The sequence below is a fragment of the Streptomyces sp. S063 genome, assembly GCF_002832675.1.
Taxonomy (GTDB): Bacteria; Actinomycetota; Actinomycetes; order Streptomycetales; family Streptomycetaceae; genus Streptomyces; species Streptomyces sindenensis.
Map to the genome: position 1 here is coordinate 686,369 of NZ_CP021707.1, position 57,115 is coordinate 743,483.

A 57,115-nucleotide genomic window follows, 5' to 3' on the forward strand; every position below is an offset into this window, starting at 1 on the left:
CTTTCGTCCCTGGTACGAGAGGGGTGCGCCCGGCTCGCGGGTGGGCGCGAATCCGGCCTGTCCACCTGAATGGATCAGTGGTGAGGAGACTCACAAATGGCCGTTTCAGCTCGGAAATCCGGCACGGAGTGCGTCAAGATCCGTGGGACGACAAGCCCCCGCCGCCGCGGCGGGGCGGTCCGGGCGGACGCCGAGTCCTGCCGCCGCCCGGATGACTGGTCGACAGAAGTGGATCGGCAGGAGTGGAGGACCCGAGCACAACGGGCCGACCGGGAGACCGGGAAGCCCTCGGGGTGAAGCCGCGACGCGGCCGGGCAACTTCGCCAGCCCGAACCCGACAGGTCATCCTTCACAGGCGGCTGACGAAGGGTTGCGCATGTCTGCGCAGGTTCATGTCCCGTCTCTTTTCGCCCGGGTCGGTACGGCTTCGGCGCTCACCCTGGCCGTGACGTCCTCGATGCTGGCACCCGGTCTGGTGAGCGATGCCGAGGCCGCCACCGCCCACTCGACGAAGGCCCTGAAGGTCGCCGCGTCGAAGAAGGGGGCTCCCTATAAGTACGGAGCGGCGGGCCCAGCCGCTTCGACTGTTCGGGGCTGACGCTCTACTCGTTCAAGAAGGCCGGCAAGAAGCTCCCCCGCACGGCCCAGCAGCAGTACAACAAGACCCGCCATATCGCGAAGTCGCAGCGTAAACGCGGCGACCTCGTCTTCTTCCATTCGGGGCGCAGCGTCTACCACGTGGGCATCTACGCCGGGTCCGGGAAGATCTGGCACTCCCCCAAATCGGGGGACGTGGTGCGACTGGCGAAAATCTGGTCCAAGAGCGTCTGGTACGGACGGGTCCGCTGACCCACCGACCGGACGCTCTTTCCTTGCGGCGCCGCACCTGCCGCCTTTCCTTGCGGGCACCGCCCCTGTCGCGCGCCGGTCTCAGCGCAGCAGCGGGCCGGTGACCAGGGCGAGTCCCAGTCCGGTGAGCGCCACCCCGCTGCCGCCCTCGATGGCGCGGGCGGTACGCGGGCGGCGCAGCCACCGGCCCAGCCGGTCCACCAGCAGGGCGACGGCCGGGAACCAGATCAGCGCCAGCACCACGACCAGGGCCGCGAGCAGCAGGGTCCTGGGCAGCGGCGGCTGACCGTCGGGCACGAACTGCGGCAGCAGGCTGAGGAAGAGCACCGGGGCCTTCGGGTTGAGCGCGTTCGTCAGGAACCCCTGGCGCAGCGCGCGCCCGAACTCCCTGGGAGCCGGCCGCTCGGGCTCGCCCTCCGGGGCATCGGAAGGCGGGCCCGAGCCGTCCCGCGCTCGGCGGCGGATCGCGTACAGCGCGCTGAGCCCGAGGTAGAGGACGTAAGCACCGCCGAGCAGTTGGACGGTGCGGAAGAGCACGGGCATCGTCACCAGCACCGCGGCGAGTCCGGCGACCGCGAGCGCGGTGTGCACGAGCAGTCCCCCGGCGACGCCGACCGCCGAGGCCAGGCCCGCGGTGCGGGAGGCCAGGGCGTTGCGTACGACGACGGTGAAGTCGGCGCCGGGGAGCGCGACCATACCGGCGGCGACCCCCGTGAAGGCGATGAGTTGTGCGTCCATGGGGTCCACCTTGGACCTGCGGAGCCTTTAGCGTGTACTTGCAATCTTCTGGGTCTGCCTAAAGGAACGCTTTCATGTACGACCCGACACGGCTCATGGCGCTCGTGGCGGTCGCGGAGGCCGGATCGATCACCCGCGCCGCCGCCCGGCTCGGCTACACCGCGCCCGCGCTCTCGCAGCAGCTGGCCAAGCTGGAGCGGGAGGCGGGGGCGGCGCTGCTGGTACGCCACCATCGCGGGGCGCGGCTGACGGCGGCGGGCGAGCTGCTGGCGGGCCGCGCCCGCCGGGTCCTGGACGAGCTGGACCAGGCGCGGCACGAGCTGGCACGCCTTGCCGGGCTCTCGGGCGGCAGACTGCGGGTGGGGACGTTCACGACGGCCGGGATCCATCTGTTGCCGCCCGTTCTGAGCGCCTTCCGGCGGGCCCACCCCGAGGTGGAGCTGGCCGTCGCCGACCACGAACCGCCCGGCGGGATCGCCGCCGTGGCCGCGGGCGAGGTGGACCTCGCCCTGACCCATGCCTATGAACCGGGAGCGGTCGGGCCTCCGCCGGCGGGCGTGTTCGTCGACCCCCTCCTGGTCGAGGAGCTGGTGCTGGTCACGTCGGTGGGGCACCGGCTCGCCGAGGGCACCGGGCGGCTGCCGGTCGGTGAGCTGGCGGGGCGGCCGTTGATCAGCAGCGCGCCGACCCATCCGCCCCGGCGCGGGGTCGAGAACGCCCTCGCGGAGGTGGGGGCGACGCCTGCGGTGATCTGCGAGTCACCCGGATACGCGGTGGTGTGCGCGCTGGTCAGCGCGGGGATCGGGGTGGCGGTGGTGCCGGAGATGGTCGCCTCGATGGCGGCGGCACCGCTGTCCGTACGCCGGCTGGAACCGGCGTCGTTCCGCCGGACGATCTCGGTGGTGCACCGGGGCGACCGGTCGAGCGCGGCCGCCGCGACGCTGCTCGCGCTGCTGCGCAGCGGTTTCGGCCGCGGGGGCACGGCCCCGGGGGCGAACCGGGCCCCGGCGGGCTGACCCGGTCGCCCGAGCGGGTCAGCCCGGCAGGATCCGGCCCGGCAGTCAGTTCTGGACCGTGACGACCCAGGGCAGCGCGATCCAGACCGTCTTGCCGCCCTCGGCGGTCGGGGTGACCTGGAGCCGTCCACCGCGTTCCTTGGCCAGCATCCGGATGATGACCATGCCCCGGCCGTTGTCCTGCCGTACGGCGGCGGGCAGTTTCTGGGGCCACCGGGGGTGACTGTCCGTGACGCCGAGATACAGCTCCTCGTCGCGTTCGAGGCGCAGGTCCACGGTGAAGGTGGGCGACTGACCGAACGTGTGCTGCACGGCGTTGGTGGCCAGCTCCGAGACGATCAGCCGGATCGTGTCGGCGAACTCGCTGTCGTCGGGCAGGCCCCATTCGGCCAGAGTCCTTGCGACATGTCTGCGGGCCGCGGAGACCGAGACCGGATCGCTCGGCAGAGTGACGGTTGCTTCCTGATGGTCCGCCATGGCGACACCGCCCCTTTCCCGCCCCGGGCGACCGACGGCCGGCCGGGATTGTGCTTCGCGCCAGAGTGCCATTGATGCAGCTCCCTGTAACGGCGTTCGGCCAAGATATGCATATATCTGTCGCTCGAAGCGGTGAATTCGGGACCCGTACGGCGTGGACTGACGGCACACTGGCCCCTCTGCGGGCCGGCCCCGGCGACGGTTCGGCCCCTCCCGACAGCGTAAGGAGACCGGCATGCTGCACGGCCCCGTCGTCCGGCGGCGCAAGCTCGGTGAGGAGCTGCGGAGCCTGCGTCACACCTCCGGGATGACCAGCCGGGAGGCGGCGCGGCTGCTCGGCTGGCATCAGTCGAAGGTGAGCCGCATCGAGACCGGCGCGAGCGGGGTGACCCCCGCGGACGTGTCGCGGCTGCTGGACGTCTACGCGGTGTGCGACCCCCAGCTGCGCTCCCTGCTCGAAGTCCTCGCGGGATCGGCGGGCGGTGGCGGCTCGGGCTGGTGGCACGCGTACCGGGGGCTGATCCCGCCGCAGTACCGCGACTTCATCAGCCTGGAGTCGCAGGCCAGCACGGTCCGGACGCTGGAGACCTCGGTGGTGCCGGGGCTGCTCCAGACCGCCGGGTACGCCCGTGCCGTGACCCGTGCCTCGCTGGACGGGTTACCGGACGGCCGGCTCGACTCGCTGGTCGAGGTCCGGCTGACCCGCCAGCGGGTGCTGCGCGCGAGCCCGCCGCTGCGGTTCACGGCGGTTCTGGACGAGGCGGTGCTCCATCGCGAGGTGGGCGGACCGGAGGTGATGCGGGATCAGTTGGAGCATCTGACCCAGGTGGCGCAACTGCCGCACGTGCAAATGCAGTTGCTGCCGTTCTCGGTGGGCGGGTACGTCGGACTCACCGGCCCTTTCGTCATCTTCTCCTTTCCGAACATTTCTGACCTGGATGTGGTCGTTCTTGACCACTTGACGAGTAGCCTCTATCTGGAGCGGAGAGAAGACCTTGAGGCGTACAGCTCGGCCTTCCGTACCTTGCAGGCGCACGCGCTGTCGCCCGAACGCTCGCTGGACCTCATGAACGAGATCGGACGTAGCTTCAGACGCAGCTGAGGGGGCCGCCATGTCAGACCGACACGCACTGCCCGACGCACCAACGCCACCGCCGCCATCGACGCGACCGCCGTCCACGGCGCCGTCCGCCCTTCAGTGGCGGCGCAGCAGCCGGTCGACCGGGATGAACAACTGCGTGGAGACAGCACGTCTTCGCGGCGCGCTCCTCGCCGTACGCGACTCCAAGGACGTGGGCCGGACGCCGCTGCGGTTCTCGGCGGCGGCCTGGACCGCGTTCGTGGACGGGCTCGGTCCGGACGGAGCCCGTCCACGGCACCTCAGCTGACGTCGGCGTCCGCCTGCCGGGGAGCGGTGGCGGCGATCGTGGCCACCGCGGTCGTGATCTGTTCCTCGGTCAGGTCGGCGCGCGCGGTGAGCCGCAGCCGGGAGATGCCGTCCGGAACCGACGGCGGGCGGAAGCAGCCGACCGCCATTCCGGCCGTGCGGCAGTCGGCCGCCCAGCGCACCGCCGTCTCCGCCGACGGGGCCCGGACGGAGACGACGGCCGCGTCGGGCCGGACCGCCTCCAGCCCGGCGGCGGTGAGCCGCGTGTACAGCGCGGTGGCCACCTCGCGGGCGCGGGCGGCCCGTTCAGGTTCCCGCCGGAGCACGCCGAGGGCGCCGAGCGCGCCGCCGACGGCCGCCGGGGCGAGTCCGGTGTCGAAGATGAACGTCCGGGCCGTGTTGACCAGGTGGTCGATGACCCGGGCGGGCCCGAGGACCGCTCCGCCCTGACTGCCCAGCGACTTGGACAGGGTGAGGGTGGCCACGATCCCGTCACCGCCCGCCAGTCCGGCCGCCGCGAGCGCTCCTCGTCCGCCGTCGCCGAGGACGCCGAGGCCGTGGGCGTCGTCGACCAGCAGGGCGGCGTTCGCGGAGCGGCAGACCTCGGCCAGGGCCCGGAGCGGGGCCGCGTCGCCGTCGACGGAGAAGACCGAGTCGGTGACGGCGAGGGCCCGCCCGTCATGGGCGCCGAACGCCTTGGCGACCGCATCCGGGTCCGCGTGAGGGGCGACGGCGGTCCCGGCGCGGGAGAGCCGGCAGCCGTCCACGATCGAGGCGTGGTTGCCCGCGTCGGAGACGATGAGGGAGCCGCGCCCGGACAGCGCGGTCAGCGCGGCGAGGTTGGCCGCGTACCCGGAGGAGAGCACGAGGGCCGCCTCGAACCCGCAGAACGCGGCCAGCTCCCGTTCGAGTTCGGCGTGCAGGGCGGTGGAGCCGGTGACCAGCCGGGAGCCGGTGGCGCCCGCTCCCCAGCGGTGGGCGGCGGCGGCCGCGGCGGCGGTGACCTCCGGGTGCCGGGTGAGGCCCAGGTAGTCGTTGCTCGCGAGGTCCAGCAGCTCCGGCTCGGCGTCGCGCGGACGCAGGGTGCGTACGAGTCCGGCGGCGGCCCGGTGGCGGGCCTCGGCGTCGATCCAGTCGAACGGGGCGAAGGACATGGGGCGGGTCCCTGTCTTTGTAGGCAGCCCACAGACCCTAGCCGGGTGCGCAGCAGGTCAGGGTGTGGCAATACACACACCCCCGCCCGGCTCTCCTGTCTGGTTCCTCCTTGGCTGGAGGCGGTGCCGTACGCCAGGATCATCTTTCATGGACCTGCTGAACACGCTGGTGGACAAGGGGCTGCGGCGCGAACTGCCGACCCGTGAAGAAGCGCTCGCCGTACTGGCGACCTCCGACGACGAGCTGCTCGACGTGGTGGCCGCCGCCGGGAAGGTGCGCCGTCAGTGGTTCGGGCGGCGCGTCAAGCTCAACTATCTGGTCAACCTGAAATCCGGGCTCTGCCCCGAGGACTGCTCCTACTGTTCGCAGCGGCTCGGCTCGAAGGCCGGAATCCTCAAGTACACCTGGCTGAAGCCGGAGGAGGCGTCCAAGGCCGCCGCCGCCGGGGTCGCGGGCGGCGCGAAGCGGGTCTGTCTGGTGGCGAGCGGACGCGGCCCCACGGACCGGGACGTGGACCGGGTCACCAAGACCATCGAGGCCATCAAGGAGGAGAACGAGGGCATCGAGGTCTGCGCCTGTCTCGGTCTGCTCTCCGACGGCCAGGCCGACCGGCTGCGTACGGCGGGCGCCGACGCGTACAACCACAACCTGAACACGTCCGAGGAGACGTACGGGGCGATCACCACCACCCACACCTACGCGGACCGGGTGGAGACCGTGCAGCAGGCCCAGGCCGCCGGGCTCTCGGCGTGTTCCGGGCTGATCGCCGGGATGGGCGAGAGCGACAAGGACCTGGTCGACGTGGTGTTCGCGCTGCGCGATCTGGACCCCGACTCGGTACCGGTGAACTTCCTGATCCCGTTCGAGGGGACGCCGCTCGCCAAGGAGTGGAACCTCACCCCGCAGCGCTGCCTGCGCATCCTGGCGATGGTCCGGTTCGTCTGTCCGGACGTCGAGGTGCGGCTGGCGGGCGGCCGTGAGGTGCACCTGCGCTCGATGCAGCCGCTGGCACTGCACCTGGTCAACTCGATCTTCCTGGGCGACTACCTGACGAGTGAGGGCCAGGCCGGTCAGGCCGACCTGGACATGATCGCGGACGCCGGTTTCGAGGTGGAGGGCGCGGGCACGACGACGCTGCCGCGCCACCGGGCCGACGCGCTGGGCGGCGGCTGCGGTACGTCCGCCGAGCCCGCCGGGTGCGGGACCCAGGAGCCCGCGGGCTGCGGTTCGCACGGGGGCGGTGGTGGCTGCGGACCGTGCGGTGGCCACGAGGAGCAGGAACCGGCGGCGGTCGCCGACGCGGACGCTCCGGCCGCGCCTTCGGAGGCGAACGGCGCGCCGCGTACGGATCTGGTGGCGGTGCGCCGGCGCGGTGCGGGAACGGATCTCGCCCCCAATGCCTGAGCCGTACGCCCCCGCACTCCCCCAGCCGTCCGCACGCCCTGGACGCGGTGCGCACTCCGGACCCGCCGCGCCGAAACCGTACGCCCCCGACGAACTGCGGGCGCTCGACCGCGCGCACGTCTGGCACCCGTACGGTCCGATGCCCGGCCGCCAGGAGCCGCTGATCGTCGAGTCGGCGTCCGGGGTACGGCTCCGGCTCGCCGAACCCGTCGAGGGGCAGCGCGAGTTGGTGGACGGCATGTCGTCCTGGTGGTCGGCGGTGCACGGCTACAACCACCCGGTCCTCAACGAGGCCGCACGCGGCCAGCTGGACCGGATGAGCCATGTGATGTTCGGCGGGCTCACGCACGAGCCCGCCGTCCGGCTGGCGACCCGGCTGGTGGAGATCACCCCCGGACCGCTCCGGCATGTCTTCCTGGCCGACTCGGGGTCCGTGTCGGTCGAGGTCGCGGTCAAGATGTGCCTGCAGTACTGGCGTTCGGCGGGCCGTCCGGCCAAGCGCCGGCTGTTGACCTGGCGCGGGGGCTACCACGGGGACACCTGGCAGCCGATGTCCGTGTGCGATCCGGAGGGCGGGATGCACGGGCTGTGGTCGGGCTCCCTCCCCCGACAGGTCTTCGCCGACGTCCCGCCGGACGGTTTCGACGCGGAGCCGGATGCCGGGTACGTCGCACATCTGCGGGAGCTGATCGCCGCGCACGCCGAGGAGTTGGCGGCGGTCGTCGTGGAGCCGGTGGTGCAGGGGGCCGGCGGGATGCGGTTCCACTCCCCCGCCTATCTGCGGGTGCTGCGCGAGGCGTGCGACGAGCACGACGTGCTGCTGGTCCTCGATGAGATCGCGACCGGTTTCGGGCGTACGGGCAAGCTGTTCGCCGCCGATCACGCCGGGATCTCGCCGGACGTCATGTGCCTCGGCAAGGCGCTGACCGGTGGTTATCTCACGATGGCGGCGACGCTGTGCACCACCCGGGTGGCCGAGGGCATCTCCAGCGGTGAGGTGCCGGTGCTGGCGCACGGGCCGACGTTCATGGGCAACCCGCTGGCCGCCTCGGTGGCCTCGGCCTCGGTGGACCTGCTGCTCGGGCAGGACTGGGCGGGCGAGGTCGCGCGGATCGGCGCGGGGCTGCGCTCCGGGCTCGCTCCCGCCGCGGAGCTCGCGGGCGTGGTGGACGTACGGGTCCTCGGGGCGATCGGGGTCGTCCAGCTCGACCACGAGGTGGACATGGCGGCGGCGACGCGTGCGGCCGCGCGCGAGGGCGTGTGGCTGCGGCCGTTCCGCGATCTCGTCTACACGATGCCGCCGTACGTCACGGGCGACGAGGACGTGGCCCGGATCTGCCGGGCCGTGTGTGCCGCGGCACGGGAGGGCTGAGGCGATATGTCGACGATTCTGGTGGTGTCCGGTACGGGCACGGAGATCGGCAAGACCGTGGTGACCGCCGCGGTGGCGGCCGCCGCGCGGGACCGCCGGGTCGCGGTGCTCAAGCCCGCCCAGACCGGGCTGGCCCCCGGGGAGCCGGGCGACGCGGCCGAGGTCGCCCGCCTGGCGGGAAGCCATGTGACGGCGGTCGAACTGGCCCGGTTCCCGGAACCGCTGGCCCCCGCCACGGCCGCCCGGCGGGCGGGGCTCGCGCCGGTACGCCCGTTCGAGGTCGCCGAGACGGCTCAGAAGCTGGCCACCGAGCACGACCTCGTGCTGGTGGAGGGTGCGGGCGGACTGCTCGTGCGGTTCGACGACGAGGGCGGCACCCTCGCGGACGCGGCCCGGCTGCTGTCCGCGCCGGTGCTGGTGGTGGCCCCCGCGGGGCTGGGCACGCTGAACGCCACCGCGTTGACGGCCGAGGCGCTGCGGAACCGGGGTCTCGGCTGCCGGGGTGTGGTGATCGGCAGCATGCCGGCGGACCCGGACCTCGCGTCCCGGTGCAACATCGAGGACCTGCCGGTGGCGGCGGGTGCGCCGCTGCTCGGCGCGGTACCGGCCGGAGCGGGTGCGCTGCCGGGCGCGGACTTCGCGGCGGGCGCGGAGCGGTGGCTCGCTCCGGAGCTGGGCGGGAGCTGGACCCCGGGGCGGCGCTGAGGCACCGGGCCGGATGTCCCGGGGCGCTCCGGGGGCTATTCCGAGGCGATCCGGGGGAGAATCGTCGAGGGCCTGTTCTCGGCTGACGGGGATGGCCGGACAGGCCCCAGGAGCCTCACGCCCGCTCCGTATCGGAGGTCCGTCATGCAGCTGCGCAGCAGGAAGCTCCCCCGGGACGCCGTGCATCACCCGGTCTTCGCCCGCTTCTACGCCCGGTTCAGCGTGGCCGCCGATCTCCGGGGCGGCGTCGCCGCGTACCGCGAGGAGCTGCTGTCGGGGCTCTCCGGCCGGGTCATCGAGATCGGTGCGGGAAACGGGCTGAACTTCGCCCACTATCCCGGCGCCGTCTCGGAGGTCGTGGCGCTGGAACCGGAACGCTCGCTGCGGCAGCTGGCGGTCCGCTCCGCCCTGCGCGCCGAGGTGCCGGTGGACGTGGTGCCGGGGGCGGCCGAGGCGCTTCCGGTCAAGAGCGAGGCGTTCGACGGGGCGGTGGCGTCGCTGGTCCTGTGCACGGTACGGGATCTGCCCCGGGCGCTCGCGGAGATCGAGCGGGTCCTGCGGCCCGGCGGCGAACTGCGGTTCTTCGAGCACGGGCTGGCGCGGGGACGGGCGCTGGCGACGGCACAGCGGGTGGCCGACCGGACCCTGTGGCCGCTGCTCTTCGGCGGCTGTCACACGGCCCGGGACCCTCTGGCCGCGATCGAGGCTGCGGGCTTCGAGCTGGGCACGTACCGCAGGCTGCGCATTCCGGAGACGGGCCTCCAGGCGCCCTCGTCGCCCTGTGTCCTGGGCGTGGCCCGCAAGCCGTTCGCGGAGGACGGGGGCTGAGCGCAGGACGGGGGCTGAGGCGACGGGGCGCCTTCACCCCCGGGCCGGGCTCCCCGGCGGACGGGGAGCGTGCGACCGCCGTACGGAATGCGATCGACGCCCCGGCGCCGCGGATGGTGGGATGGCCGGCATGAACGATCTTTCGCTGTCGATACGGTCCGCGACCCCGGCCGACCTGGACGGGGTCCTCGCCTTCTGGAAGGTGGCCGCCGAGGGCACCAGCATCAGCGACGACGGGGACGGGGTCGCCCGCCTGGTGGAACGGGACCCCGAGGCATTGATCCTGGCCGAGCGGGACGGGAGGCTGGTCGGCACCGTCATCGCGGGCTTCGACGGCTGGCGCTGCCATCTCTACCGCCTCGCGGTCCATCCGGACCAGCGGCGCCGAGGCGTGGGGAGCGCCCTCCTCGCGGCGGCGGAGGGACGGTTCACCGCGCTGGGCGGGCGGCGCGCCGACGCCATGGTCCTCGACCGCAACGCCTCGGCCCACCACGCGTGGCGCGCGGCGGGGTACGCGCCCGAGCCGCAGTGGAGCCGCTGGGTGAAGCACCTGACGGACTGACGCGGTAGGAGGCGGCTCCCACTGGGCAGACGCCTACGATGACATGCTCCCCCGACTCCTCCGACACCGCGCGGTCCCCCCGCCCTTGCCCGATCATGGGACGGAGGTGAACCGATGACCGAAGTGCTTCTGCTGCTCGTCGCCCTGCTGCTCTGCGTCGCCTGCGGCGCGTTCGTCGCGGCGGAGTTCTCCCTGACCACGGTGGAGCGCAGCGAACTCGAACGGGCTGTCGAGCGGGGCGAGCGGGGTGCCGCGAGCGCGCTGAAGGCCGTCCGGAGTCTCACGTTCCAGCTCTCGGGGGCCCAGCTCGGCATCACCGTCACCAACCTGGTGATCGGCATGCTCTCCGAGCCGTCCATCGCCAAGCTGATCCGCGGCCCCGTCGAGGCGGCCGGACTGCACCCCGCCGCCGCGTCCACCCTGGCGCTCGGCATCGGTACGGCGCTGTCCACGGTGGTCCTGATGGTGGTCGGCGAGCTGGTCCCGAAGAACTGGGCGATCTCCTCCCCGCTGGCCGTGGCCAGGGCGGTGGCCACACCGCAGCGGGGGTTCACCGCGGTGTTCCGGCCCTTCATCGGCCATCTGAACAACACCGCCAACCGGATCGTGCGGCGCTTCGGCCTGGAGCCGACCGAGGAGCTGGCCTCCGCCCGCGGCCCGCAGGAGCTGGTGGCGCTGGCCCGGCACTCCGCGAAGGAGGGCGCGCTGGAGGCGGACACGGCCGAGCTGTTCGTCCGCACCCTGAACCTCTCGGAGCTGACGGCGGAGAACGTGATGACCCCGCGGGTCCAGGTGACGGCGCTGGAGGTGCAAGCGACGGCCGAGGACGTCGCCAACGCCACACGGGGGACCGGTCTGTCCCGCTTCCCCGTCTACCGGGGCAGCCTGGACACCGTGGTCGGCGTGGTCCACATCAAGGACGTTCTGGCGATCCCCGCCGACCGCCGGCCCCGGACCCGCGTCTCGGAGCTGCTGCGCGAGCCCCTTCTCGTACCGGAGACGCTCACCGTGGACAAGCTGCTCGACCGCTTGTCCGGGAAGCTCGCCATGGCGGTGGTGATCGACGAGTACGGCGGTACGGCCGGGGTCGCGACGCTGGAGGACATCGTGGAGGAGGTCGTCGGCGAGGTCCGCGACGAGCACGATCCGCACGAGACGCCCGATCTGGCGGCCGCCGGTGAGGACGCCGACGGCCGGACCCTGTGGTCGGCGGACGGGGCGGCGCGCACCGACCAGCTCCGCAGGATCGGTCTGCGGGTGCCGGAGGGTCCCTACGAGACCCTCGCGGGGCTCATCGCCGCCGAACTCGGGCGGATCCCGACGACGGACGACAGCGTCGAGCTGGCGGGCTGGCGGATCGACGTGGTGGACGCGTCGGGCCGCCGGGCCGCGCGAGCCCTGCTGCACGCCCCGCTGCCGGGGTCCGACGACCGGACGGAGGGCGAACGGTGATCGTTCTCCAGCTCTTCGTCGGTCTGCTGATGATCGTGGTCAACGCCTTCTTCGTGGGCGCCGAATTCGCCCTGATCTCGGTGCGCCGCAGCCAGATCGAACCGGAGGCCGAGGCCGGGAACCGGCGGGCCCGCAGCGTCATCTGGGGCCTGGAGCACGTCTCGGCGCTGCTCGCAGCGGCGCAGCTCGGCATCACACTCAGCACCCTGGTGCTGGGCATCGCGGCCGAGCCCGCCATCGCCCATCTTCTGGAGCCGGTATTCGAAGCGGCAGGAGTGCCGCACCCGCTGGTCCATCCGATCTCGTTCGTGATCGCGCTGAGTGTGGCGACCTATCTGCACATGCTGCTGGGCGAGATGGTTCCGAAGAACATCGCGCTGGCCGAACCGACCCGCAGCGCGCTGCTCCTGGGTCCGCCGCTGGTCGCGATGGCCCGGGCCCTGCGGCCGGTGATCTTCGCGATCAACGCGTTCGCCAACGCCCTGCTCAAGCTGTTGCGGGTGGAGACCAAGGACGAGGTCTCCGCGACGTTCTCGGACGACGAACTGGCCCGGATGGTGCAGGACGCGGGGGACGCCGGACTGGTCGACGACCGCTCCGCCGAGCGTCTTCACCACGCTCTGGAGCTGGGGCGCCGACCGGTGCGGGACGTGGTGATGCCGGTCGACCGGGTGTTGTACGCCAGGGTCGGCACGACCCCGGAGGAGCTGGAGCGGCTCTCCTCGGAGTCCGGGTACTCCCGCTTCCCGGTGATGGACCGCGAGCAGCGCATCCTCGGCTACCTCCATGTGAAGGACGCCCTGGACGCGACGCCCCGGGACGTTCCCTTCCCGGTGTCGGCGATGCGGCCGATCGCCCGGGTCCGGGCGGCGACCCCGCTGGACGACGCGCTGACCGCGCTGCGCCGCAGCCGTACCCACCTGGCGGCGGTGCTCGACGAGGAAGGGCGGCTGGCGGGCATGGTCACGATGGAGGACGTGCTGCGCGAGCTCGTCGGACGGCCGGGGTCCCGCTGACCTGCCGGCCGACCGGCTGGCCTACCGACCTACCGACCGGTACGCTCATCGGGCCATGGAATTGAATGCCTCCTACACCAGTCTCGTCGCGGTCGGCGACTCGTTCACCGAGGGCATGTCCGACCTGCTCGCCGACGGTACGTACCGGGGCTGGGCCGACGTCCTCGCCGCCCGGCTCGCGGTCCGCTCCCCCGGTTTTCGGTACGCCAATCTCGCCGTGCGCGGAAAGCTCATCGGCCAGATCGTCGACGAGCAGGTGGAGGCGGCGGCGGAGCTCCGGGCCGATGTGGTCACGCTCGTCGGCGGCCTCAACGACACGTTGCGCCCGAAGTGCGACATGGGGCTGGTCAGGGGCCGGCTCGAAGAGGCCGTGGAGCGTCTCGCGCCGACCTGCGAGCAGCTGGTGCTGATGCGCAGCCCCGGGCGCAGCGGGCCGGTGTTCGACCGGTTCCGCCCGCGGGTGGAGGCGTTGTTCGCCCTGATCGACGATCTGGCCGGGCAGCACGGCGCCGCGGTGGTGGACCTCTACTCCGCGCCCTCGATCGCCGACCCCCGGATGTGGGACGTCGACCGGCTCCACCTCACCGCCGAGGGCCACCGGCGCGTCGCCGAGGCCGTCTGGCAGACGCTGGGGCTGCCGGCCCAGTTCGAGTGGCGTGCGCGGATGCCCGCGGCCGCGCCGCCTCGCTGGGCGGCCCGGCGAGCGGAGGACATCCGCTTCGCCCGGCACCACCTGGCCCCCTGGATCGGGCGACGGCTCACCGGCCGCTCCTCCGGCGACGGGCGCTGGGGCGCCCAGTTCGACGCCGCGACGGGCAAGGCCTTCTGGGTCACGCCCGCGGACGCCGAGGCCCCCGGCCCGGTGACGGAGTGGCGCCGGGCCGCCTCCCCCGCGCCCTCGTAGCCGGGCCTCCCCGTGCGTAACCGCCCCCCTTCGTAGCAAGCCACAAACGGGGGCGCGGCGCTGGCCTGCACGAACCGCCAGTAGAATCCGTTCACGTGAACGCCGTGTCTGCGAAGCCTCGCATCCCCAATGTCCTGGCCGGCCGCTACGCCTCCGCGGAGCTGGCCGTCCTCTGGTCCCCCGAGCAGAAGGTGAAGCTGGAGCGTCAGCTGTGGCTGGCGGTGCTGCGCGCTCAGAAGGACCTCGGGATCGAGGTGCCCGACGCGGCGCTGGCCGACTACGAGCGGGTGCTGGACCAGGTGGACCTGGCCTCCATCGCCGAGCGCGAGAAGGTCACCCGGCATGACGTGAAGGCCCGGATCGAGGAGTTCAACGCCCTCGCCGGTCATGAGCAGGTCCACAAGGGCATGACCTCCCGGGATCTGACGGAGAACGTCGAGCAGCTCCAGATCCGCCTGTCGCTGGAGCTGATGCGCGACCGCACCGTGGCCGTGCTGGCCCGGCTCGGCAAGCTCGCGGCGGAGTACCGCGAGCTGGTGATCGCCGGACGCTCGCACAACGTCGCCGCACAGGCCACGACGCTGGGCAAGCGCTTCGCGACCGCCGCCGACGAGCTGCTCGTCGCCCACAGCCGCCTGGAGGACCTGCTCTCCCGATACCCGCTGCGCGGGATCAAGGGCCCGGTCGGCACGGCGCAGGACATGCTGGACCTGCTCGGCGGCGACGCGGGCAAGCTCGCCGAGCTGGAGCAGCGCATCGCCGGACATCTCGGCTTCGCCGAGGCGTTCACCTCGGTCGGCCAGGTCTACCCCCGGTCGCTCGACTACGACGTGGTCACCGCCCTGGTGCAGCTGGCCGCGGCGCCCTCGTCGGTGGCGAAGACCATCCGGCTGATGGCGGGCCACGAGCTGGTGACCGAGGGATTCAAGCCCGGCCAGGTCGGCTCGTCCGCGATGCCGCACAAGATGAACACGCGCTCCTGCGAGCGGGTCAACGGTCTGATGGTGATCCTGCGCGGCTACGCCTCGATGACCGGTGAGCTGGCCGGCGACCAGTGGAACGAGGGCGACGTGTCCTGCTCCGTGGTCCGCCGGGTGGCGCTCCCGGACGCGTTCTTCGCGTTCGACGGCCTGCTGGAGACCTTCCTGACGGTGCTGGACGAGTTCGGCGCGTTCCCCGCGGTCGTGGCGCGCGAGCTGGACCGCTACCTCCCGTTCCTGGCCACCACCAAGGTCCTGATGGGTGCCGTACGGGCCGGGGTGGGCCGTGAACTGGCGCACGAGGCGATCAAGGAGAACGCGGTCGCCTCCGCCCTCGCGATGCGGGAGCAGGGCGCCGAGCGCAACGAGCTGCTCGACAAGCTCGCCGCGGACGAGCGGATCCCGCTGGACCGCGCGCAGCTGGACGAGCTGATGGCCGACAAGCTCTCGTTCACGGGCGCCGCCGGTGACCAGGTGACGTCGCTGGTCGCCCGGATCGAGGAGATCGCCAAGCAGCATCCCGAGGCCGCGGGTTACGCCCCGGGCTCGATCCTCTGACGGAGCCCCGTCACCGCATGACGCCCGAAGAGCTCGACGCCGCCCGTGGCCGCATCGTCCCCGATGTGGCCGCGGGCGGTCTGCGCGTGCTCTTCTGCGGTATCAACCCGAGCCTGACGACGGCGGTGACGGGCCACCACTTCGCCCACCCGGGGAACCGGTTCTGGCCGGTCCTGCACCGTTCCGGTTTCACCCCTCGGCGGTTGCGTCCAAAGGAGCAGGGCGAACTGCTCGGCCTCGGGCTCGGGATCACCAATGTGGTGGCGCGGGCCACGGCCCGGGCGGACGAGCTGGACGCGGAGGAGTTCCGTCAGGGCGGGGCCGCCCTGACCGCCAAGGTGGAGCGGCTCGCCCCGCGGTGGCTCGCGGTGGTCGGCATCACCGCCTACCGCACGGCCTTCGGGGAGCCCCGGGCCCGTATCGGCCCCAGGACCGCACGATCGGCGGCGCTCGCGTGTGGGCCCTGCCCAACCCCAGCGGCCTCAACGCCCACTGGACCGTGGAGACCATGGCCGAGGAGTACGCCCGTCTCCGGGAGGCCGTGGCCGACCGGCCCGGCTCGTGACACGCGTCCGGATCCGTCGCTCCCGAGTGACCCAGGTTGCGGCTCGATACCGGCTTCCCTCGCTGGTCGCAGGGGTCCCGGCCAGCGAGTACGATCCGGCAGACATGCGCACGAGCTGGGAGGACATACCGTGGGCCGGCTGACCGGTGGGGACCCGTCGCTGTTGCGACGGATCAATTCCGCGGTAGTGCTGCACGCCCTGAGGGGCGCCGGCGCGCCGACGCTGACGGACCTGACACGGATCACGGGACTGTCCCGGCCGACGGTCGAAGGGGTCGTCGAAGGGCTCTTCGAAGCGGGTCTCGTGGTCGAGGCCGTGCCCGACGAGAGCGAGGCGCGACGCCAGGGGCGCCCTGCCCGGAGGTTCCGCTTCCGGGCCGAGGCGGGGCACCTCCTCGGGGTGGAGATCGGCCCGCACCGGGTCTCGGCGCTCATCTCGGGGCTGGACGGACGGATCGTCGGGGCCGGCTCCCGCGTGGTGTCGGAGACCGCGGGCGCGGACGACCGGCTCGATCAGGTCCGGGCCGTCATCGCGGACGTGCTGCGCCGCACCGGGGTGGCCCGGAGCAGTCTGCGCGCGGTCGGCGTCGGCAGCCCCGGGATCGTGGAGGCCGACGGCACCGTGCGGCTGGGCACGGCGTTGCCGGACTGGACCGGCCTCCCGCTCGGTGAGCGGCTGCGCCGTTCGTTCCGCTGCCCCGTGCTCGTCGAGAACGACGCCAACGCCGCCGCGGTGGCGGAGCACTGGAAGGGTGCGGCCACCGAATCCGACGACGTGGTCTTCGTGCTGGCCGGGCTGAGCCCCGGTGCGGGGTCCTTGATCGGCGGGCGGCTGCACCGGGGGTTCGGCGGGGCGGCCGGGGAGATCGGCGCCCTGCACCTGCTGGGCAGGGGTGTGACGCCGGAGCATCTGCTGTCGACGACGGACACGCCGCTGGACCCGCTGGACGAGCAGGCGGTGGCCGTGGTGTTCGCCAAGGCCAAGGAGGGCGACGCGGGGGCCCAGGCGGCGGTCGAGCGGTTCCTGCAGCGGCTGGTGCACGATGTGGCGGCGCTAGTGTTGGCGCTCGACCCGGAGCTGGTCGTCGTCGGTGGCTGGGCCGCGGGACTGGACGGAGTGCTGGAGCCCCTCCGCCGGGAGCTGGCCCGCTACTGTCTGCGTCCGCCCCGGGTGACGCTGTCGCTGCTCGGGGAGGCCGCCGTCGCGACGGGGGCGCTGCGGCTCGCGCTGGACCATGTCGAAGAGGAACTGTTCGCCGTCGAGGGAGCCGTGACGGCCCGCCGCTGACCGCGCGGCGAGGCACGGGCGGGCCGGGACGGCGCGCGTCGGGCGCGGGTGGCCCGCCGCTGACAGCACATCAGGCGCGGGCGGGGGCAGGCCCGGGACGGCGCGCGTCGGGCGCGGGCAGTCCGGAACGACGCGCGCCCGCCGCCCTCACCCGAAGACCGGAGTCGTCGGTGAGCGCGACGGGCGTGGGCCGAGCGCGGCCGGAGGCGTCAGGAGGCCTGGCGTTCCGGCTGTTCGTCGTGGCTGATCTCCAGCCCGCCGGAGTCCCCGAAGGTGAGCCGGCAGGTGTCCGCGCGATAGGTGGCCACGGAGACGGCCGCCGTACCGTCCGCGGTGAAGTAGCGGGTGGTGACGACGAGGACGGGGGCGCCGGGGAGCCGGTCCAGCTCCTTCGCGTCGTCCGCGCGGGCGGAGCCGAGCTCCACGGAGCGGTCCTGGCCCTGGAGCCCGAGCCGGTGCAGTTCGCGCAGGACGCTCCGGGCGCGGACCGGGCCGGACGGGGCCTCGATGGCGGAGAGGTCGGGGACCGAGGAGGCGGGGACGTAGAGCAGCTCCGCCGCGACCGCCTGGCCCTGGGTGTCACGGATCCGGCGCACGACGTGCACCGGTTCGGCGGGGTCCGTTCCGAGCATCGCGGCCACCGGCGCCGGGGCCTTGGCCATGGTGCTGTCGAGCGGCTGCCAGGCCTCGCTGCCGACGCCTTCCGCCCATTCCCGCTGGTCGGTGGAGACGGCCACGCCCACGCGCGGCGGGGCGACGGTCGTCCCGACACCGCGGCGGCGCTGCAGCCTGCCTTCGAGTTCGAGCTGCTCCAGGGCTTGCCGGAGAGTGGCTCGCGCGACACCGAACCGTGCCGCGAGGTCCCGCTCGTTGGGCAGGATCTCCCCCACCGCAAAGTCCGAGTCGAGTGCCTCACTGAGCACGGTCTTGAGGTGCCAGTACTTCGGCTCCTGTACCGATTCCAGCTGCGTGGTCCCCACCCTGTCCTCCGCAATCGCCCGGCGCCAATTCCGCGACGTTATTTATTAAAGGTTCCTGCCTTAAGTGGAGACCCTAGGACGGCATACCCCCTTGGTCAAGACCAATCCTTATTCCGTGACGGAACGAAACGGGACTTTGGCGCAGAGCGTTCACACGACGTTCGTGGTGCCGTGAGGCGAGCGCAGCGCAGAGCCCCGCCGTCGCGATGGACGGCGGGGCTCTGACCAGGCACGCTGCAGACCTGTGGGGCCTACGGGGACCGAAGCGGCCCGAGGCGCGTGCGGCTATTCGACGAGCAATCCGGCAAGCTTGTCCGGATTACGAATGATATAGGCGCATTGAATGACACCTTGGCTGACTTCGATCTGAAAGACGGCGTCGGCTTTCCCCCGGTGAGGAAGACCACGGCGGGTCCGCCGTTGAGCTCCATGACGCGGACCTCCCCGTCGGGGTCGAGTCCGGCCGCCACCGCGAAGAGGAAGCGGCCCACCTTGTCCGCGGTCTCGATGACCCGCAGGGGCGCCTTCGCCTTGCCGCCGCCGTCGCTGACGAGCCGGACGTCCGGGGCCAGCAGGGCGAGCAGCTGCTCGATGCCACCTCCGGAGGCGGCGGCCAGGAAGCGTTCGGTGAGGTCGCGCCGTTCGGCCGGGTCCACGTCGTAGCGCGGCTTGCGCTCCTCCACATGCCGCCTTGCGCGGCCCGCGAGCTGCCGGACGGCCGCCTCGGTGCGGTCCAGGGCGGTGGCGATCTCGGCGTACGGGAATTCGAAGGCCTCCCGGAGGACGAACACCGCGCGCTCCAACGGCGAGAGCGATTCGAGGACGACCAGCACGGCGAACGAGACGGAGTCGGCGAGGACGGCCCGCTCCGCGCTGTCGGGCGGGGTGGGCCCGAAGTCCGTGACCAGCGGCTCCGGCAGCCAGGTCCCCGGGTACGTCTCCCGGCGCGACCGGAGGTGCCTGAGCCGGTCCATGGCCAGCCGGGTGGTGATCCGCACCAGGAAGGCCCGCGGCTCCCGGACGTCCTCGCGCGCCGCCGCCGACCACCGCAGCCACGCCTCCTGGACGACGTCCTCGGCGTCGGCGACGCGGCCGAGCATGCGATAGGCGACACCGGTGAGCACGGGTCGGTGCTCTTCGAAGATCTCGGTCGCGACGTCGACGGTCATTGATCCATCCCAGCCCACGGGCCACCGGGGTGTCCAGCCGGAATCACTCGGACCTCTTGAACTACAAGCTACCCGGCGGTAATTGTTGTTGACGAGATGTCTACCCACTCCAGGGAGCAGCAGCATGACCACCACGGTCTCCTTCACCGTCGCAACGGCCGACGGTCCCCGCCCGGTCTCGGTCGCGTACGAACGGACCGGCTCGGGCGAACCGTTGCTGCTCCTGCACGGCATCGGCCATCACCTGCGGGCCTGGGACCCGGTGACGCGGATCCTGGCCGCCGAGCGTGACGTGATCGCCGTCGACCTGCCCGGCTTCGGCACCTCGCCCGCGCTGCCGGAGGGAGTTCCGTACGATCTCGCGACCGTCGGCGCGGCCCTCGGCGCCTTCTGTGCCGAACTCGGCCTGGACCGCCCCCATGTGGCCGGGAACTCACTCGGCGGACTGCTCGCGCTGGAGCTGGGCCGCACCGAGGTGGTGCGGTCGGTGACCGCGCTGTCCCCGGCGGGCTTCTGGACGGAGGCGGAACGGCGTTACGCCTTCGGCACCCTGCTGGCGATGCGGAGGAGCGCGCTGGCCCTGCCGGTGCCGCTGATCGAGCGCCTGTCGCGCAGCGCGGTGGGCCGGACGGCCCTCACCAGCACCATCTACGCCCGCCCCGGCAGGCGTTCACCGGAGGCCGTCGTCGCCGAGACGCTCGCCCTGCGCGGGGCGACCGGCTTCCACCAGACGCTGGAGGCCGGCCGGGACACGCTCTTCGGCGAGGACGTGAAGGGCATCCCCGTCACCGTGGCCTGGGGCACCCGGGACCGGATCCTGCTGCGCCGGCAGGGTGTCCGCGCCAAGCGGGTCATCCCCGACGCCCGGCTCGTGCGGCTGCCCGGCTGCGGGCACGTCCCGATGAACGACGACCCGGCGCTCGTCGCCCGCGTCATTCTGGACACCAGCAGCTGACCGGTCACGTGGGGCTTCCGGCGCGGGACGCTCCGGCGCACGGGCCTCCGGTGTGCGGCGTTCAGGCCGTACGCCGGATGCCCCACGCCGTCCGAGGACGCCGGAGCCGTACGCCACTCCTGCGCCGACCAGGAGGCTTCCCGCGCCCTGTGCGAGGCCGTACGTCCCGGCTCCGACCACGGGGGCGGTCAGGGCGGCGGAGACCGGGATCAGCCCGGAGAAGAGGGTGGCGCGCTCCGCCCCGATGCGCTGCATCCCGCTGTACCAGCAGACGAACCCGATCACGGTGACGACGACGGCCTGCCACAGCAGAGCCGTCGCCTCGCCGCCCGTCGGGGCCCGCAGGAACGAGCCGCCGTCCAGCAGCAGCCCGAGCAGCGCCGACTCGACGGCCGCGACGCCGCAGACCGTCGCGGAGAGGAGTTTCGGGCCCAGCGGCCGCAGGACCGGAACGGCCAGGACCGCGAAGCCGACCTCCCCCGCGAGCGCGCCCACCGAGAACAGCACCCCCGCCAGGTCGGTGCGACCCCAGCCCTGGACGGTGAACGCCCGAGGGCGACGAGACCCGCCGCGTACAGCGTGACGCGGGACGGGCGACGGCCGTCGAGCAGCGGGACGAGCACGCCGACGACGATCGGCGCACAGCCCACGAAGACCCCCGGAACAGCCGGTTCCGCCGTCTGTTCGGCTGTCAGGACCGCCAGGTTGAACCCGACCATGCCCACGGCGGCGAGCAGGGCGATCCGCCCCCACTGGCGGCGGGTGAGGCGTCGGAGCCGGGCCGTCGCGGAGTCGGGGTCGCGGCGCAGGAACGGGATGAGCAGCAGCGCGGCAAGACCGTAACGGAGCGCCTGGCCGCCCGCGTACGGGTAGTCGCCGAGGACGCTGTTGGCCGTGAAGGATGCCCCCACCAGCACACACGCGAGGGCCGCGAGGAAGGCCCCGCGCAGAGAGGTTGCGTTCATGGGGCCGACGCTAGGGGCGGCGGCGGACCGGTTTAAGGTCCACTTCCATGACGAGTTCGGGGACCAATTCGGGGCCGGGTTCAGGAACCGAGCCGGGGCCGGGTTCAGGAACCGAGCCGGGGCCGGGTTCAGGAACCGAGCCGGGGGCGGATTCAGGGGCCGCCGACCACGGCCGGAGATCCGGCTCGGGAGCCGGTCCGCATCACGCGGCGGCGGAATCTCTCTCTCCGGCCTGGGAGTTGCTGCTGCCCGCCGCTGCCGCGCCGGCGCGCGGGCGGGGGCGCGCACTGCGGTCCGCGCTCTGCGAGGCCGTCCGCTCCGGCCGTCTCGCGGGCGGCACACGGCTGCCCTCCAGCCGTGAACTCGCCGCCGATCTGAGGGTGTCGCGGGGTCTGGTCACCGAGGCGTACGAGCAGCTCACCGCGGAGGGCTATCTGCGCAGCGGGCGGGGCGCGGGCACCTGGGTGAGCGAGGGTGTACGCGCGGCGGAGCGTCCCGTACGCGACCGAGCGCCGGGGGCGGAGGGCGCACGCGTGGACTTCCGGCCGGGCACCCCCGATCTGTCCCTGTTCCCGCGCAGCGCGTGGGCCGCAGCCCAGCGGACGGTGTTCGGCCGGCTGCCGCACGGCGCGCTGGGCTACCCCGATCCGCGCGGGCTGCCGGAGCTGCGCGAGGCCCTGGCCGGACTGCTCGCCCGGCGGCGGGGCGTGGTGGCCGATCCGGAGCGGCTGGTGGTCTGCTCGGGGGTGGCCCAGGCGACGACCCTGCTCGGTTTCGCCCTCCGGGACGAGGGCGTGGCCTCGGTCGGGGTGGAGGATCCGGGCAGTCCTGAGCACTCCTCGCTGTTCGCGGCGACCGGCCTGGGCACGGTCCCGCTCCCCCTCGACGACGAGGGTCTCGCCCTCGCTCCCCTGGAACGCTCCGGGGTACGCGCCGTGGTGACCACGCCCGCACATCAGTTCCCCACCGGCATCGGCTACTCCGCGCGGCGGCGCGGCGAACTGCTCGGCTGGGCGAGGGACGCGGACGCCGTGATCATGGAGGACGACTACGACGGGGACTTCCGGTACGACCGGGCCCCGGTGGGTGCCTTGCAGGGGCTGGATCCCGAGCGGGTCGTGTACACCGGATCGGTGAGCAAGTCGCTGGCTCCCGGTCTGCGGCTCGGCTGGCTGATCGCCCCCGCCGCGTTCACGGAGCGAATCGTCGCCCGGAAGCGGACGATGGACCTCGGCAACCCGGTGCTCGACCAGGCCGTCCTGGCCGACTTCATCGTGCGCGGCGGCTACGACCGGCAGTTGCGACGCTGCCAGCGGGCCTACCGGGAACGGCGGGACGCGATGGTGGCCGCGCTCGGCGAGCACTTCCCCGGCACGGCGGTCAGCGGCATCGCGGCGGGACTGCACATCATCGCCCGGCTGCCGGCGCGGTACGGCCCCGAGGACGTCTTCCTGGAGCGCGCGGCGGGGGCGGGCATCGCCCTGCGGCCGCTGCGCGACTGCGGGACGGCCGGCTCCGAGGACGGCAGCCTGCCGCTCGTTCTCGGGTACGCCCATCTCGCCCCCGGCGACATCGCCCGGGGGGTCGCGGCGCTGGCGGAGGCATGGCGGACCGGACGGGACGGCTCCGGCCCCGGCTCCGGCCCCGGCTCCGGCTGACCAGCAGCCGGTGTCGGCCGGCCCTGCCGACGGGCGCCGTTCACCCGGGGTTCGGGCTCCGGCCGCCGGAGGGCACTAGGCATGGCGCAGACCGGCTCCGTACCGCCCGACCACCTCCCTGGAGGCGCTTCGATGTCCCACCGTCCGCACCGTCCGCTCGCATCCTCTCCCGGCCGCCGTGCCGTTCTGCGCGGTTCGCTGATCGCCCCGGCGGCCCTCGCCCTCCCGACCGCGGTCGCCTCGGCGGCTCCCGCGCTGCACCTGGCGGGGCGGCCCGAGGCGTCCTGGGTGTGCAGGTGGGCGGCGTCACCTCCTCGTCGGCGCTGCTGTGGGTGCGCTCGGACCGTCCGGCCCGGATGGTGGTGGAGACCTCGGCGACCGAGTCGTTCCGGCGGGTCCGCCGGTGGCACGGGCCGTCGATCGGGCCCGGCACGGACTTCACAGGCACCACGCCGCTGTACGGGCTGCCGCCGGGCGAGCAGGTGCACTACCGCGTGACGCTCGCCGATCCGGCCGATCCGCGCCGTACCGGAAAACCGGTGTACGGGACGTTCCGCACCGCTCCGGCCCGGCGCAGGTCCGGGGTGCGTTTCCTGTGGTCGGGCGATATCGCCGGGCAGGGCTGGGGCATCAATCCGGACATCGGCGGCTACCGGGTGTACGAGGAGATGCGCCGTCTGGACCCGGACTTCTTCCTGTGCAGCGGCGACAGCATCTACGCGGACGGTCCGCTGGAGGAGAGCGTGACGCTGCCGGACGGCCGGATCTGGCGCAATGTCATGACGGAGGAGAAGGCGAAGGTCGCCGAGACGCTGGACGAGTACCGGGGCAACTTCCGCTACAACCTGCTCGACGAGAACGTCCGCCGCTTCAACGCGCAGGTGCCCTCCGTCGTGCAGTGGGACGACCACGAGGTGCGCAACAACTGGTACCCCGGCCAGATCCTCGACGACGCCCGGTACACCGAGAAGAACGTGGACCTCCTCGCGGCGCGCTCCTCGCGGGCCTTCCACGAGTACGTGCCGCTCGCGCCCTCGTACGGCTCCGCCCACCGATCGCGGATGTACCGGGTCGTCCACCACGGGCCGTTGCTCGACGTGTTCGTGCTCGACATGCGGTCGTACCGCAACGCCAACTCCCCCAATCGGCAGCCCGACGACACGACGGGCATCCTCGGCGCCGAGCAGCTGCGGTGGCTCAAGCGCTCGCTCGCCGCCTCCCGGGCGGAGTGGAAGGTGATCGCCGCCGACATGCCGCTCGGTCTGGTGGTCCCGGACGGTGCGACGGACTTCGAGGCCGTGGCGCAGGGCGACCCCGGTGCCCCGCTCGGGCGGGAGCTCCAGATCGCCGAGCTGCTCCGCTTCGTCAAGCACCGCAGGATCACCGGCACCGTGTGGCTGACGGCAGACGTCCACTACACCTCGGCCCAGCACTACGCGCCGGAGCGGGCGGCGTTCAAGGACTTCGCCCCGTTCTGGGAGTTCGTGTCGGGCCCGCTGGCCGCGGGCGGCTTCCCTGCCAACGCGCTGGACGGAACGTTCGGCCCCGACCGGGTCTTCGTGCGGGCCCCCGACCGGGCCAATGTCTCGCCGATGGAGTCGCCGCAGCATTTCGGTGAGGTGGAGATCGACGGGGGCAGTGCGGAGCTGACGGTGCGGCTGCGGGCCGAGGGCGGGTCGGTTCTGTTCACGAAGGTGCTCCGGCCGGGCCGCGTCGGCCAGTAGACGGGGCTTCGGAGGGCGAACGGCGGCTTCGGCGACGGCCGTTGTCAGTGGTGGGTCCTACGCCTTTTTCATGACCCGATCCGTTCAGGCCTTGGCCTACGCACGCCCGTCCGCCCTGGCGTCCTCGCAGGTGGGGCCGCCCGGCTGCTCGCCACGTTCAGGGAGCGGGAGGGCCAAGGAACGGCCGCCCCGGAATCTGACCGAAAAGCGACGATAGGCGACCAGACCAACACGTAACCCATCGGTCACAAGGCGTTCGTGATCAGGCAACACCGTTCGTCCACAGTGAGGGATATGACCCATGTGACCTCCGCGAAGAGCGCCCGTCGTCCGCACCACTGGCGGCGGGACCTGATCGAACTGGCCGCCCTGTTCACCGCCGTGGCCGTGGCCGACGCGATCGCCAACCTGATCGGACACCAGCCGGACGGGCCCTATCTGCTCATGGCCTCGGCGGTGGCGCTGGTGGCCACGGCCGCGTTCCACACCTGGTGGGCCCGACGCCACAGTCACGCACCCCCGCCGGACGAAGCGGACGCCGCGCCGGTCGGGACCGCTACGACGGCGGGCGAGGCCGAGGGCGCCGGCCGAGGCGGGGTGGCCGACGCCGGGGAGGCCGGGACGACGCTGTGGCGGATGCGGACGACGGTGCTCGACGCCCCGGGCAGTCTGGCCGCGCTGTGCACGGCGCTCGCCGGGCTCCGCGTCGACATCCTCACCCTCCAGACGCACCCGCTCGCCGAGGGCACCGTCGACGAGTTCCTGCTGCGGGCCCCGGCCACGCTCCAGGCACAGGAGCTGTCCCGGAAGATCGCGGCCGCGGGCGGCGCCTCCACCTGGATCGAGCGGGCGGACGCCCACGACCTGGTGGACACCCCGACCCGGGTGCTGTCGCTGGCCACCCGGACGGCGCTGGACGCCGCCGAGCTGCCGCTCGCCCTGCGGCAGTTGCTCGGCCGGTGCACCATCCACTCGCTGCCCGCCGTCTCCGTCACGGGCCGCGCCACCGGGCAGAGCACGCCGGTCGAGGGCGTGCTGGAGGAGACGGTGATGCGGCTGCGGGACCCGTCCGGCGGGGTGATCTCCGTCGAGCGGCCCTATCCGCCGTTCACGCCGACCGAGTTCGCGCGGGCGCGCGCCCTGGTCGAGCTGGATGCCCGGCTCGGTCCCCGCGTGCCGCGCAGCGAGGACGTCCTCACGCTGCCCGAGGGCAACGAGATCACCGTGCGCCGCGCGGACCGCGGCGATCTCGCCGCCGCCCGCGCCATGCACGACCGCTGCTCGCAGAACACCCTGGGCCTGCGCTACCACGGTCCCGTCGCGGACGCCGACCGCTATCTCGACCATCTGCTGAGCCCCCGCTTCGGCCGCACCCTCGCGGTGCAGACGGCGTCGGGCAGGCTGGTGGCGCTGGGCCACCTCCTCTGGGACGGCGACGAGACCGAGGTGGCCCTCCTCGTCGAGGACGACTGGCAGCGCCGGGGCATCGGCTCGGAGCTGCTCCGCCGCCTGGTGGCCCTGGCCGAGGAGGCGGGCTGCGACAGCGTCTACGCGGTGACGCAGTCCCGCAACACCGGCATGGTGGCCGCGATGCGTGCGCTGGCGCTGCCCCTCGACTACCAGATCGAGGAGGGGACGCTCGTCATCACCGCCCGGCTGACGAGTGGAGAGGCCGCTCAGCCTGCCGTGCCGACGGAACGGGCCCGTCGCTGAGCGCCTGGCACAGATCCGCCCACAGGTCCTCGACGTCCTCCAGGCCGACCGACATCCGCAGCAGCCGGTCGCCGACGCCGGCCGCCCGCCGGTCTCCCTCCTCCACGATGCGGTGGCTGATGGAGGCCGGGTGCTGGATCAGCGAGTCCACGCTGCCGAGGCTGACGGCGGGCGTGATGAGCCGCACCCCGGAGATCACCCGGTGCGGGTCCCCGTACACCTCGAAGGAGATCATCGCGCCGCCGATCCGCGGGTAGTGCACCCGGGCGATCCGCGGGTCGGCGGTGAGCCTGCGGACGAGTTCGGCGGCGCTCGTCGAGGCCGCCCGGACGCGTACCGGAAGCGTGGACAGGCCGCGCAGCAGCAGATAGCCGGCCAGCGGGTGCAGCACCCCGCCGGTGGCGAACCGCACCTGGCGCAGCGTCGCGGCGAACTCCTCGTCACAGGCGACGACGCCGCCCATGACGTCCCCGTGACCGCCGAGGTACTTGGTGGCGCTGTGCAGGACGATGCGGGCGCCGTGTTCGACGGGGCGCTGGAGGACGGGGGTGGCGAAGGTGTTGTCGACCAGCAGCGGCACGGTTCCGCAGGCGTGGGCGACGGCCCGGATGTCGACCTCGGCCAGCGTCGGGTTGGCCGGCGTCTCGACCATCACGAGGCCGGTGTCCGGGCGGATGGCGTCGGCGATGCCCGCCGGGTCGGTCCAGGTCACCTCGGTCCCCAGCAGTCCGGCGCCGAGCAGATGGTCGCTGCACCCGTAGAGCGGGCGGACCGCGACGACATGACGCAGTCCCTGGCTCGCGCGGGCGAGCACGACGGCGGTGAGCGCGGCCATCCCGCTGGCGAAGGCGACCGCGCTGTCGGTCCCCTCCAGCCGGGCGAGCGCCGTCTCGAAGCGGCCCGTGGTGGGATTGTCGAGCCGGGCGTAGACCGGCGGCCCGTCGGGGAGGGAGCCGGTGGTGGCGAACGCGTCGATACGCATCGCCTCGTCGCGCGAGTCGTAGGACGGGTAGGTGGTGGACAGATCGATCGGAGGGGCGTGCACGCCGAGGGAGGCGAGGTCGTCGCGTCCGGCGTGCACGGCTTCGGTGGCGAGAGCCCTGGACGGGGTGGGAGCAGGGGGCGTCATCGAGACTTCGTTGTCCATGGCGTCACTCTGAACAGTTACCGGTTCGTAGGGGCCGTTCCCCGTGCTACGTTCGCCACATGTCCGATTCTGTCGCTCTGGATCCGGTGGATCTGCAGATTCTGCGGCTGTTGCAGAACGATGCGCGGACCACGTACCGCGAGCTGGCGGCCGAGGTCGGCGTGGCCGCTTCGACCTGTCTGGACCGGGTGGCCCGGCTGCGCCGCAGCGGGGTGATCCTCGGGGACCAGCTGCGCCTCGATCCGGCGAAGCTCGGCCGGGGGCTCCAGGCGCTCCTGCTGGTGCAGGTCAGGCCGCACCGCCGGGAGTTGATCGGGCCGTTCGTCGACCGGATCAGGTCACTGCCGGAGTCGCGTGCGCTGTTCCATCTCACCGGCCCCGACGACTATCTGGTGCAGGTGGCGGTGGCCGACGCGGCGGATCTGCAACGGCTGGTCCTGGACGAGTTCACCTCGCGCCGGGAGGTGGCCCGGGTGGACACCCGGCTGATCTTCCAGCAGTGGGAGTGCGGCCCGCTGCTTCCGCCCGCCGCGAACTGACCGGCCGGGTCCGGACACCGAACGGCCTCCGGTGGTGACGGGAGGGCCGCCGCCGTACGAGGATGTCCGCATGTCAGACATCTCGAGCAGCGCGCTGCCCCGTCAGGTCGCCGACGCCTACGTCGACGCACTCATCGAACTCGACCCCATCACGGGCACCTATCTGGGTGTGCCCGAAAGCTCGCGCCGGCTGCCCGACTTCTCACCGGCCGGTCAGGAGGTCTCCGCCGGCCTCATCCGCGCGACGCTGCGGAAGCTGGACGCCGCCGAGCGGCTCCCCGGTGCGGACAGCGATGCCGAGCGGCGCTGCGGACGGCTCCTGCGGGAGCGCCTGACGGCGGAACTCGCCGTGCACGAGGCGGAGGAGGGCCTGCGGGCCGTCTCCAACCTGTCGTCGCCCGCTCACAGCATCACCGAGGTCTTCACCCTCATGCCGACCGCGACGGAGGAGGACTGGAAGGCGATCGTGGAGCGCCTGCGCGCCGTGCCCGCCGCCTACGAGGGGTACCGCTCCTCCCTCGCCCTCGGTCTGGAGCGCAAGCTGTACGGCGGCCCGCGCGCGACCGCCACGTTCGTCGGGCAGCTCACGCAGTGGGGCGGGGAAGGCGAGGGCGACGGGTTCTTCGCGGAGTTCGTCGCTCCGGGGCCCGCGTCCCTGCGGGCGGAGCTGGACGAGGCCGCTGGGCAGGCCGCAGCCTCGGTGCTCGCGCTGCGGGACTGGATGCGCGACGTGTACGCCCCGGCGATCGAGGGCGCCCCCGATCCGGTCGGCCGGGAGCGCTACGCCCGCTGGTCGCGGCTGTACAACGGCACCGACCTGGATCTCGACGAGGCGTACGCGTACGGCTGGTCGGAGTACCACCGGCTGCTCGCCGAGATGAAGACCGAGGCCGAGAAGGTGCTGCCCGGGGCCGGGCCCTGGGAGGCGCTCGCCCACCTGGATGTGCACGGCAAGCACATCGAGGGGGTGGACGAGGTCCGCGACTGGCTCCAGAGCCTGATGGACGAGGCGATCGAGGCGCTGGACGGCACCCACTTCGACCTCGCGGAGCGGGTGCGGAAGGTGGAGTCCCGGATCGCCCCGCCCGGCGGGGCCGCCGCGCCGTACTACACCAGCCCCTCCGAGGACTTCTCCCGCCCCGGGCGCACCTGGCTGCCCACCATGGGCGAGACCCGCTTCCCGGTGTACGACCTGGTCTCCACCTGGTACCACGAGGGCGTTCCCGGCCACCACTTGCAGCTCGCGCAGTGGACGCACGTCGCCGACACCCTCTCCCGCTACCAGGCCTCGGTCGGCATGGTCAGCGCGAACGCCGAGGGCTGGGCGCTGTACGCGGAGCGGCTGATGGACGAGCTGGGCTTCCTGCCCGACCCGGAGCGGCGGCTCGGCTATCTGGACGCCCAGATGATGCGCGCCTGCCGGGTGATCGTCGACATCGGCATGCACCTGGAGCTGGAGATCCCGGCGGACTCCCCCTTCCACCCGGGCGAGCGCTGGACCCCCGATCTGGCCCAGGAGTTCTTCGGCAACCACAGCGGCCGCCCCGCCGACTTCGTGGAGAGCGAGCTGACCCGCTATCTGTCGATGCCCGGCCAGGCCATCGGCTACAAGCTGGGCGAGCGCGCCTGGCTGCTCGGCCGGGAGAACGCGCGCGCCGCGCACGGCGACGCGTTCGACCTGAAGGCGTGGCACATGGCGGCGCTCTCGCAGGGATCGCTGGGCCTGGACGACCTGGTGGACGAGCTGTCACGGCTCTGACCGGGCCGGTGGTACGTACGGTCCGGAGTCTCTTCAGGTGAAGGAAGGCAGCCCGTCATGAGTGAGCGCAACGGATTCCTGTTCTGCGCCGACCCGTTGAGGGCGTCGCGGCCCGATCCGCAGTTCGCCGAGGACATCGCGGCGGCGCGTGCGGCGGGCGGCCGGATCGCCCTGCTCGATCATGACGCGCTGCTCGCCGGTGACGCGGCCGGGGCGGTGGCGCGGGTCGCGCGGGACTCCGGACCGTACTGGTACCGGGGCTGGATGATCCCCTCCGCCCGGTACACACAGCTGGAGACGGCACTCGGCGCGCGGGGCTGCACCCTGCTCACCGACGCCGTCGGCTACCGGCGGGCACATGAACTCCCCGGCTGGTACGAGGAGTTCTACGGGCTGACGCCGCGCAGCGTCTGGTGCGCCGTGGCTCCGGGGGGCCCGCCGCCCGCCGCCGACGAGCTGGCCGGGCTCGTGGCACCCCTGGGGACGGGACCCGGCATCGTGAAGGACTTCGTGAAGTCCCGCAAGCATGAATGGGACGAGGCCTGTTACGTACCGGCGCTGGCGGACCACCATCAACTGGCTTCCGTGGTGGACCGGTTCGTCGACCTCCAGGGTGACTTCCTCGCGGGCGGTCTGGTGCTGCGGGCCTTCGAGCCGTTCGCCGCCGGCGGCGAGGCGCGGGTGTGGTGGGTGGACGGGGAGGCGGTGCTCGTCACCGCCCACCCGGACACCCCCGGCCTGCGCCCCGCCCCCGAACTCTCCTCCGTGCGGGAGGCGGTGGGCCGCCTCGGGCTGCGCTGGGTCACCACCGACCTGGCGTTGCGCGAGGACGGGGTGTGGCGGGTGGTGGAGGTCGGGGACGGTCAGGTGAGCGGGTGTCCCGCCGGGGCGGGGACGGCCGACCTGTTCGCCGCGCTCGCGGCTGCCGGGGCGCGCTGAATCCCGCCGTGCCTGCGGGCGCCTCCGCCCGGACTCGTTGGGGCTCAGCAGCCGCAGTCGGCCGCGTCGACCGGAGCGGTCAGCGGATCGGCCGCGCGCCGCTCGCCGCCCTCCCAGGTCTCGTAGGCGAACCCTTCGCGCACCCAGTACTCGAACCCGCCGAGCATCTCCTTCACATGGAACCCCAGTTGGGCGAGGGCCAGAGCCGCCCGGGTCGCGCCGTTGCAGCCCGGCCCCCAGCAGTACGTCACCACGGGGACGGCCGGGTCCAGCAGCGCCGCCGCCTGCTCGGGGATCAGGGCGGTGGGCAGGTGGACCGCTCCGGGGATGTGCCCCTGGTCCCAGGAGGCCGTGGAGCGGCTGTCCAGGACGACGAACCCGGGGTCGCCGTCGGCGGCGAGCGCGGCGGCGACATCGGAGACGTCCGCGTGGAAGGCGAGCGAGGCACCGAAGTAGGCGGCCGCCGCGGCGGGGGAGGCGGGCGGGACGCGCAGAACGGGGTGGGCGGCCGTGGCCGTGGAGTGCGAGGTCATGACCATGAATCTATGGCCGCGAAACCAGACCGAGAAGTGGGATTCCCCGGCGCTCCTCTTGATTCGCCGGGGATTTCCCTGTTGCCTCGGTGAGGTGACCGACTATTCCCCGGACGCCACCGACTGGCGCATTCTCGATGTCCTCCAGCGCGACGGCCGCGCCACCTTCGCCGAGCTCGCCCGTGCCGTCGCCATGTCCCCGAGCGCCGTGACGGAGCGGGTGCGGCGGCTGGAGGAGCTGGGGGTGATCAGCGGATACGCGGCGGTGGTCGACGCCGAGCGGCTCGGGCTGCCCCTCCTCGCCCTGGTGCGCCTGCGCTACCCGAACGGGAACTACAAGCCCTTCCACGATCTGCTGGACACGACGCCGGAGATCATCGAGGCCCATCACGTCACCGGCGACGACTGCTTCGTCCTCAAGGTCACGGCCCGCTCGATGAAGCATCTGGAGGAGACCACCGGGCGGATCGGGGCGCTGGGTTCGGTCACCACGAGCATCGTGTACTCCTCACCGCTCCCCCGCCGCGCGATCGGCCGTTGACGCCGGGCGCGGCAACGCGCAGGAAGCGGCCGGCCGGACATCACAGGCGGTGACGGACCGACGAACCCTGGCGCTCCTTCACCACTTCGAGCCGGACCGGGATCCGGCGGCGCAGGTCGGCCACATGGCTGACGATGCCCACGCTGCGGTCCCGTTCCCGCAGGGAGTCCAGTACGTCGAGCACCTCGTCCAGCGTCTGGTCGTCCAGACTGCCGAACCCCTCGTCGATGAAGAGGGTGTCCAGGCGTACGCCGCCGGCCTCCTCGGTCACGACGTCGGCGAGGCCCAGCGCGAGGGCCAGCGAAGCGAAGAACGTCTCTCCGCCGGACAGCGTCGCGGTGTCGCGTTCGCTGCCGGTCCAGGCGTCGACCACATGCAGTCCCAGTCCGGCACGGCGGCCGCCGGTGCGGGCGTCGGAGTGGACGAGCGTGTAGCGGCCCGAGGACATCCGCTGGAGCCGTGCGGTGGCGGCCGCCGCCACCTGTTCGAGGCGGGCGGCCAGGACGTACGCCTCCAGGCGCATCTTGCGTTCGTTGTCGGCGGAGGTGCCCGCCGCCAGGCCCGCGAGCCGGGCGATCCGCTCGTACTCCTGGCGTACGGGGCCCAGCCGCCGCACCTCGTCGGCGGCCTGCCGGGAGAGCCGGGTCAGCTCGCCGCAGCGCTCGTCGGCGGCGGCAAGCGCGGACGCCGCCTCGCGCAGCAGCCGTTCCGCCGTCTCGAACTCCGCTTGTGCCGCTGACGGTTGAGCAGTGGGCTGTTCCGCGGCCTCGCGGGCGTCGCGCTCGGCTCGGCGGTCGGCCACCGCGGCGGCCTCGGCCTGCCAGGCGTCGATGCGGTGCTGGAGGTCGCGTTGGGCCGCGGCGTCGAGAAGCGTCGCGGCGGCGGCCTCGGGCGTGTCGAAGCCGGCCCGGAACGCCGCGTCGGAGAGCCGGTCGTCGGCCTCCTTCCGGCGCTGTGCCGCGTCCTGTTCGGCGCGTACGGCCTCGGCAGCGTCCGCCAGCAGCGCCACTCGGCGGGTCAGGCGGTCCGCGTAGGCGGCGACGGATCCGGACTCGCCCCGGACGGCGGTGAGTTCGTCGTGCAGCGCGGCCTGTTCGCGGTCGAGCGCCTCGCGCCGGGAGGTGCGGGCGGCGGCCCGGCGCTCGGCCTCCTGCCGGAGTTCGAGGCGGCCCGCGTGCTCGCGCTCGGCGGCGTCGAGGGCTTCGCGGGCGGCGTGTGTCCCGGCGGCGAGTCGGTGCGCCTCGGCGTGCTCGGCGGTCAACCGGTCGACGATGTCGCGGAGTTCGTCGACGGACGGACCGGGGCCCGGCACCGCGCCGTCGTCGCCGCTCGCCACCAGGGCCGCCGACGACGCCCCCCGGCCACCGGACTCCGTGTCGCGGGCATTCCCCTCACGCGCCTCCGCGTCGGCGGTGGCGTGGCGTTCGCGGACGAGCCCGAGGGCCTGCTCAGCGCGGGTGCGGGTCTCTTCGGCGTCACGGTGGGCGGCGAGGGCGGCCTCCTCGGTGGCCCGGTCGACATGGCCGTCGGCCTCGGCGGCCGGGGCCGGGTGCTCGGCGGAACCGCAGACGGTGCAGGGTGCGCCGTCGACCAGCCCGGCGGCCAGCTCCGCCGCGATGTCCCGCAGCCGCTGCTCCCGCAGTCCGAGCCAGGTCTCGTGGGCGGCGAGGGCGCGTTCACGGGCGCCGGCCAGCTCCTCCCGGGCGGCCCGGACCTCGGCGGCCAGGGTGTCGCGGCGGCGGGCGGCCTCCAGTCGGCGGCGGGCCGGGGCGAGGAGTCCGGCGAGCTGTTCGGCGCGGGTCGCGGCCTCCTGCGCGGTCGCGACGGACTCCCGGAGCCCGGTGTGGACGGTGTCCCAGCCCGCGAGCCAGGCTTCGGTGTCCCGGACGGTCGCGTCGTCGGCCCGGGATTCGCGCTCCAGCCGGTCGCGCTCCTCGTCGATCTCGGCGCTGCGCGCCTCGGCCCGGCGGGCTGACTCCAGTCCGCCCAGCTCCTGCCGGAACCGGCGTTCCAGCTCGGCGAGCTGGTCGGGGCCCGCGTCGGCGAGGTCGGGCGGCAGCTGCGCCCTGGCCCGGCCGAGGACGTCGGCCGCCCGGTGGTGGGCCCGCTCCGCCTCCTGGCGCAGCTCCAGGGCGGGGGCGACCCGGTCGGCCTTGCGGGCGCGGTCCAACTCCTCCTGGCGGCGGTCGTGTTCCGGCCGCCGCTCCTCCAGCGCCGCAGCGCGCCGGCGGGTCTCCTCGTACCGCTGCTGGAGGCGGGCGAGTTCGCGTACGGCGTCCAGGGCGTGGCGGGCCTCGCGCTGCCGGTCCTCGGCCCGGGCGACGACGTGGTGGGCGATGCCGAGCCGTTCGCGGGCCGTGGACCGGGCGATGGCGGCCCACTCCAGCACCGCTTCGGCGAGGCCGGGTTCGCCGGGCCGGGCGGCGATCGGGGTGGCCTCGGCCCCCGCGGGTCCGGCCGCCTGAGCGATGCGCTGGGCGAGGGCGAGGATCCGTTCGTCGGCGGCGGTGACCTTGGCCTCGGCGCCCCGGCGCAGTTCGGCGAGGCGTTCCTCGACGGCGGCGAAGCGGCGGGTGTCGAAGAGCCGGCCGAGGAGCTTGCCGCGGGCCTCGGCGTCCGAGCGCAGGAAACGGGCGAAGTCGCCCTGCGGCAACAGCACCACCTGGCAGAACTGGTCCCGGCTCATACCGATGAGCTGGGTCAGCTCCTCGCCGATCTCCTGGTGCGACTTGCTGAGGGCGTGCCAGCCGCGCTCGGGGTCGTAGCCGCGCAGCCTGCTCTGGGCCTTCTCCACGGTGAAGCCGTCGCCCCGCTTCTTGGGGCGGGGCTGGGCGGGGCTGCGGGTGACTTCGAGGCGGCGTCCGCCGACGGTCAGCTCCAGCTGGACCTCGGTGGGCAGGTCCACGGGGGCGTGGTCGCTGCGCAGGGCGGCCCCGGGGCTCTGCCGGGCGCCGGGGACGGCTCCGTACAGGGCGAAGCAGACGGCGTCCAGCACGGAGGTCTTGCCCGCGCCGGTGGGTCCGTGGAGCAGGAAGAGCCCGGCGGAGGAGAGGGCGTCGAAGTCGACTTCCTGGGTGGTGCCGAACGGGCCGAAGGCGGTGATGCTCAGGCGGTGCAGTCTCACCGGGACACCTCGCGCACGGTCTCGTCCACCCGGACGTCGTCGAACGCGCCGCGCAGCACGGTGCGTTCGAGGTCGCTGGGACCGCTGCCGCCGCGGACGTGGGCGACGAAGTCCTCGGCGATCTGGTGGTCGTCGCGGCCCTTGAGGCGCTGGGCGTAGGAGGCGAGCGGATCCTCGGGGGGCCGTTCGGGGTCGAAGACGAGGCTGAGGGTGTGCGGGAAGCGCCGGGCGAGGCGGGCCATGGGCTCGGCGGGGCGTACCGGGTCGGTGAGGGTGGCCTCGACCCAGGCGTGCTCGTGGCGGTCCAGCGCGGGGTCCTCCAGGAGGGTGTCGAGGCGGCCCCGGAGCCGGGCGAGGGGCCGCTCCACGGGGCAGTCGATCCGCTCCTCGGCGGCGATGCCTCCGTCGGCGTCGAGGTCGATGAGCCACATGGTCTTGCGGTGGTCGGCCTCGGAGAAGGAGTAGGCGAGCGGCGAGCCGGAGTAGCGGACCCGGTCCGTGACCCGCTGGGAGCCGTGGAGATGGCCGAGGGCCGCGTAGTCGACGCCGTCGAAGACCCCGGCGGGGACGGCGGCGACCCCGCCGACGGTGATGTCGCGTTCGCTGTCGCTGGGCTCCCCGCCCGCCACGAAGGCGTGCGCGAGGACGACGGAGCGGGTTTCGGCGGGGCGGGTGGCGAGGTCGGCGCGCACCCGGTCCATGGCGGCGGTGAGGACCGCCTCGTGGCCGGCCCTGTCCGCGCCCAGGGCCTCCTTGACCAGGGCCGGTTCCAGGTAGGGCAGTCCGTAGAACGCCACGTCGCCGTGGTCGTCGGCGAGGACGACGGGGGTGGCGCAGCCCTCGGGGTCGGTCCGCAGGTGGATCCCGGCCCGGTCGAGGAGCCCGGCGCCGACGCCGAGCCGGCGGGCGGAGTCGTGGTTGCCGGAGATCATGACGGTGGGGACACCGGCGTCGGCGAGCCGGTGCAGCGCCCGGTCGAACAGCTCGACGGCGGTGAGCGGCGGCACGGCCCGGTCGTAGACGTCGCCGGCGACGAGGACGACGTCCACCTCGCGTTCCCGGACGGTCGCCACGAGACGGTCGAGGTAGGCGGCCTGGGCGTCCAGCAGGGAGACGCGGTGGAAGGACCGGCCCAGGTGCCAGTCCGAGGTGTGCAGGAGCCTCACGCCATCACTCCGCCGGTCTTGGCCTGCATCGTCGTCGTCCTCCACCCCGTGGGCCGCGCACCGGCGGCCCGTGATCCCGCTCGGCACCGACCACGCTAACGCCGCCGGGCCGCCGGACCCCCATCGATCATGATTTTCGCCCCCGTGGGATTGCCCTCACTTCACGCGGTCGCGTCCCCGTACGCCTCGCCGCCCAGCTCCAGGGTCGCGGTCCCCGCGGTCGCGTCGGCCAGCCAGCCGGTGAACGCCTCGACGTCGCCGTCCGGCAGCCCGATGTCGATGGTGACGGCCTCGGCGTACCGCACCTCCCGGACGTCACGTCCGGTGGCCCGCAGGTCGTTCTCCAGCTTCCCGGCCCGCTGGTGGTCGACCCGGATCGTGGCGAGCCGGAAGCGCCGCCGGGTGATCGTGCCGAGCTCGTCGAGGGCTTCGCCGACCACTCCCCCGTACGCCCGGATCAGCCCGCCCGCCCCGAGTTTGACCCCGCCGTAGTAGCGGGTGACGACCGCCACGACGTACCGCGTCTCCCGCCGCATCAGCATCTGCAGCATGGGCACGCCCGCCGTGCCGCCGGGTTCGCCGTCGTCGCTCGCCTTCTGTACGGAGGCGTCGGCGCCGATCACGTACGCGAAGCAGTTGTGGGTGGCGGTCGGGTGCTCCTTGCGGACGCGGGCGACGAAGTCCTGCGCCTCCTCCTCGGTGGCGGCTGGGGCGAGCGAGCAGAGGAAACGGGATCGGTTGATCTCGCTCTCGTGCACACCCGCGCGGGCGACGGTCCGGTACTGCTCCTGCATCCGTCCACCCTATGCGCCGCCGCGGGGGCGGGTTCCGGCGGGAATGGGGAGGTGGGGGCCGCAGGTTGTCCCGGCATGAACGCAGACGGCATGAACGCGGACGGCAACACGGACGGCGGCGGCGCGGGGGTGGACGCGTACGCGGACGACGCGACGATCCGGCGGATTCTCCAGGACACGGGCGACACCTGGGCGGTGGTGGGCCTGTCCGGCAACCGTTCCCGGGCGGCGTACGGGGTGGCGGAGGTCCTCCAGCGGTTCGGCAAGCGGGTGGTGCCGGTGCACCCGAAAGCCGAGACGGTCCACGGGGAACAGGGGTACGCCTCGCTCGCGGACGTCCCCTTTCCGGTCGACGTGGTGGACGTGTTCGTCAACAGCGAGCTGGCGGGCGCCGTCGCGGACGAGGCGGTGGCGGTCGGCGCGAAGGCGGTGTGGTTCCAGCTCGGCGTCGTGGACCGGGAGGCCTACCGGCGGACGCGCGCGGCGGGCCTGGACATGATCATGGACCGGTGCCCCGCGATCGAGATTCCGCGGCTGGGTGCTCGCGCCTGAGCCGCCCGGGTGTGCGGGGCGCCCCTGCGTGGGCAGAATCCCCGCCGTGAACGACGCGGACGTGACCGACGTGACCGACGGGGGGGCCCGGACGACGGCCGCGCTGACCGCGCTCGGCGTCCGCCCCGGTGATGTTCTCCTGGTGCATGCCTCGCTGCGCTCGCTGGGACCGGTGGCGGGCGGGGCACGGGTGGTGCTGGGCGCGTTGCGCCGGGCCGTCGGTCCTTCGGGGACGGTGGTGGTGCCCGCCTTCACCCCGGAGAACTCCGACACTTCTCCGCACTACCGCGAGCGGGTGCGGGGCCTGGACGCCGGGGCGGTCGCCGCGATGCGCGCCGCGATGCCGGCGTACGACCCGGCGCTGACGCCCGCGCCGTCGATGGGCGCGCTGGCCGAGACCGTACGGACGGCGGCGGGGGCCGGGCGCAGCGCGCATCCGCAGACCTCGTTCGCCGCGCTCGGCCCCGTGGCGGCGCGGCTGCTCGCCGGGCACCGGGCCGACTGCCACCTCGGGGAGGACTCGCCGCTGGCCCGGCTGTACGAGGAGGATGCCCGGATCCTGCTGCTCGGCACCGGCTACGCCACGTGTACGGCGTTCCATCTGGGCGAGTACCGGATGCCCGGCCCGCCGCGCCGGAGCTACCGCTGTGTGGTGGCGTCGCGGGGGGTGCGCCGGTGGTGGGAGTACGAGGATGTCGCCCTGGACGACGGGGACTTCGCCGCCCTGGGCGCGGCCTTCGAGGAGGCCGCCGCCGAGGGGGACGTACGGGCGGGGCGCGTGGGCGCGGCGGAGTGCCGGCTCGTCCGGCTGCGGCCGGCCGTCGACTTCGCCACGGCCTGGCTCACGGAGCACCGCACAGCGGGGAGCTGAGCCGGCCGTCCCGGCCGTTTCAAGGGGCGACCCGCCCGCCCCGGCCCTTCGGGGGCTCAGACGCCGAGGCCCTCGACGACCACCGCACCCGGGAGGGCGGCGAGCGCCTTGCCGGGGACGATGAGTTTGCCGCGCCGGCTGCCACTGCCGATCAGGACCCACTCCTCGTCCACGACGGCGGGGTCCAGCAGGAGGGGCCAGGCGGCGGGCAGGCCGATCGGGGTGATGCCGCCGTACTCCATGCCGCTCTCGCCGACCGCCGTGTCCATCGGGGCGAAGGAGGCCTTGCGGGCGCCGAGGTGCTTGCGGACCGCGCCGTTGACGTCGACCCGGGTGCGGGAGAGCACCACGCAGGCGGCGAGGGTGACGTCCTGGCCGCGCTTGCCCGCCACGACGACGCAGTTGGCCGAGGTGTCGAGCAGTTCGACGCCGTGGTGCTCGGCGAAGACGGCGGTGTCGGCGACGGCCGGATCGCTGTCGACGTGGACGAGCTGCTCGGCGGTGAACCCGCCCCAGCCCGCGGTCAGCGCCGCGACGACGGGGGCGGGGAGCAGGTCGAGCCGTTCCGCGGCGGGAGCGGCGTCCTCGAAGGTGCCGATGGGAGCGCGCATGGTGCTCACGCTAACAGCGACGGGCGGCCGCCCGGCCGGGCGTCTCAGCGGACGGGCGGGATGGCGACGGCCATGGTGAAGACCGTCGGTTCGCCGCCCTCGTTGCGGTAGCCGTGCGGCACGTGCGCCTCGAAGGTGGCGGAGGTCCCGGCGGGGACGGCATGGGCGAGACCGTCGACGAGCAGGGTCAGTTCGCCCTCGGTGACGTGGAGGAGTTCGACGGTGCCCTCGGGGTGCGGGTCGGACGTGGTGCCCTCGCCGGACATCAGCCGGCAGGTCCACAGTTCGAGCGGGCCGCGGGCCTCCGCTCCGACGAGCAGCGTGGTGGAGCTGCCCGCCTCGGTGGACCACATGCGGACGGCCCGGCTCTCCGGGACCAGCCGGACCTGGGGCCCCTGCTCGTGGTCGAGGAGGGTGGTGATGGCGACGCCGAGCGCGTCGGCCAGCTTCACCGTGGTGCCGACGCTCGGGTTCGTCCGCGCCTGCTCGATCTGGATGATCATCCCGCGGCTGACCCCGGAGCGGGCCGCGAGGGCGTCGAGGGTGAAGCCGCGCTCGCCCCGCCAGCGCTTGAGGTTGCGGGCCAGCGACTGGGTGAGCTGGTCGAGGTCGGACACGTACCGTCCCTGCGGTGGATGGCGGAATGCGGATGCCGGCGTACGGGTGGCCGGGGCGCGTACGGCGCATGCCGGGGTCAAGAATATTGCACCGTCGTACGGCGCACTCCACCGTCCACCGGGCCGTACCGGCGTCCTACGGGGTCTCCCGCACCTCGTCCGGCTCGGCCAGGGCCAGCAGCTGCTCGGGCGTGACGCCCTTGGGGATCGGCACGGGGGCGGGCGTGCGCAGGGGCGGCTGCCAGCCCTTCTCCGGGTCCCAGCTGCGCACGACGCGCGCGGGGGCTCCTGCCACCACCGCGTGGTCCGGGACCTCGCCCCGGACGACGGCGCCCGCCGCGACCACCACGTTCCGGCCGAGCCTGGCCCCGGGCAGGATGACCGCGCCGGTGCCGATCCAGCAGCCGGGGCCGATCGCCACCGGCTCCATCCGGGGCCACTGCCTGCCCACGGGCTCGTGCGGGTCGTCGTAGCTGTGGTTGGTCGAGGTGATGTAGACGTACGGACCGCAGTACGTGTCCGAGCCGATGGTCACCGTCGTGTCGGCGATCACATGGCTGCCGCGCCCCAGCACCACTCCGTCGCCCAGGGTGAGGATCGGGTCGGGCCCCAGGTCCAGGTCGGGCATCATCCCGGCGGTGAGGGTGACCCGCTCGCCGATGATGCAGTGCGCGCCCAGCTCGATCCACCGCTCCCCGAACACGGTCCCCTGCGGGAAGGCGAGCCGGGTGCCCGCGCCGATCGCGCCGAACCGCAGCCGCCCGGGGTGCTCGGCGGTGACCGCGCCCGTCCGCTGCGCCCAGGCCCAGCCGGCGTGGACCGCTCGGGAGGCGGCGCGGCGCGGCCAGCGGGCGAGGAAGGAGAACGCGTTTCGGTTCTTCGGCACGCGCTCACGGTAGTCGGCGGCGCGGTGGGCGCTCCCCGCGGTGACCTGTGATGTTCGCCCCACTGCGCGGTGCCCGGCGAAGGCCGTCGCCTACCGTGGGAGTCGGCCTGATCCGGTGGAGAGGGCCCAGGAGCACCACACCGGCGCGAAGGAGTAGGCGATGGCGGAGCAGGCGTTGATCACGGGCATGGGCGGCAAGGAGCCGGACATCGACGTGGACGCTTTTGTGGCCCCGACCTCCGTGGTGATCGGTGAGGTGACGCTCGCCCCGGGCTCCAGCGTCTGGTACCAGGCCGTGCTGCGCGCCGACTGCGGTCCGATCACGCTCGGCCCCGACAGCAACATCCAGGACAACTGCAGCGTGCACACCGACCCCGGTTTCCCGCTCACGGTGGGCGCGAGGGTGTCGGTCGGCCACAACGCGGTGCTGCACGGCTGTGTGATCGAGGACGACGTGCTGGTCGGGATGGGCGCGACGGTGCTCAACGGCGCGCACATCGGCGCGGGTTCGCTGGTCGCGGCGCAGGCTCTGGTCCCGCAGGGGATGCGGGTGCCGCCGGGCTCGCTCGTCGCGGGGGTGCCCGCGAAGGTGAAGCGGCCGCTGACCGCCGAGGAGCTGGAGAGCATCCGCTTCAACGCGGCGGGGTACGTGGAGCTGGCGAAGGCGCACCGCGAGGCGCACGGGGCTGACGCCCGCGTCCCGCCGAAACACCAAGCCGGGCCGCCGCCCTCCCGTTCGAGGAGGGAGGCGGCCCGTCTCATGTGCGTACGGCGTCCCGCTTGCGTACGGCGGTGGTCAGCCGTTGGGGCGCAGGGTCCACACGACGGTCATCTCGCCGGTGACCGCGCCGTCGGCGCGTGTGATCTCGATGGCGACGGGGAACTCCGGCCGCTGTCCGGCGTCCAGCTCGGCGACCACGTCGGCGATCGGGCGGCCGAGGGTCGCGGTGGCGGTGACCTCGCCCATGGCGAGCTTCTTGTAGCCGATCTCGGCCTTCACCGCGAGCGGCACGGCCCGCGACATCTGGTCGCCGAAGGCGGCGATGACGATCGCACCACTGGCGGACTCGGCGAGCGTGAACATCGCTCCGGCGTGCGGGCCACCGACGTGGTTGTGGTAGTCCGCCTGGTCGGGCAGCCGGACGACGGCGCGCTCCGGGGTGGTCTCCAGGAATTCGAGGTTGAGGGTCCGGGCCATCGGAACCGTGGCGACGAGCATCTCGCCCACGGTCATCTGTTCAGCGCTCATGCCCGAAGGTTACTCACCAGTAGCACCGTTTGGCCATCCCCTTGTGACGGCTCCGGTACAGGGCTGACGTAGAAGTGGGCGCACGGCCCATCTATGGTTACTGGCCATGTGGCCAGGAACGCAGCCGCCCGGGGGCGAGCAGAACCCGCAGGACCAGAACCAGAACCCGTACCAGCAGCCGGGGTACCAGCAGCCGAATCCCTATCAGCAGCCGGGATATCCGCCGCAGGGCGGGCCCGGGCAGCCGTCCGAGCCGGGCTACGGGTACCCGCAGGGCCAGCCCGGCGGGCAGCCGGGGTACCAGCAGCCCAATCCCTACCAGCAGCCGACGGTGCCGCAGTACGCCGTCCCGGGTCCGCCCGGCGGGCCGAAGCCCGGGGACGACAAGAAGAAGACGACGATCGTGGCGATCGTCGCGGCGCTGGCCGTCGTGATCGCGGCGGGCGTCACCGGCTTCCTCGTCCTCGGCAAGGACGACGACGAGGGCAAGAACGTCGCCGGAGGCGAGAAGACCGCGTCGCCGAGTGCCAAGCCGAGCGAGACGGCCACCGGCTCCGCGCCGCCCGTGGAGAACCCGCGGGGCTCCGACAGCGACCCCAAGCCACTCATTCCGGGGTGGAAGGTCGTCACCAACCCCAAGTGGGGCACGCAGTTCGACGTTCCCGGTGACTGGGAGGTCGCGAGCTCGGGAATGTTCTCCGGCTTCGAGGACGCCAAGAAGGAGGACGGGTCGCCGGTCGCCGGCTTCTCCGCACCCGCCTACTACAAGAGCAAGTGGTGCGTCGACGACTCCGACGGGGACGGCCGTGAGGAGGACACCGGGCTCGCCGGCGTCGGGACGAAGGGCGCCCAGGGCGCCAAGAACACCGACGAGGCCGCGCGGAACGAGGCCGCCAACTGGGTGTGGGCCGCCTACGCCCAGCTCGACCCGAAGTCCAAGGTCAAGATCGGCAAGGCCAAGCCCTTCACCACCAAGTCGGGTCTCTCCGGCAGCGTCGCGCAGGCCACCGCCCTGGAGCTGGCCAACAAGGAGAAGTGCGACAGCGACGGGAAGTCGATCGCGTTCTCCTTCAAGAACTCCAAGGGCGACTTCTCGACCTGGGTCCTCTACGCCGCCACCGGCGTCAAGGACGAGCTGCCGGACACCACCATCCAGCAGATCCTGAGCACGGTCCGCCTCGCGGGTGAGCCCACCGGCTGACACCCGCACCGCGCAGCGCGTTCCCGCACCACCCTGCCGCCTCGCCTCGTCCGCCCGAACCGCCCGCCGGGAGCCTCAGCCCACGCTGAAGGCCCCGGCGGGCGGTTCGGGCGAGGCGACCGCGTCCGCGTCCGCCACCGGACGGGCCTTGCCGATGAACCGGGTCAGCGCGGCACCGTGGGTCACCCGCGCGGGGAAGACGTCCGCGGCGCAGCGGCGGACGAGCGGGTCCACGTCGATGGGTGCGTACGAGGCGAGGAGCACGACGTTGCCGAAGCGCCGCCCACGCAGCACCGCCGGTTCCCCGACCAGCGCCAGCTCCGGAAAGACGGCGGCGAAGTTCGCCAACTGCGAGCGGAGGAAGGCGAACGGCGCGCTGTCGGCCAGGTTGGCCGCGTAGATCCCGTCCGCGCGCAGGGCACGCCCGGCCGCCCGCGCGTACTCGACGGACGTGAGGTGCGCCGGCACCCGGGAGCCGCCGAAGACGTCCGCGATCAGGAGGTCGGCGGAGGCGGGGGCCACGGCCTCCAGCCGCTCCCGGGCGTCGGCCGCGTGGAGGGTGATACCGCTCCCGTCGGGCAGCGGCAGATACTCCCGGACCAGCCCCAGCAGACCCCGGTCGGCGTCGACCACGTCCTGCCGTGAGCCGGGGCGGGTCGCGGCCACATAGCGTGGCAGGGTCAGCGCGCCACCGCCCAGATGCAGGACGTCCAGGGGCGCACCCGGCTCCGCCGCGCCGTCCACGACGTGGGCGAGCCGCCTCACGTACTCGAACTCCACATAGGTCGGGTCGTCGAGGTCGACGTAGGACTGGGGCGCGTCGTCGACCGTGAGCAGCCAGGCCCGGTCGCGGTCCACGTCGGGCAGCAGCCGGGCGGTGCCGCAGTCGACCTCGCGGATGACGGGTATCGGCTCGTTCACCCCTCCATTGTCGCCGCCGTTGCCCGCCACCCCGAACCGAGGGGTGGCGGGCAACGGGCGGTCTCAGAGCAGCTCGGTGACCGTTCCCGCGCCGACCGTGCGGCCGCCCTCGCGGATCGCGAAGCCGAGACCGGACTCCAGTGGCACGTCACGGCCCAGCTCCACGGTCATGGTGACCGTGTCGCCGGGGCGCGCGACCGCCGCCTCGCCGAGGTCGACGTCCCCGACGACGTCCGCCGTACGGATGTAGAACTGCGGCCGGTAGCCGGTGGCGACCGGGGTGGTGCGGCCACCCTCCTTCGCCGACAGCACGTACACCTGCGCGCTGAACCGGCGGCTCGGCGTGACGCTGCCGGGCGCGGCCACGACATGGCCGCGTCGGACCCGGTCGCGCTCCACTCCGCGCAGCAGCAGCGCGACGTTGTCCCCGGCCTCGGCGGACTCCATCGGCTTGCCGAAGGTCTCCAGACCGGTGACGACCGTCTCGACGTCCGCGCCCAGCACCTGGACCCTGTCGCCGACGCGGACGGTGCCGCGCTCGACGGCGCCGGTGACGACGGTGCCCCGGCCGGTGATGGTCAGGACGTTCTCGACGGACAGCAGGAACGGGGCGTCGGTGTAGCGCACCGGCATCGGTACGTACGTGTCGACGGCGTCCAGCAGTCCTTCGATCGCCGCCGTCCACCGCGGGTCGCCCTCCAGGGCCTTGAGTCCGGAGACCCGGACCACCGGGACGGTGTCGCCGCCGTACCCGTGCGCGGAGAGCAGCTCACGGACCTCCAGCTCGACCAGGTCGGTCAGCTCGGGGTCGCCCGCGTCGGCCTTGTTGAGGGCGACGACGATGTGGTCGACGCCCACTTGACGGGCCAGCAGGACGTGCTCGGCGGTCTGCGGCATGATCCCGTCGAGCGCGGAGACCACGAGGATCGCCCCGTCGAGCTGCGCCGCTCCGGTGACCATGTTCTTGATGTAGTCGGCGTGTCCGGGCATGTCGACGTGCGCGTAGTGGCGGGTGTCGGTCTCGTACTCGACGTGCGCGATGTTGATGGTGATGCCGCGCTGGGCCTCCTCGGGGGCCCGGTCGATCCGGTCGAAGGACACGTAGGACGTGGAGCTGCCGCCGCGCTCGCTGAGGACCTTGGTGATGGCGGCGGTGAGGGTGGTCTTGCCGTGGTCGACGTGGCCCATGGTGCCGATGTTGAGGTGCGGCTTGGTGCGCACGTAAGCCGTCTTGGACATGGCTGATTCCTTCGGAGAACTCGAAGCCGAGAAGAGAGATGGACCCCAGGGCCCCGCCGACCCTCCCCTTGCGGGGTCCGCCGGACTGTCGGGGGAGGGTCAGCTTCGGGCGCCGCCGATGGGCGCTGCGGCAACGGCGCAAGCCGATGCGACTGCTGCTGCGGCAACGACTGCCGCGGCCGGGGCGAGTGCCTCGGCGACCGCGTCGTTCACGGCAGCCTTCGGCGCGTCCGCGACTGCGGACGGCGCTGCGGGGAAGGCGTACCGGAACATGCCCCTGATCATGGCCGGGCGCGGCGGTCACGTCGAATGGTTTTCCCCCGCCCTGTCCGCTGCGGGTCAGAGGTTCTTGAGGGCCTCGCGCACGGAGAGCGGCGACAGCCGGGGCCGCGCGCCGTCGACGAAGTCGCGAACGGCGGCGGGGTCGGTCTTGGCGTACTCGCGCAGGGCCCAGCCGATCGCCTTGCGGATGAAGAAGTCGGGGTGGTCAGCCCGGCGCAGGCAGTAGCCGAACAGCCGGTCGGCGTCGGTGGCTCCCTGGTAGCGCAGCTGGTGGAGGAGGGCGGTCCTGGCGGCCCAGAGGCTGGGGTCGTCGATCCACCGGTCCATCTCGCGGGCGAGCGCCGGGTCGGCGGCGACCAGCGGGCCCGCGACATGCGCGGCGAGCAGGTCGACCGTGTCCCACCAGGGGACGGTGGTCACCAGGTGGTGCAGGACGGGCAGGAAGCCGGAGGTGCAGCGGCCCGCGTGGCGGCGCAGATAGTCGACGGCGAAGTAGTGGTACTCGCGCTCGGGCAGCAGCCAGCAGCGCAGCGCGATCGCCGTGCAGTCCCGCTCGTCCGGCCGCCGGGTGCCCGCCAGCACGGTCCGTGACAGGGCGCGGCGCTCGGGGGTGGGAATCCCGAGGAAGGGTGCGACGTGCTTCATGTACGCGGCAGCGCCCTCGGCCCGTACGGGGTCGGCGGCGGGGGCGTAGGCGGCGACGAGCCGCTCCAGGACGGTGTCGGCGAGGACGCTGACCGGCGGAACGGGGGCGTCGGCAGGGGCGTCGGCGGCGGGGTTCACGCGACGCACATTACGGCGATCACACATCCTTTTCGGTTACTCTCCCCGAATGTTCGACCCCGTCCCCGCCGCCCGGCCCGCCTCCGGTCCGGCTCCGCGCCTCTCCCGGGCGCTGTTGTCGCCGTGGTCCCGTCTTTCGCTGCTTGTCGTCGTCCTGCTCGGGGCCGCGTCGACGATGCTGCTGTTCGAACCACAGCGGCTGCTGGCGTCGGGCTGGCCGCCCGAGCTGACCGGGGGCACGGCGGCGATGGTCTTCGGCCTTGCGTACGGGGCGCTGACGGTGGCGTTCGTGCCGCGCCCGCTGCTGAACATCGCCGCGGGCGCGTTGTTCGGCGCGCAGACGGGTCTGGCGGCGGCGCTGGCGGGCACGGTGCTGGGTGCGGGCGTGTCGTTCATGCTGGGCCGGGTGCTGGGGCAGGACGCGTTGCGGACCCTGCTGCGCGGGAAGCTGCTCACCGCGGCGGACGGGGTGCTGAGCCGGCACGGCTTCCGGTCGGTGCTGGCGCTGCGGCTCTTCCCCGGGGTGCCGTTCGCCGCCGCCAACTACTGCGCGGCGACCTCCCGGATGGGCGCTCCGCCGTTCCTCCTGGCCACCGGTCTCGGGTCGATCCCGAACACGGCGGCGTACGTGATAGCCGGCAGCGAGGCCGCGTCGCCGACCTCGCCGGTTTCCTGGCCGCCATGGGCTTCATCGTGCTGTCCGGTCTCGGCGGGGCGCTGGTGGCCTGGCGCAGACGCCACCGGCTGGGCCGCGACACGCCGAAGGGCTGAGCGTCCGGCGGCACGTGGATGACCGGTGCAGTCGGCCTGACGTTCACTTACAGGCGATACGCTGCCCGCGACCTCGAAGTCCTTGACCGCACTCCGCACTTTGCACGCTGCCGACGGGCCCAGCCGCCCGTGGCCGATGCACGATCACCTCCGGGATGGCCTAAGCCCCATGAGCTGGTTCGAATCATTCGTCCTGGGACTTGTTCAGGGACTGACCGAGTTCCTGCCGATCTCCTCCAGCGCGCATCTGCGGCTGACGGCCGCTTTCGCCGGCTGGCACGACCCCGGGGCGGCGTTCACGGCGATCACCCAGATCGGCACCGAGACGGCGGTGCTCATCTACTTCCGCAAGGACATCGCGCGCATCCTGTCGGCCTGGTTCCGCTCTCTGACGGACCGTGCGATGCGCAGCGATCACGACGCCCAGATGGGCTGGCTGGTCATCGTCGGCTCGATCCCCATCGGTGTGCTGGGCCTCACGCTCAAGGACCAGATCGAGGGCCCCTTCCGTGACCTGCGGCTGATCGCGACGACGCTGATCGGCATGGGCATCGTGCTCGGCATCGCGGACCGGCTGGCCGCGCGCGACGAGACGGGCGGCAGGCACCGGGTGGTGAAGGAGCGCAAAACGCTCAAGGACCTGGGCGTGAGGGACGGACTCGTCTACGGGTTCTGCCAGGCGATGGCGCTGATCCCCGGCGTCTCCCGCTCCGGCGCGACGATCAGCGGCGGCCTCCTGATGGGCTACACCCGCGAGTCGGCCGCCCGTTACTCGTTCCTGCTGGCGATCCCCGCGGTGCTGGCCTCGGGCGCGTACGAGCTGAAGGACGTGGGCGAGGGGCATGTCTCCTGGGGCCCGACGATCTTCGCGACCCTGGTGGCGTTCTTCGTCGGATACGCCGTCATCGCCTGGTTCATGAAGTTCATCACCACGAAGTCCTTCATGCCGTTCGTGATCTACCGGATCCTGCTCGGCATCCTCATCTTCGCGCTGATCTGGTCCGGCGCACTGAGCCCGCACGCGGGCGACTCGGCGGGCTGAGCCGGCGGGTGTGCGCCCCGCCCGGGAGCAGCCGGGCGGGGCGATCCAGCAGCGCAGCAGCCAGCAGCGCGGATAGATGGTTCCACCGTACGGCGGGGGTCTGACAATGCCCGTGGTGTCAGGGGCCCGTGGGCGTCAGGCCGGTGGCGGACAGGATGGCGTCGACCGTTTCGGCCACCGTCAGGTCCGCGCTGTCGATCCAGGTCTTCTCGTCGGCCAGTTCCTCGCGCATCGCCGCCTCCAGGAACGACCAGTCCGTCGTGAGCCGCTTGTCCCGGGCGAGATTGCGCTCCCGGGCCTTGGCCGCGCCCGGGGCCAGGACGACGCGGTGCAGCGGTCCGGCGGTGAGCGTGGTGCGGTAGAAGTCGAGGTGGGCGCGGCGTGCGACGACGTCGTCGATGACCGGCAGGAAGCCCGCGGCGGCGAAACTGTCCGCCAGCAGGCAGGCGTTGCGGGCCCGGAGGAAGATCTGCCGGTCCGCCTCCTCGTCCCCGTCGGGCAACGGCCACCGGCCGCCGGAGACGATGAGTTCCTGGAGGGCGTCCACCTCGATGTGGGCGGAAGCGGCGAACCGGGCGGCGAGCGCCGCGGCCACCGTGCTCTTGCCGCTGCCGGGGATGCCGGTCAGCAGGACCGTGCCCGCCGCCGGCGGCTCGACGTCCACCGGTACTTCCGTCCAGGCCATCCCCGTACTCCCTCGGTCGGTCCGTCAGTACACGTCCCGTACGTATCTGCGGTCCGAGGCTAGCTGTTTGACCTGGGCGGCCGCGGCGTCGGGGTCGAGCCCGCCGTGGGCGACGGCGATGTCACGCAGCGCCCGGTCGACGTCCTTGGCCATCCGGGAGGCGTCGCCGCAGACGTAGAGGTGGGCGCCGTCGCGGAGCCAGGACCAGAGCTGGGCTCCGTGCTCGCGCATCCGGTCCTGGACGTAGACCTTGGCCCGCTGATCGCGGGAGAAGGCGGTGTCCAGCCGAGTGAGGGTGCCCGAGCGGCTCATCGCGTCGAGTTCCTCCCGGTAGTAGAAGTCCGTGGCGCGGTGCTGCTCGCCGAAGAACAGCCAGTTGGCGCCGGAGTGGCCGAGCGCACGGCGCTCCTCCAGGAAGCCCAGGAACGGGGCGACTCCCGTACCGGGCCCCACCATGATCATCGGGGTGGCCGGGTCGGCGGGCGGGCGGAAGCGGTCGTTGCGCTGGACGAACACCGGGACGGGGCTGTCCGGCTCGGCGTCCGCGAGGAACGTGGAGGCGACCCCCTTCCGCCTCCGGCCGAGGGCGCTCTCGTAGCGGATCACGGAGACCGTGAGGCGTATCCGGTGAGGGTCCTCCAGCGGGCTGCCGGCTATGGAGTACAGCCGGGGGCGCAGCGGTCCCAGCACCTCGGCCCAGGTGGCGGCCGTGGCCCGCACCGGGTGCTCGGCCAGCACGTCGACAGCCTGCCGCCCCCACGTCCACCGGTCCCGCTCGCCCTTGTTGTCGGGGCGGAGCAGCTTCTTCAGGGACCGGTCCCCCGTGTGGTCGGCGACCAGGCGCAGCAGGTCCGGGGTGATGCGGGTGATGTCGAGGTGACGGTGCAGGGCCGTCTCCAGCGCCACCGCCCCGTGCCCGTCGACGTCCACCTCGGCCGCCGGGTCGAGGCCGGTGACGGCGAGCCATTCGGCCACCAGCTCGGGACAGTTGAGCGGCCGTACGCCGAGGGCGTCCCCGACCGTGTACGTCAGGGGGGTGTCGGCGTGCCGCGTGTCGATCGTGAAGGCCCGGACCTCCTTCGTCGCACCGGGCAGGCTCAGGAGGCGGTTCCCGGTGAGGAGGGCGGTGACGGGCGCCGCCCGGGAGGGGCGGGCGGGCTGCTTCTCGGCCGGCGGCGCCGGTGCCGCCGCGGCGCGCGGTGCCGGTGTGGCCTCCGGTCCCGTGGCTCTTTCGGGTGTCGTCGCCTCCAGTGCCGCCCTGACCTCCTTGAGCCACTGGCCGAAGGGCTGCTCGTACTCCGGTTCGCAGTCGGTGCGCGGGACCAGCCGCTCCGCGCCCAGTTCGCCGAAGCGTTCGTCCAGGCGGCGGCCGTGGCCGCAGAAGTCGTCGTACGTGGAGTCGCCGAGCGCGAGTACGGCGTAGCGGACGCCTTCCAGGCGCGGGGTTCCGGGGGCGTTCAGCGACTCCCAGAAGCTGGAGCCATTGTCCGGGGCGTCGCCGTCGCCGAAGGTGCTCGTGACGACGAGGAGGTCGGCCGGGCTCGGCAGTGCGTCGGGCCTGCCGTCGTCCATGCCGAGGAGCGTGGTGCGGTACCCCTCGGCGGCCAGCGTCCGGGCGGCCGCCGCGGCGACCTCCTCCGCGTTGCCGGTCTGCGAGGCCCACAGCACGACGACCGGGCGGCCGTCCTGGTCCTCCGGGGCGCCCGGCGGTGGTGCGGGCGCGGTCCCGGGTCCCGGTGGCTCCGGGAGCCGGGAGTAGGCGCCGGCCAGCATTCCGTTGACCCACAGGGCGTGGTCCGGGGCGAAGGGGGCTCCCGCCGGAAGCACCGGGGTGCCTGCCGGGCGGGCTCCGAGGCCCGTCAGGAATCCGGCCAGATAGCGGCGTTCCGCGTCCGTCAGGACCGGCGGGGCGGCGGTCTCCGGCAGACCCAGTGCACCCGTCAGCCCCGTCAGGTCCGCCGGCCCCCTCAGGTCCGCCGGCCCCGTGGTCCCTGCGAGCCCCATCCGGTCCGCAAGCTCCCTCGGGCCCGCCCCGTCCCCGGTGCCCGCCGGGCCGGGGGCGCGCGCGTGCCCGGTCCGGCCCGCCGTCGCGGGAGCCAGGCGCACCGCCGGGGCCGCGACCTTCGCCAGCCGGACCGCGCACACCTTCAGCTCCGGCTGGAACGAGATCGGGTCGACCGCGTCGTTCGTCACCGCGTTCACGCCGAGGTACTCGCCGAACAGATCGTTCCAGTGGAACGGCGCGAAGCACTCCCCCGCCGCGACCCGGTCCGTGATCCGGGCCGGGAGCACCGCACGGCCGCGCCGCGAGGCGACCTCGACGCCGTCGCCCTCGGCCAGCCCCAGGGCGGCCGCGTCGTCGGGGTGGACCTCCACGAAGGGAGCGGGGTCCAGCCGGTTCAGCCTGCCGATCTTCGCCGTCTTGGTGAGGGTGTGCCACTGGTGCTGGAGCCGCCCGGTGTTGAGGACGAACGGGAAGTCCTCGTCCGGCATTTCGGCCGGCGGCAGGTGCGGGCGGGCGTGGAAGACGGCCCGGCCGCCGGGCAGCGGGAAGGCGAGCCTGGGCACGCTGCCGTCGGGCCGGACGGTCAGCTCCTGGCTGACGCCGTCGTTGAGATAGCGCACGGGGTTGCGGGCGGGCCCTTCGACGTCCGCGCTCGGCCACTGCACGGGCGTCTCGCGCAGTCGCTCGTACGTCACACCGCGCAGGTCGTAGCCGGTGTGCGGGTTCCGGGCCCGGGTGATCTCGGCGAAGATCTCCTCGGCACTCGTGTAGCCGAAGGCGTCCTCGAACCCCAGGGCGCAGGCCACCTCCGCGATGATCCGCCAGTCCGGCCACGCCTCCCCGGGCGGGTCGGTGGCCCGGCGGGAGAGGGTGAGGGTGCGCTCCGAGTTGATCATCACGCCCTCGGACTCGGCCCAGAGCGCGGCGGGCAGGACGACATCGGCGTACGCGTTGGTCTCGGTGTCGGCGAACACGTCCTGGGTGACGACGAACTCGGCGGCCTCCAGTCCCTCAATGACGGTCCGGCGGTTGGCGACCGAGGCGACCGGGTTGGTGCAGATGATCCAGCAGGCCTTGATCTCCCCCTCGGCCATGCGCCGGAACATGTCGACGGTGCCGCTGCCCGAGCCGTCCGCGCGCAGGGTGCCGGGTGGGACGCCCCACAGCTCCTCGGTGAAGGCGCGGTCCTCGTCGGACAGGACCGATCGCTGGCCGGGCAACCCGGGGCCCATGTAGCCCATCTCACGGCCGCCCATGGCGTTGGGCTGGCCGGTGAGGGAGAACGGTCCGCTGCCGGGGCGGCAGATCGCGCCGGTCGCCAGATGCAGGTTGATCAGCGCGTTGGTGTTCCAGGTGCCGTGGGTGGACTGGTTGAGCCCCATCGTCCAGCAGCTCATCCACTCGCCCGCCTCGCCGATCCAGCGGGCGGCCTGCCGGATGTCGTCCTCCGGGATGCCGGTGATCTCGGCGACCGCGGCGGGCGGATAGTCGCGGAGGAAGGCCGGCATCTGTTCCCAGCCGTCGGTGTGCTCGGCGATGAACGCGGGGTCGGTGTGCCCGTTCTCGACGAGGAGGTGGAGCAGGCCGTTGAGGAGGGCCAGGTCGGTACCGGGCCGGATCCGCAGGTACAGGTCCGCCTTGGCGGCCGTGGCGTTGCGCCGGGGGTCGACGACGATCAGCTTCGCGCCCGCCTTGACGCGCTCCATCATCCGCAGGAAGAGGATCGGGTGGCAGTCGGCCATGTTGGCGCCGGTGACGAGGAAGACGTCGGCGTGGGCGAAGTCCTCGTACGAGCCGGGCGGCCCGTCCGCGCCGAGGGACAGCTTGTAACCGCTGCCCGCGCTCGCCATGCAGAGCCGGGAGTTGGACTCGATGGTGTTGGTCCGCAGGAACCCCTTGGCCAGCTTGTTCGCGAGGTACTGCGCCTCCAGCGTCATCTGGCCGGAGACGTAGAGGGCCACCGCGTCCGGGCCGTGGGTGTCCAGCACGGACCTCAGCCGGCGCGCCGTCTGTGCGATGGCGGCGTCCCGGCCGAGCGGGGTGAGCTGCTCGCTGCGGTCGGCGCGGGCCAGGGCGGTGGTCAGCCGGCCGGGGGCGGCGAGGAGGTCCGCCCCGGTCGCGCCCTTGGTGCACAGCCGTCCGGCGTTCGACGGGTGCTCCTTGTCGCCGGACGCCTTCACGACGGTGCGGCGGCCGTCGGGCCCGGCGGCGATGTCGAGGACGATCCCGCAGCCGACACCGCAGTACGAGCAGACCGTACGCACCCGGTCGGTGGCGGGGGCATCCGGCGGCGGGGTCGGCACGGTCATGTGCGGGGCCCTTCGGGGGCGGGCGTTCCCCGGGGGGACGCGGGGCGGGCGGCGGTCGCTCCCGAATCTAGGAAAGGCCCGTTACCCAGGGATGACACCGGGCGAACAACGCCGGTTACGTCGCCTGCACACCGGCCGGGAGCCGCCGGTGAGGCTTCCCCCGCGGCGGGCCCCGGCGTCGCCCCGGTGCTCACGGGGAAGGCCCGGGCAGGACATCGGCCGGTCATCACCCGGGAACTTCCCGGCCGGGGCGGCCGACTACTGGAGAGACACCGGGTGCGGACGACCTCCCGGTGACGGAAGCGGCGGCCGGAGCGACGGGACGGCCGCCGGGATGACCGCCGCAGTACACCCACGGGGCCCCGGGCCCGGGAGGAGACCGCGAGGCATGCACTGGTACGAGGACGACGCGCTCTGGTCCGATTTCGCCGCGACGATGTTCCCGCCGGCGCGGGCCGAGACCGCCGCCGCTCTGGTCGCGTCCTCCCCGCTGCTGGACTTCCCGCCGGGCACGAGAGTCCTGGACCTGTGCTGCGGACCCGGCCTCTTCGTGGTGCCGCTGGCGGGCCGCGGGTACGAGGTGACGGGCGTCGACCTGTCCCCGTCGATGCTGGAGAGGGCCCGTAACGCCTGCGACGCGGCGGGCACCGCGGTCCGGCTGGAGCGCGCCGACATGCTCACGTACCGGGAGCCGGGCGCCTTCGACGTGGTCCTGAACGTGTTCACGTCGTTCGGCTACTTCGACGAGGCCGAGGACAACCTCCAGGTGCTGCGCAACGCGTACGAGAGCCTCGCGCCGGGCGGGCGGCTCCTGGTGGACGTGATGGGCAAGGAGGTGCTGGCGGGCTGGATCGGGCGGCCGAAGGCGGTCGACCTGCCCGACGGCGCCTTCGTCGTCCAGCGTGACACCGTCCTCGACAGCTGGCGGCGGCTGCGCACGGACTGGACACTGGTGCGCGGCGCGACGGCCCGCTCCGCATCCATCACCTCCTGACTCTATTCGGCGGCCGAGCTGCACGCCCTCTTCGAGAGCGCGGGCTTCACCGACGTGGAGTGCTTCGGCGGGTTCGACGCGTCCGGCTACGACCAGCGCTCGGACCGGCTCATCGTGCGCGGGCGGCGCACGTGAGGGCGCGGGCGGACGCCGCTCCGCGCACCGCCACCGCGCCCGCCGCCACCGTGCACGACCACATCACCGACGCGGTGAAGACCCCGGACCTGATCCGGCTGACCGACGACCTCGTCCTCGCCCGCTTCGAGACGATGAAGGTGTACGCGGCGCTCGGCGCGGTCCGCTCGCTGCTGCGCCGGGGCCGGGTGGCGCCCGGGCAGACCCTGGTCGACAGCTCCAGCGGCATCTACGCGCTGGCCCTCGCCATGGCCTGCCACCGCTACGGGCTGCGCTGCCACATCGTCGCCTCCACCACCGTGGACGCCACCATGCGGGCCCAGCTGGAGATCCTCGGCGCGACGGTCGACGCGATGCCGCCCTCGCAGAGCCTGCGTCTGGACCAGGAGCTGCGGGTGCGCCATGTGCGCCGGCTGCTGGCCGAGCGGCCCGACTTCCACTGGATGCGGCAGTACCACGACGGAATCCACCACGAGGGCTACCGGGAGTTCGCGGAGCTGCTGGCCGGGGCGCTGCCGGAAGGTCCCTGACCGTGGTCGGAGCGGTGGGCACGGGTGCGTCGACCGGCGGACTGGCGCGTGCGCTGCGGGAGTCGGGGCGACCGGTGCGGCTGGTGGGCATCCAGCCGTTCGGCAGTGTGACCTTCGGGAGCGAGCGGTTCGAGGACCCGGAAGCGATCATCGCGGGCATCGGCAGCTCGATCCCGTTCGGGAACGTCCGGCACGAGCTGTACGACACGGTCCACTGGCTGGACTTCCGCCATGCGATGGCCGGCACGGTCGGACTGCTGCGGGAGCACGCGGTGTTCGCGGGTCTCTCCACCGGAGCGGCACACCTCACGGCCTCCTGGGAGGCGGCCCGCGATCCCGGGCGGCTGCATCTGGTGCTGGGGGCCGACACCGGACACCGGTACGCGGAGAGGGTGTTCGCCCGGCACGCCGAGGCCCTGGACCCGGCCGGGCTGCGGCCCCGGACCATCGCGTCGCCGGACGACCTGCGGCCCCCGTGGTCGGTGATGGAGTGGGCCGGGCGCGCCGCTCCGGAGGCGGCCAGGACCACTGAAGGCGCCAGGACCACCGGGGGCGATGTCCCCTCCCCGTCCACGTCCCCCGCCCCCGTACCGAGCGTGGAGCTGCTGCCATGACGATCGTCGCACTGGAGTCGCTGTCCTTCGGCCTGGGGCGGATGGCGGAGGCCGCCGCCGAGGCGGGGCACCGGCTGTGCCTGCTGACCGGTGACCGCGCGGTCTACCGGCACGAGCTGGCGGTGCTGCCGCCGGACACGCTGGACGTCGTCGACGTCGACACGTGGGACCAGGACGCCGTCCGCCGGGTGCTGGCCGCCGTGCCCGACCTGGCCGGGCTGATCAACACGACGGACACCTGGAGCCTGCCGGCCGCCGAACTCGCCCGTGAACTCGGGCTTCCGGGACCGGATCCGGAGTCCGTGACGCTGTTGCGCGACAAACGCCGGGTCCGGGAGACGCTCCACGCGCACGGGCTGAGCCGCAGTGCGGCCCTAGCTGTCCCGCCGGGTCCCGAGGGTGCCGGGGAGGTGCTGCGGGCAGTGGGGCTGCCCGCGGTCCTGAAGGACTCGGCGGGCACCTCGTCCCGCCATGTGTGGATCGTGCGCGACGAGGAGGCCCTGCACCGGGCACTGGCGGAGGCGGCCGAACAGCGCCTGACGGGTGCGCTGTTCGCCGAGGCGTTCCTCGCCGGCCCGCTGTACAGCGCGGAGACCCTCAGCTGGGACGGGACCACCCGGCTGCTCGGGGTGCTGAGCCGCCAGACGTCCCGGGCCGCGGTGGTACGGGAGGAGGCGGCGGCGTTCCCGGTGGCGCTGCCGGAGGCCGGACGGGCCGGGATCGAGGCGTGGGTGGGCCGGGTCCTGGCAGCGGCCGGGCATGAACGGGGCTTCGCCCATGTGGAGTTCATCCTGACGACCGACGGGCCCGAACTCGTCGAGATCAACCGGAGGATCGGCGGCGCGCTGGTCGGCGAGGTGCTGTGCCGCACGCTGCGGACCAACGTCTACACGGCGATGACGGACGAGGCGCTGGGCCACCGCCCGGCGTTGCTGGACGCCCCGCTCGACGCCGAAGGCCCCGCGTACGGCTTCGTGTTGGTGTACGCGGATCGGCCCGGGGTGCTGAAGGGATGGATCGGGCTCGACGAACTCGCCGCGTTCCCGGGACGGTGGAGTGGTTCCCGGTACGCGAGCCCGGTGAGAACGTGATCCACGTCGGCGACCAGCGGGGCTGTACGGGCATGGTGCTGGCCGAGGGGCGGACGGCCGAGCTGGCCCAGCACCGGGCGTGGAGCGCGGCCGTCCGGGTCCGCCCGGTCGTGGCCGCGGCGCCGTGACCCCGGGGCGGTGAGGCCGCTGCGCGCGGAGGCGCCCCCCGGTTCCCGCGTACGGCTTCCGTTCACCGGACCCCAACGGGTCCTGCTGGCGGGCTCGTTCCTGATCACGCTCGGCAGCTTCGCCGTGCTGCCCTATATGTCGGTGCTGCTGCACCAGCGGCTGGGCATCGCCCTCGGCACCGTCGGTCTCGTGCTGGCGGTGGCCTCGCTGATCCAGTTCGCCGGGGGTGTCGTCGCGGGTCCGGTGGTGGCGCGGCTCGGGCTGCGGCGCGCGATGCTGCTGGCGCTGGCGCTGCGTACGGCGGGGTTCGCCGCGTTCGTCCCCGGGCTGACGAGTCCGGTGCTCGCCGTCGGGGCGCTGCTGCTGGTGTCGGCGGGTGCGGCACTGTATCTCCCGGCGAACAAGGCGTACTTGGTGGAGGGCGTGCCCGAGGCGGGCCGCCCTCGGCTGCTGTCGGCGAGCAGCTCGGCGTTCAACGCGGGGATGGCGTTGGGCCCGCCCGCCGCGGCGCCCCTCGTCATGGGTTCGCCCGGGGTGCTGTTCTCCTGCGTCACCGGGCTGTTCGCGCTGATCGGGGCCGGGCACGCGCTGCTGCCGCATGTCGGGGCGGACCGGCGCTCGAGCGGCGCCGGACCC

General features: G+C 73.2%; 43 protein-coding genes and 10 pseudogenes (1 of these 53 only partly in view). 33 read left to right on the forward strand and 20 right to left on the reverse strand.

Features of this window, described 5'->3' with window-relative positions:
* The first annotated feature begins 376 nt into the window (after window positions 1–376).
* Window positions 377–849 (forward strand): annotated as a pseudogene (locus CCZ36_RS03015) (C40 family peptidase).
* Between the two features lie 81 nt (window positions 850–930).
* On the opposite strand, the gene CCZ36_RS03020 reads toward CCZ36_RS03015, so the two are convergent.
* On the reverse strand, window positions 931–1,587 hold the full coding sequence (locus tag CCZ36_RS03020) for a LysE family translocator (RefSeq protein ID WP_069736145.1): 657 nt from the start codon (window positions 1,585–1,587) through the stop codon (window positions 931–933).
* 74 nt (window positions 1,588–1,661) lie between these two features.
* Between CCZ36_RS03020 and CCZ36_RS03025 the strand changes: the two genes are divergently transcribed.
* Window positions 1,662–2,603, forward strand: a complete 942-nt coding sequence (locus CCZ36_RS03025; protein ID WP_069736144.1) for a LysR family transcriptional regulator — start codon at window positions 1,662–1,664, stop codon at window positions 2,601–2,603.
* Window positions 2,604–2,648: 45 nt separating this feature from the next.
* On the opposite strand, the gene CCZ36_RS03030 is transcribed toward CCZ36_RS03025, so the two are convergent.
* A complete protein-coding gene (locus tag CCZ36_RS03030) occupies window positions 2,649–3,080 on the reverse strand; it encodes an ATP-binding protein (protein WP_128816979.1) in 432 nt (143 codons plus the stop codon).
* 235 nt (window positions 3,081–3,315) lie between these two features.
* Between CCZ36_RS03030 and CCZ36_RS03035 the strand changes: the two genes are divergently transcribed.
* Entirely contained in the window at window positions 3,316–4,182 is an 867-nt protein-coding gene (locus tag CCZ36_RS03035; RefSeq protein WP_128816980.1) for a helix-turn-helix domain-containing protein, read from the forward strand.
* A gap of 10 nt (window positions 4,183–4,192) precedes the next feature.
* Window positions 4,193–4,468, forward strand: a complete 276-nt coding sequence (locus CCZ36_RS03040) for a DUF397 domain-containing protein (RefSeq protein ID WP_128816981.1) — start codon at window positions 4,193–4,195, stop codon at window positions 4,466–4,468.
* Here CCZ36_RS03040 and CCZ36_RS03045 read toward each other — a convergent pair.
* Entirely contained in the window at window positions 4,461–5,621 is a 1,161-nt protein-coding gene (locus CCZ36_RS03045; protein ID WP_128816982.1) for an 8-amino-7-oxononanoate synthase, read from the reverse strand. The two genes, CCZ36_RS03040 and CCZ36_RS03045, sit on opposite strands and share 8 nt — an antisense overlap.
* A gap of 148 nt (window positions 5,622–5,769) precedes the next feature.
* Here CCZ36_RS03045 and bioB point away from each other — a divergent pair, with 148 nt between their 5' ends.
* The 11 genes and pseudogenes from bioB to CCZ36_RS03100 all read left to right on the forward strand — a co-directional run bounded on the left by bioB (window position 5,770) and on the right by CCZ36_RS03100 (window position 17,256).
* A complete protein-coding gene (bioB, locus tag CCZ36_RS03050; RefSeq protein WP_128816983.1) occupies window positions 5,770–7,026 on the forward strand; it encodes a biotin synthase BioB in 1,257 nt (418 codons plus the stop codon).
* Window positions 7,019–8,398 (forward strand): adenosylmethionine--8-amino-7-oxononanoate transaminase, encoded by a 1,380-nt coding sequence (locus tag CCZ36_RS03055; RefSeq protein ID WP_206515708.1) that lies wholly within the window; start codon window positions 7,019–7,021, stop codon window positions 8,396–8,398. Before bioB ends, CCZ36_RS03055 begins: the two co-directional genes overlap by 8 nt.
* Before the next feature lie 6 nt (window positions 8,399–8,404).
* A complete protein-coding gene (bioD, locus tag CCZ36_RS03060; protein ID WP_069736139.1) occupies window positions 8,405–9,103 on the forward strand; it encodes a dethiobiotin synthase in 699 nt (232 codons plus the stop codon).
* A 144-nt stretch (window positions 9,104–9,247) separates the two neighbouring features.
* Window positions 9,248–9,931: a class I SAM-dependent methyltransferase gene (locus CCZ36_RS03065; RefSeq protein ID WP_069742505.1), complete on the forward strand. Its 684-nt coding sequence runs from the start codon at window positions 9,248–9,250 to the stop codon at window positions 9,929–9,931.
* Window positions 9,932–10,052: 121 nt separating this feature from the next.
* The gene (locus CCZ36_RS03070; protein ID WP_128816984.1) at window positions 10,053–10,493 is read left to right on the forward strand and encodes a GNAT family N-acetyltransferase; all 441 of its coding nucleotides are present in this window, start codon (window positions 10,053–10,055) and stop codon (window positions 10,491–10,493) included.
* A 114-nt stretch (window positions 10,494–10,607) separates the two neighbouring features.
* Window positions 10,608–11,945, forward strand: coding sequence for a hemolysin family protein (locus CCZ36_RS03075; protein WP_128816985.1), 1,338 nt, complete (start codon window positions 10,608–10,610; stop codon window positions 11,943–11,945).
* Window positions 11,942–12,961, forward strand: a complete 1,020-nt coding sequence (locus CCZ36_RS03080) for a hemolysin family protein (RefSeq protein WP_069742502.1) — start codon at window positions 11,942–11,944, stop codon at window positions 12,959–12,961. Before CCZ36_RS03075 ends, CCZ36_RS03080 begins: the two co-directional genes overlap by 4 nt.
* A gap of 55 nt (window positions 12,962–13,016) precedes the next feature.
* Window positions 13,017–13,865, forward strand: coding sequence for an SGNH/GDSL hydrolase family protein (locus CCZ36_RS03085; protein ID WP_128816986.1), 849 nt, complete (start codon window positions 13,017–13,019; stop codon window positions 13,863–13,865).
* Window positions 13,866–13,969: 104 nt separating this feature from the next.
* Entirely contained in the window at window positions 13,970–15,403 is a 1,434-nt protein-coding gene (gene purB, locus CCZ36_RS03090; RefSeq protein ID WP_128819392.1) for an adenylosuccinate lyase, read from the forward strand.
* A 17-nt stretch (window positions 15,404–15,420) separates the two neighbouring features.
* Window positions 15,421–15,968: pseudogene (gene mug / locus CCZ36_RS03095) on the forward strand (G/U mismatch-specific DNA glycosylase).
* A gap of 130 nt (window positions 15,969–16,098) precedes the next feature.
* Window positions 16,099–17,256 carry an ROK family transcriptional regulator gene (locus CCZ36_RS03100; protein WP_069736131.1) on the forward strand — a complete coding sequence of 386 codons (1,158 nt, stop codon included), beginning with the start codon at window positions 16,099–16,101 and terminating at the stop codon, window positions 17,254–17,256.
* A 209-nt stretch (window positions 17,257–17,465) separates the two neighbouring features.
* On the opposite strand, the gene CCZ36_RS03105 is transcribed toward CCZ36_RS03100, so the two are convergent.
* Window positions 17,466–18,236, reverse strand: a complete 771-nt coding sequence (locus CCZ36_RS03105) for a GntR family transcriptional regulator (RefSeq protein WP_069736130.1) — start codon at window positions 18,234–18,236, stop codon at window positions 17,466–17,468.
* 285 nt (window positions 18,237–18,521) lie between these two features.
* Window positions 18,522–19,405 (reverse strand): annotated as a pseudogene (locus CCZ36_RS03110) (RNA polymerase sigma-70 factor).
* 124 nt (window positions 19,406–19,529) lie between these two features.
* Between CCZ36_RS03110 and CCZ36_RS03115 the strand changes: the two are divergent.
* Complete coding sequence (locus tag CCZ36_RS03115) at window positions 19,530–20,360, forward strand: alpha/beta fold hydrolase (protein WP_069736128.1); 831 nt, start codon at window positions 19,530–19,532, stop codon at window positions 20,358–20,360.
* A 48-nt stretch (window positions 20,361–20,408) separates the two neighbouring features.
* Here the strand turns inward: CCZ36_RS03115 and CCZ36_RS36645 are convergent.
* Window positions 20,409–21,325, reverse strand: a pseudogene (locus CCZ36_RS36645) (DMT family transporter); the annotation flags it as partial.
* 239 nt (window positions 21,326–21,564) lie between these two features.
* On the opposite strand from CCZ36_RS36645, the gene pdxR reads away from it, so the two are divergent.
* The 3 genes and pseudogenes from pdxR to CCZ36_RS03135 all read left to right on the forward strand — a co-directional run bounded on the left by pdxR (window position 21,565) and on the right by CCZ36_RS03135 (window position 26,420).
* The gene (gene pdxR / locus CCZ36_RS03125) at window positions 21,565–22,983 is read left to right on the forward strand and encodes a MocR-like pyridoxine biosynthesis transcription factor PdxR (RefSeq protein WP_128816987.1); all 1,419 of its coding nucleotides are present in this window, start codon (window positions 21,565–21,567) and stop codon (window positions 22,981–22,983) included.
* A 132-nt stretch (window positions 22,984–23,115) separates the two neighbouring features.
* Window positions 23,116–24,707, forward strand: a pseudogene (locus tag CCZ36_RS03130) (alkaline phosphatase D family protein).
* A gap of 303 nt (window positions 24,708–25,010) precedes the next feature.
* Window positions 25,011–26,420, forward strand: coding sequence for a GNAT family N-acetyltransferase (locus tag CCZ36_RS03135; RefSeq protein ID WP_128819393.1), 1,410 nt, complete (start codon window positions 25,011–25,013; stop codon window positions 26,418–26,420).
* Here the strand turns inward: CCZ36_RS03135 and CCZ36_RS03140 are convergent.
* Window positions 26,353–27,567, reverse strand: a complete 1,215-nt coding sequence (locus CCZ36_RS03140; protein ID WP_128816988.1) for a trans-sulfuration enzyme family protein — start codon at window positions 27,565–27,567, stop codon at window positions 26,353–26,355. The two genes, CCZ36_RS03135 and CCZ36_RS03140, sit on opposite strands and share 68 nt — an antisense overlap.
* Window positions 27,568–27,626: 59 nt before the next feature.
* Here CCZ36_RS03140 and CCZ36_RS03145 point away from each other — a divergent pair, with 59 nt between their 5' ends.
* From CCZ36_RS03145 to CCZ36_RS03155, 3 genes are all read left to right on the forward strand, one after another.
* A complete protein-coding gene (locus tag CCZ36_RS03145) occupies window positions 27,627–28,106 on the forward strand; it encodes an Lrp/AsnC family transcriptional regulator (RefSeq protein WP_006122929.1) in 480 nt (159 codons plus the stop codon).
* A 70-nt stretch (window positions 28,107–28,176) separates the two neighbouring features.
* Window positions 28,177–29,865, forward strand: coding sequence for a DUF885 domain-containing protein (locus CCZ36_RS03150; RefSeq protein WP_128816989.1), 1,689 nt, complete (start codon window positions 28,177–28,179; stop codon window positions 29,863–29,865).
* A gap of 57 nt (window positions 29,866–29,922) precedes the next feature.
* A complete protein-coding gene (locus CCZ36_RS03155; RefSeq protein WP_128816990.1) occupies window positions 29,923–30,804 on the forward strand; it encodes an ATP-grasp domain-containing protein in 882 nt (293 codons plus the stop codon).
* 44 nt (window positions 30,805–30,848) lie between these two features.
* Here the strand turns inward: CCZ36_RS03155 and CCZ36_RS03160 are convergent, their stop codons facing one another.
* Window positions 30,849–31,343: a rhodanese-like domain-containing protein gene (locus CCZ36_RS03160; RefSeq protein WP_128816991.1), complete on the reverse strand. Its 495-nt coding sequence runs from the start codon at window positions 31,341–31,343 to the stop codon at window positions 30,849–30,851.
* A gap of 88 nt (window positions 31,344–31,431) precedes the next feature.
* Here CCZ36_RS03160 and CCZ36_RS03165 point away from each other — a divergent pair, with 88 nt between their 5' ends.
* Complete coding sequence (locus CCZ36_RS03165) at window positions 31,432–31,878, forward strand: Lrp/AsnC family transcriptional regulator (RefSeq protein WP_069742491.1); 447 nt, start codon at window positions 31,432–31,434, stop codon at window positions 31,876–31,878.
* A gap of 40 nt (window positions 31,879–31,918) precedes the next feature.
* Here CCZ36_RS03165 and CCZ36_RS03170 read toward each other — a convergent pair whose 3' ends face one another.
* From CCZ36_RS03170 to CCZ36_RS03180, 3 genes are all read right to left on the reverse strand, one after another.
* Window positions 31,919–35,002 (reverse strand): AAA family ATPase, encoded by a 3,084-nt coding sequence (locus CCZ36_RS03170; protein ID WP_128816992.1) that lies wholly within the window; start codon window positions 35,000–35,002, stop codon window positions 31,919–31,921.
* Entirely contained in the window at window positions 34,999–36,168 is a 1,170-nt protein-coding gene (locus CCZ36_RS03175; protein WP_128816993.1) for an exonuclease SbcCD subunit D, read from the reverse strand. The genes CCZ36_RS03170 and CCZ36_RS03175 overlap by 4 nt, the downstream gene beginning before the upstream one ends.
* Window positions 36,169–36,329: 161 nt before the next feature.
* A complete protein-coding gene (locus CCZ36_RS03180; protein ID WP_069736116.1) occupies window positions 36,330–36,962 on the reverse strand; it encodes a YigZ family protein in 633 nt (210 codons plus the stop codon).
* A 90-nt stretch (window positions 36,963–37,052) separates the two neighbouring features.
* Between CCZ36_RS03180 and CCZ36_RS03185 the strand changes: the two genes are divergently transcribed.
* Together CCZ36_RS03185 and CCZ36_RS03190 are read left to right on the forward strand one after the other, a co-directional pair.
* Window positions 37,053–37,514 (forward strand): CoA-binding protein, encoded by a 462-nt coding sequence (locus tag CCZ36_RS03185; protein WP_069736222.1) that lies wholly within the window; start codon window positions 37,053–37,055, stop codon window positions 37,512–37,514.
* 37 nt (window positions 37,515–37,551) lie between these two features.
* Window positions 37,552–38,385, forward strand: coding sequence for an AAC(3) family N-acetyltransferase (locus CCZ36_RS03190; RefSeq protein WP_128819394.1), 834 nt, complete (start codon window positions 37,552–37,554; stop codon window positions 38,383–38,385).
* A 56-nt stretch (window positions 38,386–38,441) separates the two neighbouring features.
* On the opposite strand, the gene CCZ36_RS03195 is transcribed toward CCZ36_RS03190, so the two are convergent.
* The 3 genes from CCZ36_RS03195 to CCZ36_RS03205 all read right to left on the reverse strand — a co-directional run bounded on the left by CCZ36_RS03195 (window position 38,442) and on the right by CCZ36_RS03205 (window position 40,499).
* Window positions 38,442–38,996 (reverse strand): YbaK/EbsC family protein, encoded by a 555-nt coding sequence (locus tag CCZ36_RS03195; RefSeq protein WP_069736114.1) that lies wholly within the window; start codon window positions 38,994–38,996, stop codon window positions 38,442–38,444.
* Between the two features lie 44 nt (window positions 38,997–39,040).
* Entirely contained in the window at window positions 39,041–39,613 is a 573-nt protein-coding gene (locus CCZ36_RS03200; protein ID WP_069736113.1) for a helix-turn-helix domain-containing protein, read from the reverse strand.
* Between the two features lie 136 nt (window positions 39,614–39,749).
* A complete protein-coding gene (locus CCZ36_RS03205) occupies window positions 39,750–40,499 on the reverse strand; it encodes an acyltransferase (RefSeq protein WP_128816994.1) in 750 nt (249 codons plus the stop codon).
* A gap of 160 nt (window positions 40,500–40,659) precedes the next feature.
* Here CCZ36_RS03205 and CCZ36_RS03210 point away from each other — a divergent pair.
* Window positions 40,660–41,181 (forward strand): annotated as a pseudogene (locus CCZ36_RS03210) (gamma carbonic anhydrase family protein); the annotation flags it as partial.
* Window positions 41,182–41,295: 114 nt separating this feature from the next.
* Here the strand turns inward: CCZ36_RS03210 and CCZ36_RS03215 are convergent.
* Window positions 41,296–41,733 carry a DUF4442 domain-containing protein gene (locus CCZ36_RS03215; protein ID WP_006122944.1) on the reverse strand — a complete coding sequence of 146 codons (438 nt, stop codon included), beginning with the start codon at window positions 41,731–41,733 and terminating at the stop codon, window positions 41,296–41,298.
* A 121-nt stretch (window positions 41,734–41,854) separates the two neighbouring features.
* Between CCZ36_RS03215 and CCZ36_RS03220 the strand changes: the two genes are divergently transcribed.
* Window positions 41,855–42,949, forward strand: coding sequence for a hypothetical protein (locus CCZ36_RS03220; RefSeq protein ID WP_069736111.1), 1,095 nt, complete (start codon window positions 41,855–41,857; stop codon window positions 42,947–42,949).
* Window positions 42,950–43,024: 75 nt separating this feature from the next.
* Here CCZ36_RS03220 and CCZ36_RS03225 read toward each other — a convergent pair whose 3' ends face one another.
* The 3 genes from CCZ36_RS03225 to CCZ36_RS03235 form a co-directional block, all read right to left on the reverse strand.
* Window positions 43,025–43,870 carry a spermidine synthase gene (locus tag CCZ36_RS03225; protein WP_069736110.1) on the reverse strand — a complete coding sequence of 282 codons (846 nt, stop codon included), beginning with the start codon at window positions 43,868–43,870 and terminating at the stop codon, window positions 43,025–43,027.
* A 63-nt stretch (window positions 43,871–43,933) separates the two neighbouring features.
* Window positions 43,934–45,109, reverse strand: a complete 1,176-nt coding sequence (gene tuf, locus CCZ36_RS03230) for an elongation factor Tu (protein ID WP_069736109.1) — start codon at window positions 45,107–45,109, stop codon at window positions 43,934–43,936.
* Between the two features lie 339 nt (window positions 45,110–45,448).
* A complete protein-coding gene (locus CCZ36_RS03235; protein ID WP_069736108.1) occupies window positions 45,449–46,174 on the reverse strand; it encodes a DNA alkylation repair protein in 726 nt (241 codons plus the stop codon).
* A gap of 49 nt (window positions 46,175–46,223) precedes the next feature.
* Here CCZ36_RS03235 and CCZ36_RS03240 point away from each other — a divergent pair.
* Window positions 46,224–46,945 (forward strand): annotated as a pseudogene (locus CCZ36_RS03240) (TVP38/TMEM64 family protein).
* A 169-nt stretch (window positions 46,946–47,114) separates the two neighbouring features.
* Complete coding sequence (locus tag CCZ36_RS03245; RefSeq protein ID WP_069736106.1) at window positions 47,115–47,987, forward strand: undecaprenyl-diphosphate phosphatase; 873 nt, start codon at window positions 47,115–47,117, stop codon at window positions 47,985–47,987.
* A gap of 118 nt (window positions 47,988–48,105) precedes the next feature.
* Here the strand turns inward: CCZ36_RS03245 and CCZ36_RS03250 are convergent, their stop codons facing one another.
* Window positions 48,106–48,672 carry an AAA family ATPase gene (locus CCZ36_RS03250; protein WP_128816995.1) on the reverse strand — a complete coding sequence of 189 codons (567 nt, stop codon included), beginning with the start codon at window positions 48,670–48,672 and terminating at the stop codon, window positions 48,106–48,108.
* 24 nt (window positions 48,673–48,696) lie between these two features.
* The gene (locus tag CCZ36_RS03255) at window positions 48,697–52,986 is read right to left on the reverse strand and encodes a bifunctional nitrate reductase/sulfite reductase flavoprotein subunit alpha (RefSeq protein WP_128816996.1); all 4,290 of its coding nucleotides are present in this window, start codon (window positions 52,984–52,986) and stop codon (window positions 48,697–48,699) included.
* 388 nt (window positions 52,987–53,374) lie between these two features.
* Between CCZ36_RS03255 and CCZ36_RS03260 the strand changes: the two are divergent.
* From CCZ36_RS03260 to CCZ36_RS03275, 4 genes and pseudogenes are all read left to right on the forward strand, one after another.
* Window positions 53,375–54,115: pseudogene (locus CCZ36_RS03260) on the forward strand (class I SAM-dependent methyltransferase).
* A pseudogene (locus CCZ36_RS03265) lies at window positions 54,112–55,259 on the forward strand (pyridoxal-phosphate dependent enzyme). The pseudogenes CCZ36_RS03260 and CCZ36_RS03265 overlap by 4 nt, the downstream one beginning before the upstream one ends.
* Window positions 55,256–56,478 (forward strand): annotated as a pseudogene (locus tag CCZ36_RS03270) (ATP-grasp domain-containing protein). The pseudogenes CCZ36_RS03265 and CCZ36_RS03270 overlap by 4 nt, the downstream one beginning before the upstream one ends.
* Window positions 56,479–56,488: 10 nt before the next feature.
* A protein-coding gene (locus tag CCZ36_RS03275) for an MFS transporter (protein ID WP_128816997.1) crosses the window boundary here: on the forward strand, window positions 56,489–57,115 show its 5' portion. 624 nt of this gene lie beyond the right edge of the window; the window shows 627 of its 1,251 coding nt (coding positions 1–627); its start codon is at window positions 56,489–56,491; the stop codon falls past the right edge of the window.

Bases quoted from the DNA above. Each gene is read 5' to 3' on its own strand.
- CCZ36_RS03020 (WP_069736145.1), bottom strand. From the start codon at position 1,587: ATGGACGCACAACTCATCGCCTTCACGGGGGTCGCCGCCGGTATGGTC.
- CCZ36_RS03025 (WP_069736144.1), top strand. From the start codon at position 1,662: ATGTACGACCCGACACGGCTCATGGCGCTCGTGGCGGTCGCGGAGGCC.
- CCZ36_RS03030 (WP_128816979.1), bottom strand. From the start codon at position 3,080: ATGGCGGACCATCAGGAAGCAACCGTCACTCTGCCGAGCGATCCGGTC.
- CCZ36_RS03035 (WP_128816980.1), top strand. From the start codon at position 3,316: ATGCTGCACGGCCCCGTCGTCCGGCGGCGCAAGCTCGGTGAGGAGCTG.
- CCZ36_RS03040 (WP_128816981.1), top strand. From the start codon at position 4,193: ATGTCAGACCGACACGCACTGCCCGACGCACCAACGCCACCGCCGCCA.
- CCZ36_RS03045 (WP_128816982.1), bottom strand. From the start codon at position 5,621: ATGTCCTTCGCCCCGTTCGACTGGATCGACGCCGAGGCCCGCCACCGG.
- bioB (WP_128816983.1), top strand. From the start codon at position 5,770: ATGGACCTGCTGAACACGCTGGTGGACAAGGGGCTGCGGCGCGAACTG.
- CCZ36_RS03055 (WP_206515708.1), top strand. From the start codon at position 7,019: ATGCCTGAGCCGTACGCCCCCGCACTCCCCCAGCCGTCCGCACGCCCT.
- bioD (WP_069736139.1), top strand. From the start codon at position 8,405: ATGTCGACGATTCTGGTGGTGTCCGGTACGGGCACGGAGATCGGCAAG.
- CCZ36_RS03065 (WP_069742505.1), top strand. From the start codon at position 9,248: ATGCAGCTGCGCAGCAGGAAGCTCCCCCGGGACGCCGTGCATCACCCG.
- CCZ36_RS03070 (WP_128816984.1), top strand. From the start codon at position 10,053: ATGGCCGGCATGAACGATCTTTCGCTGTCGATACGGTCCGCGACCCCG.
- CCZ36_RS03075 (WP_128816985.1), top strand. From the start codon at position 10,608: ATGACCGAAGTGCTTCTGCTGCTCGTCGCCCTGCTGCTCTGCGTCGCC.
- CCZ36_RS03085 (WP_128816986.1), top strand. From the start codon at position 13,017: ATGGAATTGAATGCCTCCTACACCAGTCTCGTCGCGGTCGGCGACTCG.
- CCZ36_RS03115 (WP_069736128.1), top strand. From the start codon at position 19,530: ATGACCACCACGGTCTCCTTCACCGTCGCAACGGCCGACGGTCCCCGC.
- CCZ36_RS03140 (WP_128816988.1), bottom strand. From the start codon at position 27,567: ATGGACAACGAAGTCTCGATGACGCCCCCTGCTCCCACCCCGTCCAGG.
- CCZ36_RS03145 (WP_006122929.1), top strand. From the start codon at position 27,627: ATGTCCGATTCTGTCGCTCTGGATCCGGTGGATCTGCAGATTCTGCGG.
- CCZ36_RS03150 (WP_128816989.1), top strand. From the start codon at position 28,177: ATGTCAGACATCTCGAGCAGCGCGCTGCCCCGTCAGGTCGCCGACGCC.
- CCZ36_RS03155 (WP_128816990.1), top strand. From the start codon at position 29,923: ATGAGTGAGCGCAACGGATTCCTGTTCTGCGCCGACCCGTTGAGGGCG.
- CCZ36_RS03160 (WP_128816991.1), bottom strand. From the start codon at position 31,343: ATGGTCATGACCTCGCACTCCACGGCCACGGCCGCCCACCCCGTTCTG.
- CCZ36_RS03180 (WP_069736116.1), bottom strand. From the start codon at position 36,962: ATGCAGGAGCAGTACCGGACCGTCGCCCGCGCGGGTGTGCACGAGAGC.
- CCZ36_RS03185 (WP_069736222.1), top strand. From the start codon at position 37,053: ATGAACGCGGACGGCAACACGGACGGCGGCGGCGCGGGGGTGGACGCG.
- CCZ36_RS03195 (WP_069736114.1), bottom strand. From the start codon at position 38,996: ATGCGCGCTCCCATCGGCACCTTCGAGGACGCCGCTCCCGCCGCGGAA.
- CCZ36_RS03215 (WP_006122944.1), bottom strand. From the start codon at position 41,733: ATGACCGTGGGCGAGATGCTCGTCGCCACGGTTCCGATGGCCCGGACC.
- CCZ36_RS03220 (WP_069736111.1), top strand. From the start codon at position 41,855: ATGTGGCCAGGAACGCAGCCGCCCGGGGGCGAGCAGAACCCGCAGGAC.
- tuf (WP_069736109.1), bottom strand. From the start codon at position 45,109: ATGTCCAAGACGGCTTACGTGCGCACCAAGCCGCACCTCAACATCGGC.
- CCZ36_RS03245 (WP_069736106.1), top strand. From the start codon at position 47,115: ATGAGCTGGTTCGAATCATTCGTCCTGGGACTTGTTCAGGGACTGACC.
- CCZ36_RS03250 (WP_128816995.1), bottom strand. From the start codon at position 48,672: ATGGCCTGGACGGAAGTACCGGTGGACGTCGAGCCGCCGGCGGCGGGC.
- CCZ36_RS03255 (WP_128816996.1), bottom strand. From the start codon at position 52,986: ATGACCGTGCCGACCCCGCCGCCGGATGCCCCCGCCACCGACCGGGTG.